This window comes from Brachybacterium equifaecis (assembly GCF_023509525.1).
GTDB lineage: Bacteria > Actinomycetota > Actinomycetes > Actinomycetales > Dermabacteraceae > Brachybacterium > Brachybacterium equifaecis.
Genome location: NZ_JAKNCJ010000008.1, coordinates 55,843 through 102,619, shown reverse-complemented (window position 1 = coordinate 102,619; position 46,777 = coordinate 55,843). Strand labels below are relative to the sequence as shown.

Here is a 46,777-nt window from a genome sequence, read left to right as displayed (position 1 = left end):
ACACCGTGCGACGCCACTCGGCGCTGGGCTACCTCACCCCGGCCGACTATGCTCGCCACTGCACCCACGAAATGGAACCCGACGACTCACACAGAGACCGGACCTAACAACGGGGGCGGCCCACTCCCCCGGCGCGCACCGCCAGGGTTTCGTGGACTACGCGACGCATCCCGAGGTGAGCGAGTATGAGCTCGACGTGGCCAGTCGGTGGGAGCGGTGGGACGTTCCGGGAGAGGGATTACGCGTCGAGGGCCGACTGATCGGCGGGTGCATCGAGACGCTCGTGAACCTCGCGGGCACGCCGTTCCTGCCGGTGGACGCACTGGCGGCCGCGGGAGAGCCGCTCGTGGTCTTCGTCGAAGCGGCAGGAGACGACGCCGCGACGATCTGCCGGAACCTGCACGGGATGCGCCTGGCCGGATTCTTCGACGACGCGGCCGCGATTCTGGTGGGACGCACCTTTGCTCCCGACGCGCCGACTCTGACCCAGCGGGAAGCCGTGCTGGATGCCCTCTCGCCTTTGGGCGTGCCGATCCTCGGCGGCGTGGACTGCGGGCACTGGGCCCCGTACATGCCCCTGGTCAACGGGGCGCTCTGCCGCGTGGAGCACGGACCCGAGAGCTCCAGGATCACGCAGACGCTGGCGTGAGGCGATCCGCGCCCTCGGCACGTGATGATCCCTCGACCCTCCTGGTGCCGTCGACGCGGTGGGCGTCTGCACCCTAGTCTGAGCAGGTGACCTCTCTCCACGACATCCCCTGGCCCCGGCGCACAGAGCGCCTTGAGCTGCGTCCGGTGCTGCGGGAGGATCTGCCCGCGATCTGGGAGTACCGACGCCTGCCCGAGGTCTTCCGCTGGATCAGTGGACCGCACGCTGATGAGGCATCCTTCGTGGCCGGCTCCGACCGGATGCTCGCCCGCAGCCTCGTCGTCCAGTGCGATGGTCGGGTGATCGGGGACCTGATGGTCGCGATCGAGGACGGCTGGGCTCAGCGCGGCATGGAGGAGCAGGCGCGTGCGGTCCAGGCGGAACTGGGCTGGGTGTTCACCCCTGAGGTGGCTGGCCAGGGCTATGCCACCGAGGCCGTCCGTGCCGTGATCGATATCTGCTTCGGTGAGCTCGGGCTGCGTCGCGTCCATGCGGGATGCATCGCCGCAAACGAGCCCTCGTGGCGGCTCATGGAGCGGATCGGGATGCGGCGCGAAGAGCATTCGCGCGCCACGGCCCTGCACGTCTCGGGCCAGTGGCTCGACGGGATGGACTACGGCCTGCTCGCCGAGGAATGGCCGACGGCGTGAGCGAGGTCCCGGTGGAGGACGGCATTCCCCCTTTCTTCCTCCGCTGCGATTCTTCCCCGGTGCATCCACCGCTTGCGGCGGGACCGCGGCATACCCTCGGACTGTCTGCGGACGGCACCGTGAGGGCGGCAGGCCCTGTCGGATCTTCGGAGTGCTCCGTTTCGCAGTGGCGGGACGTCCTCGCTGTCGCGGCGGGATCTGTGCATGCCGCCTCCAGCACCGGGCGCTCGCACAGCGTCGGACTTCGTGAGGACGGCTCGGTCGTCGCTGCGGGGTGGAATGCTGACGGCCAGTGCGAGGTCTCCTCATGGTCGGGGATCGTGGGCGTGGCGGCGGGATGGAGATGCACGCTCGGTCTGCGTGCAGATGGAAGCGTTCTCGCGGCCGGGCGTCGCACCGAGGGCGCGTGCGACGTCGAGCTCTGGCATGACGTGACCGCACTCGCGTGCGGGGACTGGCATTCGGTGGGGCTGCGTGCAGACGGGAGCGTCGTAGCCGCAGGCAATGATCGGCGCGGTCAGTGCCGCGTCGGCTCCTGGTCCGATGTGCTCATGGTCGCCGCTGGGAGTGTGCATACTGTCGGTCTCACCACGGAGGGGCGCGTACTGGCATCAGGAGCTTCGGGAGCCGGCACCGATGCTGTGGGCTCCTGGCGATCCATGTCCGCAGTCGCGGCGGGGAGCCACCACACTGTCGGTATCACGGCCGATGGGAAGGTGTTGGCGGCCGGGGACGACTCCGCAGGACAGTGTCGGGTGAGTTCTTGGCGCGACGTCGTGGCCGTCGCCGCCGGTGCCCGTCACACGGTGGGTCTCCGGGCAGATGGCACCGTGCTCGCGACCGGATCCGACGAGTACGGACAGTGCGGTGTCGCGGAATGGCGGCTCGGACGGCGCCTCTGATTCTTCAGGCGGCGGCTCTGCCGCAGTCTCAGTGGAAGTCGCGCGAGGAGCTCGCCACGGCGAGCTGCAGCACCTCGACCCCGTCGGCCACGAGATTCACCGCCCCGGTCGCGTTCTCCACGATCCCGCGCACCACGATCGAGCGCGAGGTGCGCAGCAGCGCCCGGTGTCGCGACCAGAAGCCCTTGGAGCACACGACGTTGAGGATCCCGGTCTCGTCCTCGAGGCTGAGGAAGGTAATGCCGCTGGCCGTCGCGGGGCGCTGGCGGTGGGTGATGACCCCGCCCACCCGGATGCGCGAGTCGTCCTCGGCGCTGCGCGCCCCGCGAATGCTGCGCACGCCCCGCTCCTCGAGCTCGGCGCGCACAAGCGCCATGGGGTGGTCCGCGAGCGTGATGCCGGTGGCCCAGGCGTCGGCGGCCGCGAGCTCCGCATCGCTCATGCCCGGGAGCATGGGGGCGTCGGCCCCGATGGCGAGACCGGGCAGCACATCGGGCGACTCCTGAGCCGCGGCGCCCGCCGCCCACAGCGCCTGGCGGCGCGTCCCGGCGAGACCATCGAGGGCCCCGGCGGTGGCGAGCGCCTCGAGCTGACGGGCGCTGAGGCGCACCCGGCGCGCGAGATCGCTGACGGAGGCGAACGCGCCGCCCTTCTCGCGGGCATGGACGATCTCCTCGGCGGTCCGCTCGCTGATGCCGCGCACCTGCTCCAGGCCGAGTCGGATCGCCGGCCCGCTCCGCGCTCGCTCCCCCTGCACCTGCGGGCGGGCCGCGCGCAGCGCCTCCTTCTCCGCGTCGCTCCACCCGGTCGGTCCGCGATGGCGAGCGGCAGGGCCCAGCAGCTCCTCGGTGCCCGGGATGCGATAGGCGCGATGGGACCCGGGGCCGCCCTCCCCCTCGTCAGCCCCCTCCCCCAGCTCGAGGGTGGTCATGACGTCGCTGATCGCGATGTCGACCCCGTGGGTCACCACGCCGTGGCGGCGGGCGTCGGAGATCAGCGACTGCGGGGAGTAGAAGCCCATCGGCTGGGAGCGCAGCAGAGCGGCGGTGAACGCGGCCGGGTAGTGGCACTTGAGGTAGGCGCTCGCGTAGACGAGATACGCGAAGGAGTAGGCGTGGGATTCGGGGAAGCCGTAGTTCGCGAAGGCCAGCAGCTTGCGGTGGATCGCCTCGGCGTCCTCGCCGGTGATGCCGTGGCGGGCCATCCCCGCGAACAGCTGGTCCGAGAGCGCGAGCATCTTGTCAGTGGAGCGCTTGGAGCCCATCGCGCGGCGCAGCTGGTCCGCGAGCGCCGGGGTGAAGTCGGCGACGTCCACGGCCATCTGCATGAGCTGCTCCTGGAACAGCGGCACCCCGAGGGTGCGGCCGAGGGACTTCTTCAGCAGAGGGTGGATGAAGGTGACCTCCTCCTCCCCTGTGCGGCGCCGGATGTAGGGGTGCACGGAGCCGCCCTGGATGGGACCGGGGCGGATCAGGGCCACCTCCACCACGAGGTCGTAGAAGGTCTGCGGCTTCAGGCGCGGCAGCGTCGCGATCTGGGCGCGCGACTCGACCTGGAACACGCCGACGCTGTCGCCGGTGCAGAGCATGTCGTAGGTGGCGGGGTCCTCCTGCGGCAGGTCGCGCAGGGTGTGATGGCCGCCGTGGTACTCCCCGATGATGCGCAGGCAGTGATCCAGGGCCGTCAGCATCCCGAGCCCCAGCAGGTCGAACTTCACCAGTCCCGCGTCGGCGCAGTCGTCCTTGTCCCACTGCAGGACGCTGCGGTTCTCCATCGCCGCCCACTGCACGGGGCACACCTCGATCACGGGCCGGTCGGCGAGGACCATCCCGCCGGAATGGATGCCGAGGTGGCGGGGCGCATCGCGCAGGCGGTGGGCGAGCGCCTTCACCTCATCGGGGATGTCGGTGGTGTCGAGAGAGGTGAAGGAGCGCTCGATCTGCTTGGACCAGGCGTCCTGCCGGCCGACGTCGTGCCCGAGCGCCCGGGCGGCGTCGCGCACGGCGAGCTTCGCCCGGTAGGTGATGACGTTCGCGACCTGCGCGGCGTTCTCCCTGCCGTAGCGGCTGTAGACGTACTGGATGACCTCCTCGCGGCGGTCCGAGGCGATGTCGATGTCGATATCGGGGGGTCCGTCGCGCTCGGGTGCGAGGAAGCGCTCGAACAGCAGGTGATGGCCGACGGGCTCGACCGCCGTGATACCGAGCGCGTAGCAGACGGCGCTGTTGGCAGCGGAGCCGCGGCCCTGGCACAGGATCTCCTCGCGCGCGCAGAACGCGACGAGGTCGTGGACGATCAGGAAGTAGCCGGGGAAGTGCAGGTCGCAGATGACCTGCAGCTCCCGGTCGATCTGCGCCCACGCGCCGGGCACGCGCTCCTCGCTGCCGCCGGCACCGTCGCTGCCGCCCTCGCCGTCGCCCCCGTCGGCCGTGCTCGGGTCGCCCGGACGCGGACCGTAGACGGTCTGCGCCTCCTGCTCGACGAGCGCGCGCAGCCAGCTGGCCTCGTCATGGCCCGCGGGAACCGGGTAGGGCGGGAGGTCCGGGGCGAGCAGCTGGAGATCCAGCGCGCACTCCTGCCCGATGCGTGCGGCCTCGCGGATCGCGCCGGGATATCGGGGCAGGAGCTGGGCCATCTCCTCGCCGCTGCGCAGATGCGCGAGGTGGCCGGGGAGGTAGGGGTCGGCCTCCGCCAGCGGCACGCCGGCGCGTAGGGCGGCGTGGGTGTCCGCGAGGCGCTTGTCGGCGGGCTGGGCGTAGTGCGCGTTGGTGCTCGTGAGGACGGGGAGGGTCACGGCGTCCAGGCCCTCCTCCTCGCGCACGATCCGGGCGCCCTGCACGAGGGCGTCGTGGAGGTCATCGGCCAGGACGTCTCCGGTCGCGGGCAGCTCGACAGCCACGTTCCCCGCCCCGTACAGCTCCACGAGGCGGCTGATCTGGCGGGCCGCCTCGCGGGCGGCGCCCTCGAGGTCGCCGTCCTCCACGAGCGGTCGCACGGCGCGGACGACGGCGCCCTTGCGGCAGCCCGTGAGGATCAGCCAGTGCCCCTCGCGGGCGAGCCGCGAGAGCTCCGCGAGCCGGTAGCGGGGCGTCGCCTTCGTGCGGGAGTCCAGGTGGGCGCGGGAGATCGCCGCGGACAGCTCCCGGTACCCGGTCTCGTCGCGCACCAGGATCAGCAGATGCTCGCCGTCCGGGTCGCTGACGCCCGTGCGGGATGGGGAGAGCATGGGCGCGGCGGAGGCCTGCTGCGCGTGCGGGGCGATGCCGAGGGTCAGCTCCGCCCCGAACACGGTCGCGAGGCCGTGCTCCCGGGCGGCGCGGGAGAAGCGCACCGCCCCGGGCAGCCCGTCATGGTCCACGAGGGCGAGCGCCCGCAGGCCGAGGGCGGAGGCCTGGGCGACCATGTCCTCGGGACTGGAGGCGCCGTCGAGGAAGCTGAAGTGGGAGTGGGCGTGCAGCTCCGCGTAGGCGATGTCGGCGCGCGGGCGGTAGGGGACGGGCGCTGGGGTCTGCTCGCCGTCGCTCGCGCTGATGACGGTGATGGGCGGGTTCACCGCGGAGACCGGACGGTCGGAGAGGACCGCCTCGAGGTCCTTCCAGGCGGGCGGGCCCAGGAACCATCGGCTCATCGGGCTCCTCCCCTGCGCCTCGACACCGCGGCCGGGATCGACAACACTGGGACGACCTCGCGCCGGATCCCCCGGCGCCCTCCGAAGGAGACCAGATGAGCGACACCACGCCCCAGGGCCAGGACGAGAGCACCGACCTCGATGAGCTGAACGAGAGCGGCGTCGGCGGCACCCTCGGCCAGAAGGACACGTTCGAGCCCGAGGAGACCGAGCACCCCGACACCGACAAGGCCTGAACGCCGCGTCCCGTCCGGACCCTGCGGGGCCGCGGACCGGTGCACCGCCTCTCGGGGCGGCCGCAGCCGGGTCGCGGCCCCGCTGCGCATCCGCCCTCCTGCGGGCGCCGTCATCGCGGCCCTAGTCATAGAGACCCTCCGCATGCCACTGCCCTGCCCGGGACAGCAGGAGCAGCGCATGCCCTTCCTCCAGGATCACGTGCAGTCGCGCGGCCCGGGCCCCATCGGGTGACCACCAGCGCTCGTCCAGGATGCTGGGCCGCCCGAAACCGGTGACGGCGTAGTCCCGCCCCGGCTCCAGCCCGTGCGCGCGCAGGTCGGCCGGCGCATCCTGCGCCCGCTCTCCCGCCGGCACGCGCAGAGCGGCCGGATCCGCGCTCAGCAGCCCGCGGGCGGTGACGACCACGCCGCTGCCGCCCGCGGCGCGCAGCTCCACCGGCGGCGGCTGCGCGAACACCACCGCAGGCAGAGGACGGGGCAGGGATCCCGGCCAGGGGCCGGGCCGGGCATCGGGCTTCTCGCTGCGCCAGGGCACCAGGTGCACCTGCTCGCGCAGCAGGCGCCCGCCGATCTCAGCGGGAACGAGCACGGCCTCCTCCCCCGCGAGGCCCTGGGCGCGCGCGAAGGCGCGGCCTGCGCGCTGGGCGGCCTCCCCGGCGCTCCCCCACAGCGCCGCGGCCCCTTCCCCGGCAGGCATGAGCTGGAGGGGGTGCAGGCCGATCCGCACGATCTCTCCGACCTCCTGGGCGCCGCTGCGGCGCAGCCGGGCGCTGGTGATCCAGCCGTCGCACTGCCAGCGGATCCGGTCCACGACGTCCGCCGGGGCGAGTGCGCCGTCATGCCGCCAGGTGCGCTCGAGCTCCTCGCCCGCGGCGGTGCGCGCGCTGATCCGTAGGCGCGTGCAGATCATCCCGCGGGCCACCAGCATGCTGTGCAGCTCCTCGGCCATGGGCCGGGCGATGAAGGCGGCCTGGTCCGCGCGCACGAGCGGCGTCTCCAGCGCGCGGATCACCTCGAGGGGCTGGGTGGGATGGTGCGCGGCCGGCGGGATGGGCTCCCCGCCGCTGGCGAGCAGGTGCAGCTGGGCGACGTCGGCCCCGAAGCGGGTCAGCACCGAGGCGCGCGGCAGCGCCGCGAAGTCCCCGAGGCTCGTGATGCCGAGGCGGGCCAGGAGGTCGATGACCTCGGCGAGATCCAGGCGCCCGCCCTTCTCGCCGACGGCAGCGGGCCGGTCGCGATGCCCCCACCCAGGGCCGACCGGCGCCTCCCGCAGCGCCTCCAGATCATGCGGGGCGAGATAGTCGCGGCTGCGGCCCGGGCGCACGATCCTCCCGGTGCGGGCCGCGAGCAGCGCCGCGAAGGGACCGTCGGCGATGCCGACCGCGCAGTCCCAGCCGGTCGCGTCGGCCACCGCGTCCACGATCCGCTCCGCGAGGGCGCTCTCCCCGCCCTGGTGGCGGGCGGGACCGCGCGCGCTCATCAGCAGCACGCCCGGGCGCAGCACGTCCACGCCCGCGGCCACCGAGTCGACCGCCGCGGCGACCAGCTCGAACAGGGCGCTCTCGCGCTCCCGGTCGCGGTCCGCGACGATCGCTCCGGGGCAGGCGGCCTGCGCTGAGCGGCGCCGCATGCCTGCGCTCACCCCGTGCGCGCGGGCGAGATCGTCGGCGTGCAGCACGCGGTGGTGCTCCATCACGATCAGTGGCGGCCTGCTCCCGTCCGCTCGCGCTCCGCCCTCGGCACTGCGCTCGAGGTGGTCGTGCGCGACGACGAGGGGCCAGGCGGGGATGAGCACGGCGGCGGTGCGGGTGGCGGGCAGGGCCTCGGGGCGCTCCTGCTCCGGGGGCGCCGGGGGCAGCAGGAGGGTCATCCGGCCCTCCGCACCGCGTGCAGAGGCGCGCGCTCGGCCCCGGCGGGGGCGGCGAGCAGACCGTGGACCTCGGGCAGGAGCACGATGGCCTCGCGCTCCCCGGCGATGCCGCGACCGGCCGAGCTCACGTGCAGCCGGCGCGAGCGCAGGCGCCCGCTGCCTGCGCGCAGTCCCGTCCACATCTCGCTGCGGGTGCGCAGGTGCAGATCGGCGCGCCCGGGAGGCGCGGCCGCCACGAGCAGGGTGTCCTGCGCGCGGGCGCGATCGACCAGGCTGCGCCACAGCGCCGGGGACAGCCGCAGCTGCGCCCCGAGCACGAGCACGCCGACGCCGTCGACGAGCGCGGAGAGCACCTGCGGCAGCTGCGGCATCTCCTCGGCGCTGACCGCAGGGACCAGTGCGAGGCGCGAGAAGTCCAGACCCGCATCGCGCGCGGCGCGCAGGCCCACGTGGGGCATCCCCGCGATCGCGCACCAGGCGTCGGGACCGCTCGCGCTCGCGGCGAGAGCCAGCTGCAGGGAGGTCGAGCCCGGGCCCTCGATCGCCACGGAGCTGCCCGCGCGCAGCGAGCCGTAGGGCACGAGCGAGGCGAGGGGGCCCGGCAGCGGGAGGCGGGAGTGCGCGTCGGGAGGCAGCGGCGCCGGGGCCCCGGGCGCCCCGGCGGGCTGATCGGCGGGGGGCTCCTCCCCCGTCTCCTGCGTCTCCTGGATGCGGTGCGGGGAGGGCACCAGCCCGAGTGGCGGGCGACCGGAGGAGGCGCCCTTCGCGGCGGCAGCGCCCCGCGTCTCGGCATCCTCGTCGGCAGGCACGGGCTCCGCAGCGCTGAGACCGCCGAGGGCCGTGCGGTCGATGCGGCCGCCCCACCGGGAGGCGCTGCGCTCGGCCGCGCCGAGAGCGGCGCGCGCCCGGGCCAGACGGTCGGCGCGGTTGGACCGCTCGGCGGCGTCGGGCCGATCGGCGTGCGCCGGGCGCAGCTGCGTGGGAGTGCTCATGGGTCTCTCGCCTCCTGTCCTGACCTGGCGGGCATGAGCCCGGCACCGACGCTTCGATCGAACATGCGTTCGAACAGTACGCCGATGCTCGGTGCGGGCGTCAAGCCGCGCAGGTCAGAGAATCGAACATGTGTCCACTACTGTCGATCAGGGGTGGGACAGACGAGATCGGCCCGCCCCCAGGGGGCCTCTCGTAGAGTGGCGGGCATCGCATGCACCAGCACCCCGGATCCCAGGAGAACGCCATGACCAGCACCGATGTGCGCTTCAGCATCTCTCCCTCGATCAGCGACGCCGTCCGCAGCGCCACCGACCTCGCCGGTGAGGACTTGGAGGATTTCGCGCAGCGGGCGCTCGAGGAGCGTGCCGAGCAGGTCCTCCGCGAGAACCAGGCCTCCACGGTCGTTCCCGCGCAGTACTTCGATGACCTGTGGGCGCAGCTGGATGAGCCGCCGCACGCGAACGAGCGGCTCGAGCGCGCCTACGAGCGGCGCTGCCACGAGATCCGCGACATGATGAACCCGATGGACGGGCTGGTCGGCTCCTCCGGACCCACCGGCGAGGGCCTCGATGCCGACTCCGACCTCACCTCCGAGCTGCTGGACCCTGATCGCCACCGCATCGGCGAGTTCAGCAGCGGAGACATCACCCTGGATACGTGGTTGCACCGCAGCGCCGTGCGCGCCGAGCGCACGATGACCGCCCGCACGTGGGTGTGGTCGGCCGACGACGGCACGATCACCGGCTACTACACGCTCTCCGCGCACAAGATCTCCCGCGGGCGCCTGCCCGATCGCATCGGGGGGGCGGGACTGCGGGAGATCCCCGCGATGCTGCTCTCGCGCGTCGCGCTCGCCGAGCATCTGCACGGCCAGGGCATGGGCGAGGCGCTCGTCGCGGATGCGATGCACCGCGTGCTCGTGGCCGCGCGGACCGTCGGCACGCGCGTGGTCGTGATCGACGCGATGAACGAGGAGGTCACCGGCTTCTACGAGCGCCTCGGCTTCCAGCGGATCCCCGACGGCCTGCTCCTGCTGCAGCGCACCGTGGACGTCTATGCCGCGCCGCAGGTTGATCAGGCGCCGCCGGCCCCGTAGCCTCAGGGCAATTCCGCGACCGCGGAGAATCCCGAGGAGGACGCCATGGCCCAGATCCTGCTGATCCACCACATCCAGGGGCTGACGGACGGCGTCCGCAGCTTCGCCGACGAGCTGCGCCAGGACGGCCACACCGTGGTGGTCCCCGATCTGTTCGAGGGCCGCACCTTCTCCAGCATCGAGGACGGCTTCGCCTTCGCCACCGAGACGGGCTTCGACGTGCTGCGCGAGCGGGGCCTCGCCGCTGCCGCCGAGCTGAGCGGGCCCACGGTCTTCGCCGGGTTCTCCTTCGGCGTCACCATCGCTCAGGAGCTCGCGCAGACGCGGGCCGACGCTGCGGGCGCCCTGCTCATGTACTCGTGCCTGCCGGTGTCGGAGTACGGGGAGCAGTGGCCGGATGCCGTCCCCGTGCAGATCCATGGGAAGAGCGGCGATGAGTTCTTCGCCGAGGACCTCGAGTACGCCGAGGCCCTCGCCGCTTCCGCCCCGCGCGCCGAGCTGTTCCTCTACCCCGGCGATCAGCACCTGTTCGCCGACTCCTCCCTCCCCGCCTATGACCCCGAGGCGGCGGTACTGCTCCTCGAGCGCGTGCGCGCTTTCCTCGCGGCGCTCTGATGGCGGAGCAGGGCGCTGGCTCGCCGGAGGCGCGTCGAAAGGCCGACGAGACGAGCGACAGCCACGAGCCCCCGCGAGGTCCTCGGCATCCCCGTCGGCCGTGATCGTCTCGAGCGCTGGCGCGACTGGCTGATGCCGGCCACGCAGCCCTTCCGCGTCCCCGCGGACATCGCGGAGAGCAGCGGATGGGCCGGCGAGCGCGCGCGAGTGACCGCTGAGCTGCGCGATTCCTTCGAGCTCTACTTCTGCCCGCCCGAGCAGCGGATCGTCCTCCTCGACCGGGCGCAGGCGCGCGAGCTCCCGACGGCGGTGCGCGCCCAGCAGCCGGCCCCGCACCGCTGGCCGACGGCCGATCCCGCCCGGGATCTCGAGCAGACCGTGCGGCGCGTCGAGCGGAGGCGCGCCCCGAGCCGGCATCGAGAGATCTCAGCGGAGAGCTGGACGCGGATCGGCGAGCGTCTGCCCGGGGCGCGCGGAATCGCCGGCACATTCCCGGAGACCAGCGGGCCAAACTGCTTCGGCGCGGTCATGGCTGCGGCGGGCGTTGCGGGCGCCGAGGCCGAGTGGATGCAGATCGAGCCGTTCGAGCGGTGGCTCGTCGGCGCCACCGAGCCGGTCCGCGGCGCTGCCGCTGACCAGGAGATCGGCACGGTGCTCGTCTGGCGCACGGCCGATGGGCAGGCCGCGCACGCCGCGATCACCCTCGGCGAGGACCGCCTGCTGCACAAGGCCTCGCAGGGTTGGATGTCCCCCACCGTGGTGCTGAGCGTGCACGAGGGGAAGATGGCCGCCCGCTATGCGGGGCTGCACCTGAGCAGGCGGCGGCTGGTCTGAGGATGGTGACCGCCGGGTGGCGCTGCGATCTGGCATCCTCGAGGCCATGAGCACCGCGAACCCCTTCCTCGAGCACGTCGGCATCGATACCTCCGGCGATCCCACCGTCCGCACCGATGAGCGCCACGCCAATGCCGCGGGCGGCGTGCAGGGCGGCCTCATCGCGACGCTGCTGGACGCGGCCATGGGCGATGCGGTGCGCGAGGGCCTGGAAGAGGGGCAGCAGGTCGCGACCGTCCAGCTGACCGTCACCTACCTGAACCCCGGCACACCTGGCGACACGCTGACTGCGACCGCCGAGGTGCGCAAGCGCGGCGGGAAGCTCGTGCTACTCGAGGGCGACGTCGCCGACCAGGACGGCACCCCCATCGCCCACGGGGTCGCGACGTTCACGGTCACGGAGTCCTGAGGATCACGCCATAACTGCAGCGCTGAGCATCCCCCTCGACAAGGGGCGCGGCGCGCTCCTGGCCGCCCTCGACGCTTTCGAGAGAGTCGCCGCATCTCTAGACGACCTCGCTCTGCTGGCCCCGAGCCGCGCGCACGGGTGGGCACGCGTGGACTGCCTCGTCCACGTGCGGGTGGGGCTCGAGGAGATGCTCGCAGGCATGTCCGCCACCACGGATGAGATGCCCACGGTCGACGCCGCGAGCTACTGGAGCACGTGGGAGGACGGCGCTGAGGAGGATCCCGTCCCCGGGATCCTCTGGACGCGCCGCACCGCGAGCGCCTACTCCCGGCCTCAGAACGCAATGGAGCACCTGAGCATGGTCGGGCGCGGGGTGCGCGGCACTGCCGCGCGCATCGACGAGGGCGCCCTCGCCTTCCAAGGCCACGTCATCGCGACCGGTGACTTCCTGGCCACGTGGGCCGTCGAGCTCACCGTGCATCACCTGGATCTCGACCTGCCCCTCGGCGAGCCCGCGCTTGCGCCGGCCGCGCTTACCCTCGCACGACACACCGTCGACGCTCTGCATCCCGACGTGGCCGATCCCGCCGAGGACGATGAGCGCGCCGTGCTGCGGGGCTTCGGGCGGGTCACCAGCGACTGAGCTCGCCGTGGGCACGGCGAATGCGCTGGACCCTGCCTTGCACAATCCCGCGCTATCCTCGTCTCACGACATCCCCCACGCCTCTCCACGATGCGCACTTGGGGGATTTTCTCCATCCAGGGTCATGCGGCGGAGCTCTCGGGGCCGCTCCTCTCGGGAAGACGGCCCTCGAACGCGCTCAGGCGGAGGACTGGTCGAGGCATCGCGCCGTCGCTGCGCGCACGATCTCGCGCCCGGCCTCGGTCAGGCCGTCCCGGGCCTCGGCCAGGAGTCGGACGATGTCCAGGTCCCCAATGCTCGCGGCCACAAGATGTACTGACCGGACACATTGATCGAACGACTTGGCGACGACCCGATCCCTCGATCGGACTCAGGCTTCGTCTGGGTGCTCGCCGCCCCCACGACTCAGCTGCTAACGGACGCTCACCTCGACCGAGGTGCGAGCCGTCAGCCGCACAAGCACTCGCCCGCGATCGCTGAACCAGCGGGGTCGGCCGCCATCGGTCCCACGACCGCTCAGGCCGCTGACGGCGGGACGGTCATGAGAGGAGGTGAGAACCTCACGCGGATTCGGGAATCACGGTCAGTGGCCCCTCATCCTCGGTGGGCGCCTGGAAACCGTCGAAGTAGGCGGCGGCGAGCTCGGGGCTGAGGGTGAAGTCGTCGCAGTGTCCCAGCGTCCGCGCCTCCACTCGCTCAAGGCACGTCGCCCGGTCCGTGGCCAGATAGATCGTCTCGGGCACGACACCCGCAGGTTCGAGCAGAGCCCGCCAGTCGTGCCGCATGCGCCTCGACCAGAACGAGAAGTCGAGCACGACATCTCGCCCTTGGTTCACGAGGTCCACCAGCCGCTGGCGCAGGAGCGTCTCGATCGCCGCGTGCTCGGGCGACGGCAGGGGCATCGACCTGAGGCCGCGGTTCCACGCTTCCTGGTCAAAGGACAGCCGGGCGAATCCACCCGCTTCCAGTGAGCGGGCCACCGTCGACTTGCCCGAGCCAGCCGGACCACACATGAACACGACACGAGCCATGACCTGGAGCCTATCGTCGACGTGTCCCGAGAACATGCGGGAACTGCTGCTGAAAGGTCGACTAACGTCCCCGGTCGGTGCAGCAGACCCGACGCCGACGCGTCACGTGCGAGCCTCTAGGAGACCCGGGGCGACACACCGCTCCCATGCCGCGCTCGCACCGCGCCGCCGACCGATGGCTGCCGGCCTCGTCAGCGGGGTGGGGTCCACCGGTACGTCATGTCCGGCTCGTTCTCTTCGTTGCGGGTTCCGTCGTTCTCGTCCAGAAGTTGGAAGCCGCGCCGCTCATAGAAGGCGCGCGCATCGGTGTTCCGCGTGAAGACCCGCAGGGTCAGCCGGTCGGGACTCACCCGACGTGCCTGCTCGAGCAGCAGGCTGCCGACTCCGCGCCGCCGCTGCTCCGGGGCCACATAGAGGTGCTCGAGCACATCGTCCTTGACGGCTGCGAACCCGTGAAGCTCCGACCGACCGGGTTCCTCCGCGACCCAGACCTCGCACTCGGGCATGACGACATGCGTGACCCACCAGCGGGTCTGGTCATCGTCGTACTGGTGGGGCAGGTACGGCATGGCGGCTGCTCGGGAAGCCAGGAACACATCTGTGATCGCGTCGGCGTCGTCGACGCTTGCGCGACGGAGGACTGCGTGAGGCTGAGAGTGCGTACGAGTCATGCTCGGATCTTCCCATCCTTCATACGCCAACCTTCCCACTCAGGCCACTGACCGCCGCCCCACCCAACGCCTGGAACCGCACCAGATACCCGTCGGGATCCGTGACCAGGAACTGCCGCACCCCGGCCTCGTCCTGCTCGCCGACCCGGTACCAGCGCGTCTCCGGCTCCATGAACAGGGTCCGGCCCGCGGAACCCAGACCAGCGAGGATCGTCTCGAGCTGGGCTTCGAAGACGGAGATCTGGAGATTGATCCCGCGGCCGAGCGGCCTCTCGAGCGGGCCGGTGATCCAGTTGCGGCCCACGCCCTCCTGCTCGAGCATCAGGTGCGCGCTGCCGAGCGCGAGGTACGCAAAGCGCTCCTCGGGCCGGTCGTACGAAATGGAGAACCCGGCGATGCCGACCCAGAACGCGAGGCTCTCCTCGAGATCGGCGACCAGGAGCTCCGGCACCAGGGCCGGCTCAAGCATGTCGCTCACGCGTGCTTCTCGGCCGACTGAGCTGATCCGGCGGCCGGTCGCTCCCCCGCCATCGCCCGCCGCTGCCAGAACACGACGGCGCTCGCCGCGGCGACGTTCAGCGAGTCGACCGCTCCGCTCATCGGGATGATGACGTGCTGGTCGACCGCCCGCAGGGTCGCGGGCTTCAGTCCGTGCCCCTCGGAGCCGAGCACGAGCGCGACCTTGCGGTCCGCCCTGAGATCGACCTGATCCAGCGCCACCGCCGAGTCGCTGAGCGCGAGGGCGAGTACGTCGAAGCCGGCCGCGTGGAGCTGCGCGATGCCGTCCTCGCCGTGCGGCCAGGATTCGAGGCGCGTCCACGGCACCTGGAACACCGTGCCCATCGAGACCCGGATCGAGCGCCGATACAGCGGATCCGCGCAGCTGGGGGTCACGAGCACGGCGTCCACGTCGAGAGCCGCGGCCGAGCGGAACATGGCGCCCACGTTCGTGTGGTCCACGATGTCCTCGAGGATCGCGACCGTGCGCGCACCCTGCAGCACCTCGGCGATGCTCGGCAGCTGCGGGCGCTGCATGGCGGCGAGGGCCCCGCGGTGCAGGTGGAATCCGGTGAGCTCCTCCAGCAGGCTCTCCTCGCCCACGAATACGGGCACGTCAGGGAACCGGGTGAACAGCGGCGCGAAGCGCTCGATCCACGTCTCGCTCATGAGGAAGGATCGCGGCTGTGCACCCGAGGCCATCGCACGCTTGATGACGTTGAAGCTCTCGGCCATGAACAGCCCGCGCTCCACCTCCATGCTCGAGCGCAGGCGCACGTCGGTCATGCGCAGATAGTCGTCCAGCCGGGATTCGCTCAGATCCTCGATCCGGATGATCTGCGCATGCTCCTCCCTCATCTGCTCCGCCGGAACCATCGCCGGGGTCAGGAGAGCTGCACGGAGCGCGCGGTGAAGCGCTCTCCATGCTGTTCGACCACGAGCGGCAGCCCGAAGGTGCGCGTGAGGTTCTGCGAGGTGAGGGTCTCGGTGAGGGGCCCGGCCGCGACGGCCTTCCCGCCGCGCAGCAGAAGGGCGTGCGTGTAGCCCGGGGGGATCTCCTCGACGTGGTGGGTGACGAGCATCGTCACCGGCGTCGCGGGATCCTTCGCGAGCCGCGCGAGGTTCCGCACGAGCTCCTCGCGGCCCCCGAGGTCCAGTCCCGAAGCCGGCTCGTCCAGCAGCAGCAGTTCGGGATCGGTCATGAGCGCGCGCGCCGAGAGCACGCGCTTGCGCTCCCCCGTGGAGAGGGTGCCGAACTGCCGGTCGGCCAGATTCGCGACGCCGAAGGCGTGCAGCAGGGTGCGGGCGCGGTCGGTGTCCAGATCGTCGTACTGCTCGCGCCAGCGGCCGACGACGCCGTACCCGGCGGTGACCACGACGTTCAGCGCGGTCTCCTGAGCCGGGACCGAGTCGGCGAGCTCCTGGCTCGCGAGGCCGATCAGGGGGCGCAGCTCGAAGACGTCGGTGCGGCCGAGGCGCTGCTCGAGGATGTCCACCGTGCCGGACGTCGGGTGCAGGCGGGCTGCGAGCAGGCGCACGAGCGTGGACTTGCCGGCGCCGTTGGGGCCGAGCACCACCCAGCGCTCGCCCTCGCCGATGCGCAGCGAGAGGGAATCGAGCAGGTTGCGCCCGCTGCGGCGGACGACGACATCGGTGAGTTCAGCGGCAGCGTAGGACATGCCTGTGACGATACCGTCTGGAGCGCGCCGGACCCTGGCGGCGCGCACACGCTGCGCGCACCCGGCACCCAGGCGCGCTCTGCCTACACTGAGCAGGCCCAGGGCGCCGGGCGGAGGGCGGAAGCCCCGTCGACGCCGGCCCGCATTCCAGCCCCACCCAGGAGGCTCCCGTGCCGCAGCGTCCCGTCTCGCTCCACGCCCCGAAGGGATCGGTCGCCGCGGCGACGATCAAGGAGGGCCTCGATGCGCTGATCGCGAAGGCCCAGCAGGACTCCGAGCTCGCCGTCGAGTTCCCGCCGGGCGTCCTCGCCGAGGCCGAGGAGGCCGCAGCGAGCTGGCGCGACCGCGCCCGCGATCACGAGGACCTCACCGCCGTCGCGTTCGTGACCCTCGATCCCGAGAGCTCCACGGACCTCGACCAGGCCATGCACCTCGAGCGCACCGGCGCGGGGTACCGGGTCCACTACGCCATCGCTGACGTCCCCCTGTTCGTGCCGCTCGGCTCCGCGCTCGATGCGGAGGCGCGCCGCCGCGGGGCGACCGTGTACCTGCCGGACCGTCGGATCCCCCTGCACCCCCCGGTGATCAGCGAGGGCGCCGCGTCCCTCCTCCCGGACCAGGAGGCCCCCGCGTTCGTGTGGATCCTCGATCTGGACGCGAAGGGCGAGGTGACGGCGGTGGATCTGCGCCGCGCGATCGTGCGCTCGGGCGAGAAGCTCGACTACGACGGCGTGCAGGCGCAGATCGATGCGGGTGATCCCCATCCGATGATGGCGCTGCTCCAGGAGATCGGCGACCTCCGCGCGGCCCTCGAGGTCGAGCGCGGCGGCGCGAGCCTCACCGTTCCCGAGCAGGAGGTCGAGGCCGACGGCGAGCACGTGCGCCTGCGCTGGCGGGAGCTGCACCCCATCGAGGATGCGAACGCGCAGATCTCGCTGATGACCGGAATGGCCGCCGCGACGATCATGCTCGAGGGCGGCGCCGGGGTGCTGCGCACCATGCCGCCCGCCGACGCCACGAACATCGCCCGCTTCCGCCGCCAGGCCGAGGTGCTCGGGATCCCCTGGGCCGACGGTCTCACCTATGGCGCGTTCCTGCGCACCCTCGACTGGCGCGACCCTGCGCACCTGGCCCTGCTGAACCAGGCCGCATCCCTGTTCCGCGGCGCGTCCTACGCCGCGTTCACGACCCCCGAGGAGATCCCTGAGGACCACGAGCAGGCCGCTCTCGCCGCTCCGTACGCGCACACCACCGCGCCTCTCCGCCGCCTCGTCGACCGCTTCGTGCTGCTCGCCTGCCTCGCGCACGTGCGCGGCGAGCAGCTTCCGGCCGATCTGCGAGAGGCTCTCCCGCTGCTGCCCGAGCTGATGCGGGAGTCCGCCGCTCGCGGCGGGGCGCTCGAGCGCGACGCCGTCAGCCTCGTGGAGACGGCGGCGCTCGAGGCCCTCGTCGGCGAGACGTTCTCCGCCGCCGTGATCGAGCGGCGCGAGGGGAAGACGCCGACGGGCAAGGACGGGAAGAAGAACGGCACACCATCGCAGACCCGGGTCGAGGTGCAGCTCACCGACCCGCCCGTCACCGCGTGGATCCTGATCGATGCGGAGGTCGGCACGGTGATCCAGGTGCACCTGGACTCCGTGGACATCCCCGGGCGCACCGCGCGGTTCTCTGCGGCGTGAGCGACCTGCCGGACCCCTCCGTCTTCACGGGCGCCGCCGCGCGCGACCTCGTGCCGCTCCCCCGCGCGGCCGCCCTGATGCTGTGGGCGGGCGCGTACCTGCGCGGAGACATCGGGCCCGACGACGCCGCGATCGCCGCCCGCGGCAGCGGCCACCGTCACGCCGAGACCAGCGGGGAGGACCTCTTCGACTGGATGACCGGCCTGCGCCGCATCCCGCTGGTGAGCCTGCAGCTCGTGCTGCCCGTCCCCGGGCGGATCGCAGGTCTCATCGGCCCGCCGGCCGCGATCGGCGCCGCGCTCGAGGCGGAGCAGGCGATCGTCGTCGGCGCCGCGGGACTGGCCGACCACACGCTCGTCCCCGCGGCCGAGCCCATCGGCTCCGAGGGCATGCGCGGAGTGCACGTGCAGTGGGAGCGCTTCGCCGCGCCCCCGGGCGCTGCCACGGCGCCCCCGATGCTCGGCGGATCGGCACGGCGCGACTTCCTGCGCAGCCTCCACCGCGCGGCCTCCGGCACCGTGGCGCTCGATCTCGTGCCCGAGGAGCAGGTCGAGCTCGCCTCCCTGCCGCCGGGCTGGACGGCGACCCTACCGCCGCCCGGCCTCGCGCCGAGCGATCAGCAGCAGCTCGTCCTCACCGCCCGCACCCTGCTGCTGGCGGGGCAGGAGCTGCTCAGCCCCGGCACCGCCCGCGCGCTCGCCGAGGAATCGGCGCGCGCGCAGGTGCTGCGACAGCTGCGGGACGGCGCGCGCGAGGCGCTCGCGGAGACCGTCGGCGGGATCGCGGCCGACGGACTGCGCTGATCTCCCCGGCGGGAGCCCTCCTGCGAGGGCTCCCGCCGGGGAGGCATCAGGCGCGGGACTGCTCGATCACCGTGCGGTACACCTCGAGGGTGCGCTCGGCGATCGAGGTCCAGGAGAAGTGCTCCGTGGCGCGGCGGCGCGAGGCCTCGCCCATCTGCTTCGCGCGCTCCGGATCGCTCACCATCTTCACGAGGGCGGCGGCGAGATCCGCGACGAACTTCTCCGGGTCCTTCGGGGTGCCCGTGCCGTCATCGACCTGGTCGATCTCCACCAGGTAGCCGGTCTCGCCGTCCACGACGACCTCGGGGATGCCGCCCGTGGCGGTCGCGACGACGGGGATGCCGCACGCCATCGCCTCGAGGTTCACGATGCCGAGGGGCTCGTACACGCTCGGGCACACGAACGTGGTCGCGTGGGAGAGGATCTGGGTGAGCTGATCGCGCGGGAGCATCTCGGTGATCAGGTTCACGCCCTGGCGCGTGGCCTTCAGCTCGCTCACGAGGTCCTCGACCTCCTGGGCGATCTCGGGGGTGTCCGGGGCCCCCGCGCACAGCACCAGCTGGTAGTCGGCCGGCAGCTCGCGCACCGCGCGCAGGAAGTAGGGCAGGCCCTTCTGACGGGTGATGCGGCCGACGAACACGATCGTCGGCGCATCGGGATCGATGCCGCGATCGGTCAGGACGGACGTATCGGGGTTCGGGGCCCAGGAGTCGATGTCGATCCCGTTGTGGACCACGTGGACCTTGTCCGGGTCGACGTTCGGGTACGAGCGCAGGATGTCCTCGCGCATGCCGCCGGAGACCGCGATGATCCCGGCGGCGTTCTCGTATGCGGTGCGCTCGATGTACGAGCTGAGGCGGTAGCCGCCGCCGAGCTGCTCGGCCTTCCACGGCCGCAGCGGCTCGAGGGAGTGCGCGCTGATCACGTGGGGCATGCCGTGCAGGAGCGAGGCGGTGAAGCCGGCGAAGTTCGCGTACCAGGTATGCGAGTGGACGAGGTCCGCGCCCGCGCAGTCCTCCGCCATCGGGAGATCCGTGCCCATGGTGACGAGTGCCGAGTTCGCGCCCTCGAGCTCCGAGGGCGTGCCGTAGGCGGTCGTGCCCTCCTCGTCCCGGGGCGCGCCGAAGCAGCGCACCTGGACGTCGATGTGGGGCCGGAGCACCTGGGTGAGCTCGGCGACGTGCACGCCGGCGCCCCCGTACACCTCCGGTGGGTATTCCTTGGTGAGCAGATCGACGCGCATGGGACCTCCTGGGGTCAAGGCTTCAGGGGCGCCGCCGTGGACGGCGCCGAGGGTGCGGGAGGACCGCCAGTCGAGATGCTGTGTGAAACGGCCCACAGTTCCATTATCCTCTACTCATGCCCAAAGTGCTCGCCATCGTCCTCGCCGGCGGAGAGGGGAAGCGGCTCATGCCGCTCACCCTCGACCGCGCCAAGCCTGCCGTCCCCTTCGGCGGCATCTACCGACTGATCGACTTCGCCCTGTCGAACATCGTCAACTCCGGCTATCTCCAGATCGTCGTGCTGACCCAGTACAAGTCGCACTCCCTGGACAAGCACATCTCCACCACGTGGCGCATGAACTCCCTCCTCGGGAACTACATCGCCTCCGTCCCCGCGCAGCAGCGCACCGGCAAGCACTGGTTCCTCGGCAGCGCCGACGCGATCTACCAGTCCCTGAACCTCATCGGCGAGGAGAACCCCGACTACGTCGTGGTCGTCGGCGCCGACAACATCTATCGCATGGACTTCTCGCAGATGGTCGAGGCGCACATCGCCTCGGGCCTCCCCTGCACGGTGGCCGCGATCCGCCAGCCCATCGAGGAGTCCGACCAGTTCGGCGTGATCGAGGTCGATTCCTCCGAGCCCGAGAAGATCAAGCGCTTCGTGGAGAAGCCGAAGACCACCGAGGGCCTGGCGGACGATCCCACCCAGATCCTCGCCTCGATGGGCAACTACGTCTTCACCGCCGATGCGCTGGTCGAGGCCGTGACCCGGGACGCCGAGAACGAGGACTCCGCCCACGACATGGGCGGCAACATCGTCCCCTATTTCGTGGACCAGGGCGCTGCGGGCGTCTACGACTTCATCCGCAACGACGTCCCCGGCTCCACCGACCGCGACCGCGACTACTGGCGCGACGTGGGCACCATCGACGCCTTCTACGAGGCGCACATGGATCTGATCTCGATCCATCCGATCTTCAACCTCTACAACGACCAGTGGCCGACCTACGCCGGGGTGCGCAATCTCGCTCCCGCGAAGTTCGTCCACGCCGGCCCCGGCCGCGTCGGCTCGGCGGTCGACTCGATCGTCTCGCCCGGCGTCGTGGTCTCGGGAGCGCAGATCTCGAACTCGGTGCTCTCGCCGAACACGCGCTACCACTCGTGGTCGAGCATCTCGGACTCGGTGATCATGGACGGCGTCACCATCGGGCGCCACTGCCAGATCCACCGCGCGATCATCGACAAGAACGTGGAGATCCCCTCGCGCACCCAGATCGGTCTCGACCCGGAGCACGATCGCGCGCGCGGCTTCCATGTCACCGAATCCGGCATCACCGTGATCGGCAAGGGAGAGATCGTCACCCCGTGATGACCTCTGCAGCATCGCCCGCAGCGCGGGCGCTCCTGGTAAGCGATGTCGACTCGACGTTCCTCACGCAGGAGGTGATCGAGCTCGTCGCGGATCACGCCGGCACTCGGGAAGCGGTCCAGGCCGTCACCGAGGCCGCGATGCGCGGCGAGCTCGATTTCGCCCAGTCCCTCCATCAGCGGGTCGCGACTCTCGCAGGACTGCCCGTGAGCGTTCTCGCCGACGTGCGCTCCGCCCTGGTGCCGACTCCCGGGGCCCTCGAGCTGATCGCGCGCGCCCGAGCGGCGGGCGTGGTGACTGCGCTGGTCTCCGGCGGGTTCCACGAGGCGATCGACGCGCTCGCCGCCGACGCCGGGGTCGATCACGTGATCGCGAACCGCTTCGAGGTGCGCGATGGGCGTCTCACGGGGCGCGTGGAGGGCCCGGTGATCGATGGCGCCGCGAAGGAGGCCGCACTGCGCCGTCTCGCCGCCGAGCACGGTGTTCCGCTGAGCCGCACGATCGCGCTCGGGGACGGCGCCAACGATCGCGCCATGCTCTCGGCCGCAGGGATCGGCATCGCCTTCCAGGGCAAGCCCGCGCTGCGGGAGGTGGCGGACATCTGCCTCGAAGGGCCCAGCCTGCTGGAGGCGTGGGAGCCGATCGAGGCCCTCCTGGAGCAGGTGTCGCAGCCCCGGGACTGAGGCCCCAGGACTGAAGGCTCAGAGCTGAGGCTCCAGGACGGACGGACAGCGAAGAGGGGCGCACCGGGATCGAAGCCCGGGTGCGCCCCTCGTCGTCGGCTCAACTGCGCAGGACCGTGTGCAGCGTCATCGAGTCCTCCGCCAGGCCGCTCCACGGCGCGCTGGAGCCGGAGAGGACGCACATGGCTCCCGTCGGCAGGCCGATGCGCGCCTGGGCGGCGGAGCCGGGGTCGGACTCCTCCCCCGCGAGGTGATCGGTCAGGCTCGACATCGTGGGCTCATGGCCGATGACCAGGACCACCGGATGCGAGGGGTCGGCCGCGCGCACGAGATCGAGAGCCTCTGCCGGGCCTGCCTCGTAGAGCGCGCCGGTCACCTGCACCTCTCCCGCGAATCCTGGCATCGCCTCAAGGACGCTCTCCCAGGTCTCCTGGGTGCGCACGGCATCGGAGACGAGCACCAGGGTGGGGCGGACCCCCTGCGACTCGAGGTACTCCCCGACCATCTGGGCCTGGGAGCGGCCCTTGTCGGTGAGGCCGCGCTCATGATCGGTCGCGGCGGCGCCCTCGGCCTTGCCGTGGCGCATGATCAGGAGGATTCGACTGTCAGGGTCGGATGCCATGGGAGGTGCTCACGCCTTCGTTCGCTGCAACGGGGTCAGAGGATCAGTGTCCCATGCCGAGGCCGCCGTCGACGGGGATCACGGCTCCCGAGATGTAGGCGGCGTCGTCCCCGGCTAGGAATGCGACCACGCGGGCCACCTCCCCGGGATCGGCGAAGCGCGCCGCAGGAATGGCCGCGAGGTACTTCTGCTGCAGTTCTTCCGGCAGGGCGGCCGTCATGTCGGTGGCGATGTAGCCCGGAGCGACGACGTTCGCGGTGATGCCGCGCGATCCGAGCTCGCGCGTGATGGAGCGCGCCATGCCGATCAGCCCGGACTTGGATGCGGAGTAGTTGACCTGCCCGGGCGATCCGTAGAGGCCGACGACCGAGCTGATCAGGACGATGCGGCCCTTCTTCTTGCGGATCATGCTCTTGATGACGCGCTTGACGGTGCGGAAGGTCCCGGTGAGGTTCGTGTCCACGACTGACTCGAAGGACTCGTCGCTCATGCGCAGCAGGAGCTGGTCATCGGTGATGCCCGCGTTCGCGACGAGGATCTCGATCGGGCCGTGGGCCTCTTCCGCGGCCTTGATCGCGGCATCGAGGGTCGAGCCGTCGGTGATGTCCGCGGCGAGCACGAGGGTGCCCTCGGGGCCGTCCTCCCCCGAGCGGGACGTGATCGCGACCTTGTCCCCCGAGCGCACGAACTCCTCGGCGATGGCGCGGCCGATCCCTCGGTTGCCGCCAGTGATGAGGACGCTGCGGGGCTGCGGGGTCGCGTCAAGCATGCGGGTGCTCCTTCGAGGTCGCGGGGGCTGCCGGATCGGCGCCGCCCAGGTCTGGTGCCCTAGCATACGGAGAGAGATCCGCGAGCGGCCGCTGCGACCGCGTGCAGGCCCCGCGAGCATCAGTCACGAGCCCGGAAAGGCACCTCAGCGATGGCATACCGCTTCAACCCCCCGCCGAACTGGCCCATCGAGGAGGCCGGCTGGACGCCTCCTCCGGGCTGGACCCCGGATCCCGAGTGGGGTCCCGCGCCGGACGGCTGGAACTTCTGGGCCGAGGCCGAGGACTCCGCGGCCGCCGGCTCCGCTCCCGCCCTCGGCACGGCCGCTGACGCGAGCGCCGAGGAGCGCCCTGAGACGCAGGACGAGTCGCAGGCCGAGGTGCAGGACGAGGCGCAGGACGAGGCGCACGTCGAGCCGCTCGTCGAGGCCGCTCCGGTGAGCTCGTTGGGGGACGAGCCCGGCATCGCCGACGACGAGAGCTCTGTCGTCGATGAGGCTCCTGTCGTCATCGTCGAGGACGTCGAAGATGTCGAGGGCTTCGACGCCGAGCTCCCGGTCGACGAGAACACTGTCGACGAGGCTCCCTCCGACCTCCTTGGGGACTCCGTCTCGCACGAGTCCGAAGCGCCGTTCGCCGAGGTCGCGGCCGACGAGAGCCCGGCCGCGGAGCTTCAGGTCGCCGAAGAGTCCGAGGCCCTCGAACTGGCCGATCAGGCTGCCGACGCCGGCGAGGCCGTGCACCCCGTCACCGAGGGCGCGGCCACCACCGTCGGCACGGCGGATGTCGAGGTCGAGCCGGAGCCTGCCTTCGAGCCGGCCCTCGCTGAGCCGGAGCCCACGCCTGCTGCGGCCGAGCCCGTCTTTGAGCCCGCCCTGGCCGAGCCGGAGCCCGTTCTCGAACCTGCCGCCGTCGAGTCGGAACCCGCTGGTGAGGCGGCTCCCGCCTACCCGGGGCCCGCCTTCCAGCCCGCTCCTGTCGAGCCGGCCTCTGCCCCCGCCGCCCCGGCGCACGAGTCCTCGGACGATGTCGATCCGGAGCTGCGCAGCGACCCGCACCTCGCACCCGTCCCTGCGCCCGTGCATCACCAGGCGCCCGGCGAGCCCGTGAGCGCCGTGCGCCGCTTCTGGTGGCTCGGGTGCCTGCTCCTGCTGGTCATCGTGGTGCTGGCCGTCGTCGTCGGCGGGAGCGCCCTCGCCGCGGAGCATTCCGCATCCGCTCTCGGTGGCGCGACCGTTCTGGGGCAGGCCGAGACTGCGTGACCGCCTCCTTCAATCCGCCGCCGCGCTGGCCGGAGCCCCCCGCCCCGGGGTGGACTCCGCCGACGGGGTGGCGCCCCCAGCCCGAATGGGGTCCCGCCCCCGCGGGCTGGAGGCTGTGGATGGAGGACCAGGCGGCGCAGCGCGCTGATGCCCCGATCGCCGACTCGGAGGAGATCCCCGCGAGCGGCGCGCGCGTGCGCGAGCTCCGCCCGGCCGAATATCCCGTGAGCGTGGTGGAGCCCGGCGTCTGGTCCCGCAGCGACGTGCCGGAGGAGGACCACGGCTTCCCCGCGCCGAAGGAGCGCCGCCCCCGACCCCGCCTCCGACTCGCGCTCAGCATCCTCGTCACCGTGCTCGGCCTGCTGATCGCCGCCGCCACCGTGATCCTGTTCGTGCGCCTGACGGAGTACGCCACCACCACGCTCCCCTCCACCGCCGCTCCCGTGCAGATCAGCACGCAGCACGTGACCGCCCACGAGGGCGCGATGCACGCATGAGGCGGAGCATGGCGGCGCGAGTGCTGCGGCGACTGCTCTCCCGCGAAGGGATCGCCTCGGTGCTCCTGGTGGCCGTGGCCTCGATGGTCTGCATCGGCCTGGGCATGTGGCAGTGGCACCGCTTCGAAGTGAAATCGGAGCGCGCTGATGTGATCGCCGCGAACTACGCCGCGGCGCCCGTGGCGCTGCAGGACGTGCTCCCGGATGCTGGCTCTTCGCTGGCCCCCGAGCAGCTCTGGACCCCGGTCGAGCTGCACGGCTCCTACTGCACGGAGCCCGGCTGCACCCTCTACGTGCGCAATCGCTCCTACGGTCAGCTCGTCGGCTTCTGGCAGCTCGTCCCCTTCGAGACCGACGAGGGAGAGATCGTGCTCGTGGTGCGCGGCTGGGTGGACACCACCGAGGCGGGCTCCACCCCAGCCATCGAGCCCCCTCTGCCCGAAGGCCCCGCCACGGTCATCGCGCGGATGCGCCCGGCCGAGAGCCCGCTGGCGGGACGCTCGAACCCTCCCGGGCAGGTCCAGACGATCACCCCCTCCCAGATAGCTCCGCTGCTGCCGCTCGATGGCACGGAGCTGCTCCAGAACGCCTACGGGATCATGGCGACTGAGGATCCGGCGGTCACCCCGCTCCCCCGGGCCCCCGAGGCGCCCGATCGGAGCCTCGGCTCGCACCTGGCCTACACGGTCCAGTGGGGCCTGTTCGCACTCTTCTTCCCCGTCGCGCTCGTGGTGCGCACCCGCCGTTCGCTGCTCGACGAGGACGAGTACGGCGGGGAGCCCGCCGAGCAGGGGGCCGACGAGCCCGCTGGCGCCGCCGCGCCCGCGCGGACGTCCGCACGCGGATCGCGGGCGGTGCTGCCCGCCCAGTCGGCCGAGGCCCGCGCGCAGGCGCGCCGCCGCAGCCGGGACGAGGAGGAAGAGGATGCCCTGGTCGACCAGTCCGCCCGCTGACCCGCCCTCGCGGTTCCTGCCGGGCCCGCGACCGCGCGCCATCGCTCACCGCGGCTTCGCACCGGACGGAGCGGAGAACACGCTGCGCGCCTTCGCGGACGCGCTCGCGCTCGGGGCGACTGTCCTGGAGACCGACACGCGCGCCACCCGCGACGGCCTCGCGCTCGCCTTCCACGACGCGTCCCTGCAGCGCGTCTGCGCTGATCCCCGGGGCACCCGCGATCTCTCGCGCGCGGACCTCCCTGGGATCCGCACCGCCGGAGGCGAGCCGCTCGCCGCACTCGAGGACGTCCTGGGGGCCTTCCCCGACGTCCCCGTCAACATCGACGTGAAGGACGCCGCGGCCATCGGCCCGGCCGTCGAGGCGATCCGCCGCACCGGTTCCGCCTCTCGGGTGTGCGTGACGAGCTTCGAGGGAGCGGTCGCGCACGCCGCCGTGCACGGCATCCTCGAGGCGACAGGCATCCTCCCGGTGCGCAGCCCCTCGCGCGGCGCGATGGCCGCCTTCCTCGCGGCCCGCACACTGCCCGCGCCGGATCGCGCTGTGCGCCGGGTGCTCGCCCCCTACGCCGCGCTGCAGGTGCCCGTGCAGCACCGGGGCGTGCCCATCGTGACGCGCGCGAACATCGCCGCCGCGCACCGTGCCGGTTGCGAGGTGCATGTGTGGACCATCGACGAGCCTGCGCAGATGCGCCGCCTCCTCGACCTCGGGGCCGACGGCATCATCACCAATCGCATCGACCTGCTTGCACCTCTGCTCGCGCAGACGTGACCTGCGTCGCCTCCTCGGCGGAGATCGGGAATGATCCGCGCCGAGGCGGCGTTGTCCCTCGCGAAGGGGTGCGCCCTGCGCCGCCCCGCTCTCCGAACCACCAGGAAGGCAGATCCCCATGAACAGTCGCAGCCTGCGAGGCACCCGCCTCGGATCCCTCAGCATGGAGACCGACGAGAACGTCCTCGCCGCTCCCCGCCAGGATGCTGTGTACGACTGCCCGAACGGCCACCACATCATCCTGCCCTTCTCCGTCGAGGCCGACGTCCCCGCCATTTGGGAGTGCCGCTGCGGCACGACCGCGGTGCTGCGCGACCACGAGAAGCCCGAGGAGAAGCCGGGCAAGCCCCAGCGCACCCACTGGGACATGCTCCTCGAGCGCCGCGAGGAGAAGGACCTCCAGGTCCTCCTCGATCAGCGCCTGGAGCTGCTGCGCGCCGGCAAGCTCCACTCCCGCCGGAACTTCTGAGCGCAGGGGTCCCCAGACCCCGCCCCGCACGGCCGCGCCCCTGCACCGATCTCGGTGCAGGGGCGCTGTGCGTGGTGGGGCGTCAGTCCTGGGTGATGGTCGGTGCGCTGCGCGGGGGCTCGGCTGCGCTCGAGCCGCTTCCCGAGGCGGGGCCGATGACGATCTCGCCGTCGATGACCCCGCCCGCCTCGCGCCGGTAGAGCACCCGGTTCGCGGCGCCGGAGCCGCTGGCGAGGCCCATCGATCGCACGGCCCGTCGCTGCACCGGCACCAGCAGCAGCACCAGTCCGGCGAGATCGGTGAGGATCCCCGGGAAGAAGAACAGCAGCGCGGAGAGCAGCGTGAACACGGGGCGGCTGAGGTGGTCCTCGACCGAGCCCGCCCCGCGCGCGGCGCGCACCAGGGAGCGCAGCCGGGTGAAGGACTGCTGACCAGCGGTGATCACGAGTGCCGCACCGATGATCCAGCCGATCCCGACGATCAGCAGCGCCCACCACACCGAGGTGCTCATCCCGATCCAGATCAGGATCGCGAGCTCCGCCGCTCCGAGAGCGAGCACGCCGAGCGGAAGGAGCGCGCCGCGGCGCGAGGGACGATCGGAGGGCTGCGGGGTCGTGCTCACGGGTTCACCTCGCGGATCGGGCGGAACGGCGTGCAGCGCGGTCGCGCCCGCCGGTGCTGCGAGGATAGCGAACCACGGTGGCCGCCTGCTGGGCGCGATGCGCGATCCCCCAGAGCGTCACCTTCACGAGCGCCTCCTGCACGATCGAGGAGCTCATCTTGCTCGCACCCTCCGTGCGCTCGTCGAAGTCGATGGGCACCTCGCGGATCAGGGCGCCATGCCGGTCGGCGAGCCGCGTCATGTCGACCTGGAAGCAGTACCCCTGCGATGCGGGCGACTCCTGGAGCAGCCTGGCCAGGAGCGGGGCGCGATAGGCGCGGAACCCCGCGGTCGCATCGCGCGCCGGCATGCCGATCATGATCTTGGTGTAGATGTTCGCGCCGCGCGAGAGCAGGAGCCTGCGCAAGGGCCAGTTGTGCACCGCTCCGCCGCTCACCCAGCGGGAGCCGATCACCAGATCCGCTCCCCGGCGCACCCCCTCGAGGAGCCGCTCGAGCTGCTCGGGGCGGTGGGAGGCGTCGGCGTCCATCTCCACGAGCACCTCGAAGCCCTCCGCCAGGCCCCAGGCGAACCCTGCCAGGTAGGCCGGGCCGAGGCCCTCCTTCCCTGCCCGGTGCAGGACGTGCACCTGCGGATCCTGCGCGGACTGCTGAGCGGCGAAGTCGCCGGTGCCGTCGGGCGAGGCGTCGTCCACGATGAGCACGTGCGCGTGCGGGACGGCGGCGCGGAGCCGCGCGAGCGTCGGCGGGAGCGCGTCGATCTCGTTGTAGGTCGGGATGACGACGAGCGTGCGTTCGGGTGCGGCGCTCGACGGGTGCGGGACCCCTGCTCCGCGCTCTGCGGGGCTCATCGCCGACTCCCCCGCGCCGAGGGCGCAGATGCTGCGCGGCCTACGGGCTCGCGGCGCACGGTCTCGGGGCGCACCGCGATCGCGCGGGTGCGCGTCATGAGCGAGAGCAGCACTCCCAGCGCGCCGAGCGCGCTGAGGGCGATCGCGGGCCATGCGCCCGCCGCGATCGCCGGGGTGATGCCGGTGGCGAGCGGCACGTCGGCGATCACCGAGCCCTGCGTCCAGTGCGCCTGGGAGTCCAGCACCCGGCCCGTCGGGGTGAAGATCGCGCTGTCGCCGACGGTGGAGACGTGGACGACGCTGCGACCGGAGATCACAGCGAAGACCTTCGCCTCCGCGAGCTGCTGGACCGCCTCGTGGGAGTCGCCGAACAGCGCGTTGTTGGACTGCACCACGATCACCTGCGCTCCCGAGCGGACGGTGTCCTGCACGAGGTCCTGGTAGGCGATCTCGAAGCAGATCAGCACGCCCACGGGATGCCCCTGGACATCGAGCACGCCCACGGCGTCCCCCGGGATCATGTCCACCGAGATCAGGTCAACCTTGTCGGTCAGCATGCGGAAGAATCCGCGCGCCGGGATGTACTCGCCGAACGGGACCGGATGGCGCTTGGAGTAGGTCGCGGCCACCTCGCCGTCCGGAGTCCACAGGAGGGCGGAGTTCAGGCGGGCGGTGTCGTCCTCGACGAGGGTCTGCGTGCCGACGAGCACAGGCGCCTGCGCATCGCGCGCGACGTCGGTGATCGCCTCCCCGCGCCAGCCGTCCTCGCGCGGATCCCATCCGGTGGAGTCCTCGGGCCAGACCACCAGATCGAGCCGCCCGCCGGCGGCGCGCACCTGGGCGATGGCATCCTCGGTCGCGGCCAGATGGTTCGGGAAGGTCTCCTCCGACATCGTGAGCGCCTGAGGATCGATCGGCGCCATGTTCCCCTGGATCCCGGCGATGCTGAGGGTGGTCTGCTCGCCGCTCGGCGCAGGGTTCGACGGCAGCGGCACGACGAGCGATGCGAGCACGGCGCCGCACGCGGTCGCGAGGGGCCACACGCCGCTGAGGCCGACGACCCCCGTGCTGCGCCGCTGCGCGAGCGCGAGTGCGCCGCCCAGCAGGAGCTGCCCGAGGAGGGCGACCGCGAAAGCGAGCCCCGCCATCCCCACCCAGGGGCCGAGATTCAGCAGCGGCGAGGACTGCAGCGCGAAGCCGCTGGCGCCCCAGGGCAGCCCGCCCCAGGGGAACGTCGAGCGCAGGGTCTCCGCGCCCGTCCAGAGCGCGGCGACGATCACCGCAGTGCCGAGGCCGAGCCCGCGGCGCACCATCACGATCCGGGCCAGCACCCCGTACAGGACGATGTAGAGCGCCTCGAAGACGCCGAGCGCGATCCAGGGCATCGCTCCCGCGTATATGTTCGCCCAGTTCGTCAGCGGGATGAAGAACGCGAGGCCCCAGGTGAGAGCGCCGAGGGCGCCGGCCCACCATCTGCGGGTGAGCAGGGCGGCGTTCAGCGCGGCGATCGCCACGGGAAGCAGCATCCAGAGGTCGTACGGGGGGAACGCGAGCAGCGCGCACATCCCGCCGATCGCGCCCAGGACGAGGGCGGCGAAGGGCGAGGTCGGCCGGATCGTGTCGCGGGTGGCCTGAGCCGCTCGCGCCATCAGCTCGCCCCTCCGGGCAGGTCGTCGTGCACGACGACACCCTCGATCACCGTGCGCAGCGCTCGCGGCGCCCCCGCGGAGAGGTCCGGCAGCAGCGGCGTGTAGGAGCGGGGATCGACGGACCACGCGTTCGTGTGCTCGTCGGCCGAATGGACGGTGAGGTCCCAGGGCTCCCAGAGCACGAAGGTCGCCTCTCCCCCGAGGGTGAGGGACCCGGGGTGCATGCGCCCGGCGAGCCGGTGACCGGCGCGGGTCGCTGCGAGGAAGGCGGCGCGGTCGCTCAGCCGCTCCTGCGGATCCCCTTCGCGGGAGGCGGCCCGCACCCAGCTCCAGGGGTCCTGCGCCTGCCTCGCCCCCGCCGAGCCGAAGGCGACGGGCACGCCATCTCGGGCGAGAGTCTTCAGCGGGGCGGCCTCGGTGACCGGTGCGACGACGCGAATGCCCTCGCGCTCGCCCGTGGTCCCCGGGTTCACGGCCACGATCCCGCGAGACGCGGCCGCTTCCCGCCATCCCTCGGGCAGAGTCGCGTCGGGGGCATCGGCGCCGAGCGGTGCGCTGTCCACGAAGCCCGGCGCCATGAGGCAGCCGGTGGCGTCGATCCGGCGGGCCCCGGGATGGAAGCGGTCCGCGTTCTCGAGCGGGCCGATCCAGGTGATCGTCGCGCCCTCGACGAGCACCGCGGAGGCCTCGGGATCCTGGGTGGAGTACACGACTACTCCGGTGTAGAGCACGGGCTCCGTGCCGGCGGGCCTGTGTGCGGGCGCGGTCATGCCGGAGGGCTCCTCGCGGTCGACGGGACGGGACGCTGCGCTCAGCGGTCCATCTCCTGGGCGACGAGCCCGCGGCGCACGGCGACTATCGCATTCCTGGCTGTGAGCGCGACGTGCGGGATCTCCGTAAGCTGCTCGAGCAGATCGATGACCTGCCGGCAGTGGCGCACGAAGTCCCCCGGGGTCAGGTCCGCCTCGCCCAGGGCGCCGGCGAGGTGGTGGCCCCGTGCCCAGCGGTGCATGATCGCGGCCACTGCGGGGTCGGGCGGGTTCGTCGGGTCGATGCCGAAGCTCTCCTCGGCGCTGCGGAGCCGGCCGCTGATGCGGAACGTCGCCTCCAGCGCGGCATCGAAGCGGGCCGAGGGCGGCTGCTCGGGCGAGCGGGGATCATCCCGCCGCGCCTCGTATGCGCAGGCGGAGACGATCGCGGCGAGATCCGCCGCATCGAGATCGTCCCAGGCGCCGCCCTCGAGGCACTCGGCGACGAGCAGATCGCGGTCGCTGAACAGGCGGCGCAGGTGCAGCCCCCGCTCGGTCGGCTCGAGGTCGCGGTGCCCCGGTGCGGCGTCCGCCGCGGGGCGGAGATAGCCGAGCGACTCGAGGAGGGCGACGAGGCGATCGAACTGCCGCGCCAGGGATGAGGTGCGCCCCTCGATGCGGCGCTGGACCGACTCGAGGTCCCGTTCGGTGCGCCGGAGGCGCTCGAGCCAGCGCTCGTGGGCGGGCAGATCCGGGCATTCGTGGCAGGGGTGCGCGCGCAGCGCGGCCCGCAGCTCCTGGAGCTCGGCGTCCTGCGCGGCGGTGGAGGGCGTCCGCACGGCGAGCCGCTTCGTCTCGGCGCGCGCGTCCCCGGTGCGTCCGGCGAGCCTCTGGCGCAGGGCGGAGGCAGTGTCCTTGCGGACCTTCGCGCTGCTCATCCGGTCCAGCCGCGGCAGCTTCATGGTGTCCACGACGGCGGGCGGCGAGGGCACGTCGCCCGGGCGGATGCCGCGCAGCCTGCCGTCGGTGCCGAGCAGCGTCACGGCAGGACCGCCGAGCACCTCTCGGTCCACGTCGACGACCACGCCGTAGCCCTGGCGCTTGCCCCCGGGGAGGGCGACGATCTCCCCGCGCCGCATGCCCTTGAGGGTGCTGCGAGTGCGATCGCGGTCCTTCGCCACCCGCGACTGCGACAGCTCCTTCTCGCGCGCTGCGATGCGTCGCCGCAGGTCGGCGTACTCGACGATGTCCCCGCGCTCGCAGGCGAGCGCCGCGCGGTAGGACTCGGCGGTGTCCTCGAGCTCCCGCGAGCGGCGTGCGAGGCCGACGACCGAGCGGTCCGTCTGGAACTGCGCGAAGCTCATCTCGAGCGTCTCTCGCGCGCGATCCAGATCGAAGCGGGCCAGCAGGTTGACGGCCATATTGGCCGTCGGGCGGAACGCGGAGCGCAGCGGGAAGGTGCGCGTTGAGGCGAGGGAGGCGACGGCGTCCGCGTCGAAGCCCGGCCCGGCGACGACGACGGCGTGGCCTTCGGTGTCGATGCCGCGCCGACCCGCACGACCGGTGAGCTGGGTGTACTCCCCCGGTGTGAGGCTCGCGTGCTCCGTGCCGTTGAACTTCGAGAGCTTCTCGAGGACGACGGAGCGCGCCGGCATGTTGATGCCGAGCGCGAGCGTCTCGGTCGCGAAGACCACCTTCACCAGGGCCTGGACGAACAGCTCCTCGATGCAGGCCTTCAGCAGCGGCAGCATGCCCGCGTGGTGGGCGGCGAACCCGTTCTCCGCGGCCCGGCGGAACTGGTGGAGCTGGAGTAGCTGCTCATCCTCGAAGCCGATCACCGAGAGCCGCTCATCGAGGATCTCCCGGATCCTCCGCTTCTCCTCGTCGGTGGTCAGGCGCACTCGCGACTGGTCGAGCTGGCGCACCGCGGCGTCGCAGCCGGCGCGCGAGAAGATGAAGAAGATCGCGGGCAGGAGGGCGTTCTGGTCCAGCAGGGCGACGACGTCGGATCGGCGCAGCGCGCGCGGCAGCCCCGCCCGCGGCTCGGCGCGCTCACCGCCGCGGAGGCGATGGCGCCCTGCAGTCCCGCGCCCTGGCTGGCGGGAGCCGTGGCCGGAGCGCCCACGGCCTCTCCCGTGGCCGCCGTGGCCGCCGTGCCGCCGATCGCCGGCATTGCGGTCCTGCCCGCGGCGGCCCTCGCCGCTCTCGCCTCCGCGCGGTCCCCGTCCTCCCCGGTCCGTGCCGATCTGGACGGTGAGGGAGGAGAGCTGCTCGAGGTCGGGGTTCACGATCCTGTCCGCGCGCGCTCCCGGGCCGTGGGAGACGACGGCCTCGCCGTCGGCATCGACGAAGAGGTCCAGGAGCTCCCCGCCCACCAGGACGTGCTGCCACAGCGGCACGGGGCGGGTCTCGGCCACGACGATACGGGTGGTGCCCCGCAGCTCCTGCAGCCAGGTCCCGAACTCCTCCGCGTTGGAGACGGTCGCGGAGAGGGCGACCAGCTGCACCGAGCGGTCGAGGTGGATGATGATCTCCTCCCAGACCGGCCCCCGCAGCCGATCGGCGAGGTAGTGGACCTCGTCCATCACCACGTAGCCGAGACCCGCGAGGAGGTCGGAGGACGCATAGATCATGTTGCGCAGGACCTCGGTGGTCATCACCACGACGTCGGCATCGGGCCGCACGCTGACGTCCCCCGTCAGCAGGCCGACGCGCTCGTGCCCCAGCCATTCGGCGAGCTCGGCGTGCTTCTGGTTCGACAGCGCCTTGATCGGAGCGGTGTAGAAGACATTCCGGCCCTGGGCGAGCGCGAGATGCACCGCGAACTCGCCGACGATCGTCTTGCCCGCGCCCGTCGGCGCGGCGACGAGCACCGAGTCCCCGGCCTGCAGCGCCTCGCAGCCCTCGATCTGGAACGGGTCGAGATCGAAGGAGTACCGGGAGCGGAACGCTCCGAGCGGGCTGCGTGCGCGCCTCTGCTCCGCGGTGAACTGGGCATACGCCTCGGAGGGAGAGCTCATTCCCCCACAGTACTCGGGGTCCCGAGATCAGCGAGGATGCGCACCGCCCCGGGGAGCACGCGGGCGCGGATCGGCAGCAGATCGCGGGCCTCGCCGTCGGCATAGGAGCGCAGCGCGGTGCCGTCGCGCAGGCCCACGCGGATCTCCCGCACCGGGCGGACGGAGAACTGCGGCACGCTCACATGCGTGCCGCGGAAGACGCGCGGGAAGAACCGCAGCAGGGCGGAGCGGCGCAGACCGCTCACCATGGCGAGCTCGAGGACGCCGTCGTCCACTCGCGCCGACGGCACCAGGCGCATTCCGCCCCCGAACATCCCCGTGCTGCACAGCGTGAGCAGAGAGGCGTCGACCTCCTCGCGCGGGCCGCCGTCGACCTCGATCCAGTACGGGAACGGGGCGAAGGAGCGCAGCTCCTGGAGGACGGCGCTGGTGTAGCGCATCCGGGGGGCCAGTCGCGAGGAGTTCGCGCGCGCGTTGACGAGGGCGTCGAAGCCGAGGGACACGTTGCCCAGCGCGATCGTGCGCGCGAGCCCCGAGGTGTCGGGGACCGCTGCGCCCTCCTGCGCCGCCCGGTCCTCGTCATCGGGCCGGATCTCGATGGCGTCGATCGCGACGACCGGTCGGGAGAGCGCCTGGAGCAGGAGCCGCACCGCTTCATCGGGAGAGCGGACGTCCAGGCCGTAAGTCCGTGCGAAGTCGTTCCCGCTGCCCGCGGGAACGAGCCCGAGGCGCACCGGCGTCTCGGCGACGATCTCCGCGCCGAGCGCGAGCGTGCCGTCTCCGCCCACGACCACGAGAGCGGTCAGGGTGTCGCGCACCTCGAGCGCGCGCGCCCGGGCGAGCGCCGCGTTCGAGGAGGTGAGGTCGACGACCGAGATCCCCGCGATCCGCAGCAGATGGTGGACGTCGCGGCCCACGCGATGGGCGGACCCGCCGGCGGCGGTCGGGTTCGCCAGCAGCCCGATCCGCAGTCGGCTCACCGCAGGTCGCCCTCGACCGAGCGGGAGGGCGGAGCGATGGGCTCGGGCTCGTCGTCGATCGAGCTCGCCTGATCATCGGGGATGTCCGTATCGGCGTTCTTCGCGGCGCGGCGGTCATGCCAGAACGCGATCCCGACGGCGATGAAGTACAGGGCGATCATCGGGATCGTCATGACGATCATCGTGGTGGGCTCGGGGGTGGGCACCATGACGGCGGTGAACGCGAAGCAGAGGAAGACGACCCAGCGCCAGGCCTTGAGCATGGCGCGGCCGGACAGGATGCCCATGAAGTTCAGCACCACGAGGACGACGGGCATGATGAAGGCGAGGCCGAACGCGAGCATCGCCTTGATGACGAGCCGCAGGTAGTCCTTGAAGTTCACGATGTTCGAGGCGCCGTCGGGGACGAGCTCCATGAAGATCGGGATCGCCATGCGCATCATGATGAAGCCGGCGGTGCAGCCGACCGCGAACAGGGGGATCGCAGTGCCGAAGAATCCGAGCGCGTAGCGGCGCTCATTGCGGTGGAGCCCGGGCATGATGAACATCCACGCCTGGTAGAGGAACATCGGCATCGCGAGGATCAGGCCGATGTACGCGGAGACCTGCAGGCGGATGTTCAGGGTGTCACCCAGAGAGCCGTAGTTCAGCTGCACCTGCTTGCCCGTCTGCGCGGCGTATGCGCTGAACGGCTCAGAGATCTGCGAGAACACCCAGGGGAACAGGAACCAGCCCGCGATACCGGTAATCACGACCGCGCCGGCGCACCAGAACAGGCGGTTGCGCAGCTCGCGCATGTGGTTCCCGAGCGACATGCGCCCTTCGGGATCCTTCTGCGCACGGGAGCGCCGCGTGCGCACGGCCTTCGCCGGCGCCGCCTTCTGTGCAGCCTTGTCATGTGCCACGGGCACTGCGTCCTTTCACTGCGAGAGCCCGGGTGCATCGCACCCGGGCCCTCAGGAGACGGGGCGGGAGAGCTGCGCTGCGCAGCCCGCCCTCATCGGGTGCGGATCAGTCGCGACGGTACTCGTCGTCGAGGCGCTCGGTCGCACGCACGGGCTCGCGCTCGTCGCGGGAGTCGTAGGAGCGGTCGTGGTCGGCGTACCGATCGCGGTCCGCGTAGCGGTCGTCGCGGCGGTCCTCGACGTGCACGCGGTCCGAGACGTCGCCGCGGACGCGGTCGTCGCGGCGATCGCGGGCGACGCGGTCGTCGCGGCGATCGCGGGCGACGCGGTCGCGGCGATCGTAGTCGTCCTCGTCGTCGACGGGCTTCTCGTCGCCGCGCAGCTCCTCGACCTCGCTCTTGAAGATGCGCATCGACTTCCCGACGTTGCGCGCGAGGCTGGGCAGCTTGCCAGCGCCGAAGAGCAGGAGGACGACGAGCACAAGAATGAGGATGTGCCAGGGCTGGGGACGCATTCTTCAGGTCCTTTCATCGGGGCCGCGCTGCGCGACCTCAGTATCTTCCCACAGGGTGCTGACCCAGCAGAGGACTCAGACTACCGGTCAGGCCGGACTGTGCGCCCGCAGGGATCGCTCGGCGATGGTAACGATCTCGTCTCTGAGAACGGCGGGAGCGAGGATCTCCGCCGCCCCGGCGGCCTCCATCACCGCGTCCGCGAGCGCGGAGCGCACCGGGGAGTCGAGCCGGGCGAAGGTGGTCCCCTCACTCCCGTCGCGCAGCTCCGCGGCATCGAAGGCCTCGGCGATCCACTGCCCAGGGCCGCTCAGGCGCAGCCACACCGGGCCCGGGACGAGCCCGTCGGACCCCGATCCCGAGGCCTCCAGGGCCTGAGGTCCTGCGGCATCGCTGAGGGCGGCCCCGTCTCCCAGCACCTCTGCGATGCGATCCAGGCGGAACCTGCGCTCGGCGCCGGCGAGCTCGCAGTGCGCGCGCACGTACGTGCGCCCGCCGTCGGTCTCCAGGGCGATCGGATGGATGCGGCGCACTGTGGTGCCCGGCCGGTCGGGCGGCGAATAGCGGATCACGAGCGCGGCGCCCTCTCCAAGGGCCTCCTGCACGCGCACCAGCACCCCTTCCGTGCGCCCCAGGGGCGCGGCCGTGCTCGGAGCCGATGCCCGCCCCTGCGCTCGGTGCGCCTGCTCGAGGCCGGGCGGGGCGGCCTCCCGTCCCGAGCCCTGTGCCTGCTCCTGCGCCGCAGGGTCGAGGTGCCGCGTGAGCTTCTCCCGGGCCGACGCCACGATCCCGGCCTCGGCTCCCGCCGCAGGATCCAGCGCCGCGAGCCCGGCGAGGAGCGCCATCGTCTCGGGCGCGTTCAGCCGCAGCGGGCGGTCGAGCGCGTCGGCATTGCGCACGCGCACCGTTCCCGAGTCCCACTCCGTCTCGATGAGGTCCTCCCAGCCGGTGCCGAGATCCCCGCACAGGAACAGGACCTGGAGATCGGAGATGAGCTGCTCGTGCGTGATCCCGAACTCCTCGGCGAGCTCTCCGATCTCCGCTCCCCCGCGGCTGAGCACGTAGGAGGCCTCCGCGATGAGCCGCGAGAGGTGGTCGGCGCCGCCGGTGCTGGGGCGGATGAGCGCGGTGCGGCGCACCGGGGCTGCCTCCAGGGCTTCGCACTGGGCGGCTCCCGCGTGCAGCTGCGCGATCTCCCGGCTGATCTCGGCGATCTCCGCGCGCCAGGCGGCGGGCTCGCGGACGCTCAGCCACCGGGCATCGGAGAGCACCATGCGGCGCACCTGGGCGCGCGACGCTCCCTCGAGCCGGATCTCCTCGGCCTCGAGCGCGGCGCCCACGGCCTCTCGCAGCGCCAGCGCCTTGAACGGGGCGGCCGACAGCACTGCCGAAGCGGTTTCTGCCTCCGCCCCCTGCGGGCCGCGGGCGGAGGCGAGCGAGGGATCGGCCGGCCGCGGGACGGTCGCTCGCCCCGCGACGCGCGGGAACGACTCGATGCGAGAGGCGCGGAAGAGCCGCTCGGCCTGGCGGTCGAGGTCGAAGCCGAGCATGTACCAGCGGCCGTCCTGGGTGCCGACGAGCCACGGCTCGACCCGGCGCGCGGCCTTCCGGCCGTCGGCGGTGCGGTACTCGAAGCTCACGCGCGCGCCTGTGGTCACGGCTTCCAGCAGGGGCGTGAGCACCGGCAGGGACTCCACGGAGCCCCGCGGCGTGCGGCGCAGGAGATCGGCATCGGCATCGAGCCCGAGGCTCAGCAGCTTCGCGCGCACGCGCCGTGCGGCGCCGCCGGCCGCGGCGTCGTCCCAGGCGCGGCTCGCCGCGAGCAGGACCGTGTACTCGGCGGGGGTGACGTCGAGCGCGCCGCCGCGCTCGGCCCGGTCGATCCGGTACAGCACGACGGACTCGTCGAAGGGGTCGCGCTCCGAGAGCAGCGGGAGGCCGAGGTCCAGGATGGCGGCCTTGTCGCGCTCGAACATCTTCTCGGCGGCATCGACCGATCCGGCCTCCGCATATTCGGGGATGACGGAGAACAGCCGGGCGCGATCGATTCCGCGCGCTCTCGAGCCGATCGTCATGATGACGTTGAGCAGACGTTCCACACCGCGAGGAGCCACGGGGCCAGGGTAGTCGCCTGCCCACTAGGCTGGCCGCATGCTGCACTGGGAGAAGGGCCGTGTCCTCGCCGAGCTCGAGGGCTGGGCCGGAGTCCAGCGGCTCCTCGTGCAGCTCGATGCACCCGGCGCCGAGAGCGTGCGCGCACTGGCGTATCCCGAGCTCACGGGCGCGATCGCCGAGGGCGAGACCGTGCTGCTGAACACGAACGCGCTGCGCCGGGGCCTCGGGACCGGGGGCGATGCCCTGGTGGTGGCGCGCGCCGACCCTCCGCACGGCGCGCAGCCCGCGCCGGCCGGGCACATGGTCAAGACGCGCTACACCCCGATGCAGACGATCGTCGACGCGATCGACGACCCCGCCTCACCGCACTACCCGGTGATGCGCTCCGCGCAGAGCCTGGAGCGGATGCCGGTCGTCGTCGCCGACCTGCACTCCAGCCTCCCCGCGATCATCGCCGGGATCCGCGCCGAGCGGCCCGGGGCGCGTGTGGCCTACGTGATGACCGACAGCGCCGCGCTCCCCGCCGCCTACTCGCGCACCGTCGCCGCGCTGCGCGAGGCGGACTGGATCGACGCCTGCATCTCCGCCGGACAGGCGTTCGGCGGCGACCTGGAGGCGGTGAGCATCCACTCCGCTCTCCTCGGCGCGCACCACGTGGTGCGCGCCGACGTCGCGATCGCGATCCAGGGGCCGGGCAACCTCGGCACGGGCACCGGCTGGGGCTTCTCGGGAGCGGCGGGCATCGAGGCCCTGCACGCCGCGCACACCCTCGGCGGGCGGCCCGTCGCGGCACTGCGCGTGTCCTCTGGGGATGCCCGGGAGCGCCATCACGGCCTCTCGCACCACAGCGCGACGGTGCTGGGTGCGGGAGTGCTGGCCCCGGTCGACCTGCCCCTGCCGGCCATGCCTCACAGTGGATTCTGGCTGTCTGTGGGGGAACAGCTGAACAATGCTGTGATTGTGCCGGCCATCGAAAGAGGGGTCCGTCATCGGATCCACCGCGTCAGCACCTCTGGTCTGCTGGAGTCCCTGCACGGCGCGCCCGTGCGGCTCTCGACCATGGGGCGCGGGCTCGAGGAGGACTCGGAGTCGTTCCTCGCCGCCGCCGCTGCGGGGCGCCACGCCGCGGCCCTGCTCGATGCGGAGGGGCGCTCGCGCGACTGACGCGGCGGCACGGGTCAGGACCCGGCGGGATCCACGCCTTCACCGCGCTCGTTCACCAGTCGGGCGAGGCGGCGCGCTGCCGCCATCCCGCGAGCCCCGTCGGTGCGCTGGATCGCCATCAGCGAGACCGTGTCGCCATCGGCCAGATCGAGCTTCGCCCAGGGATCCCCGGGCGGGAAGACGACGCCGATCACCTCGGCCCATTCCACCGTGCGGCTGCTGAACAGGTTGCGGATCTCGAGCTCCTGCGGGCGGGCGATCGCGCGCACCGCCGCCTCGCGGTGGCAGAACCAGAGCGCGGCGAGGCCCACGCTCACGAATCCCACGGAATCCACGAGGGTCGAGGAGGCGATCACGGAGGCGACGAGGGCCGACGCCATGACCAGGGATCCGATGAGGTAGGCCACGATCCGCACCGTGCGCGGGCGGAACACGATCTCCTCGCTCTCCGCCTCCTCGACCGCAGCGCCGCTCTCCCGCTCCGACGCGCCCGCGCGCGAGGGGGCGGCGTGCTCCCCGGGCTCGGGGATCGGAGCGGGTTCGCGCGGCGTCATCGGCTCAGATGCGGCAGGCCTGGATGGAGGTGACGAGGATGGCGCGCGCACCCACCTCGTACAGCTCGTCCATCACCCTGTTGGTGTCATCGCGCGCGACCATCGCGCGCACCGCTGACCAGCCCGCGCGGTGCAGCTCGGACACCGTCGGCGCCTCGAATCCCGGAGTCACGGCGACCGCCGCCTCCAGCAGCTCGTCGGGGATGTCGTAGTCCAGCAGCACGTACTGGCGTGCGACCAGCACGCCGCGGATGCGGCGCACGAGGACGTCGAGGGTGCGCGAGGCGTCCTCCCCGAGCGTGAGGCCGGGGCGGGAGAACAGCACGGCCTCGCTGGTCATGATGGGCTCCCCGAAGACTGCGAGACCGGCCTGGCGCAGCGTCGAGCCGGTCTCGACCACGTCCGCGATGACGTCGGCCACGCCGAGGCGGATCGCGCTCTCCACGGCCCCGTCGAGGTGGACGACGGTCGCAGTGACGCCGTGCGCGGCGAGGTGGTCCTCGACGAGGTTCTCGTAGCTGGTGGCGATGCGGGCGCCGGCGAGATCGGCGACGCTGCGCTCCCCCGTGCCCGGAGCGGCGAAGCGGAAGGTCGAGCGGGCGAAGCCCAGCTCGAGGATCTCCTCCGCGGCGGTGCGCGAGTCGCGCAGCATGTCCTGACCGGTGATGCCGACGTCGACCGTGCCCGATCCGACGTAGACCGCGATGTCACGGGGGCGCAGGAAGAAGAGCTCGACGCCGTTGCGCTCGTCGACCAGGACGAGCTCCTTCATCGATCCGCGACGGCGGTAGCCCGCCTCGGCGAGAAGATCGGCGGCGGGTTCGGCCAGGGCGCCCTTGTTGGGGACGGCGATGCGCAGCACGGGGCTTCCTTCAGTTCGTGGGCGGTGGTGGGGAGGAGCGTGCGGGGACGCGCCGATCACAGGTGGCGGTAGACGTCCTGCAGGCTCAGGCCCTTCGCGATCATCATCACCTGGAGGTGGTACAGCAGCTGCGAGATCTCCTCGGCGGCGGCGTCCAGCTCCTCGTGCTCGCAGGCCATCCAGACCTCCGCGGCCTCCTCGACGATCTTCTTGCCGATGGCGTGCACCCCGGCGTCGAGCTCCGCGACGGTGCCGGAGCCCTCGGGGCGGGAGGCGGCCTTGGCGGTGAGCTCGGCGAACAGCTTCTCGAAATCCTTCACCCGGCCAGGGTATCCGTCCGCCCCAGCCGGGTGCACCCGCGTCCGCCGCAGGTGTGAGGGATCAGGGCGTGCGGCCCGTCAGCTCAGCGCCGGGTGACCGTCGGATCCAGATGAGCCGTCTCCACCAGGACCCGCTCGCGCCCCTGGCGCGCGCTCACGCGCCACCACACGAAGAAGCCGCTGAGGGTGAAGACCCCGTAGATCACGTACATCACGGCGCTCGCGTAGTAGCCGGCCGACCACAGCAGGGGCACGCCGACGAGGTCCACGGCCACCCAGATCAGCCAGAACTCCACCCAGCCCTTGGCCATCCCGTAGGTGGCGAGCAGGCTGCCCATGAAGATCCAGGCGTCAGCCCACACGGGCTCGTAGGAGCCGAGGGCCTGGAAGATCGGGGTGAGCAGAGCGGTGCCGCCGACGAGCGCGGCGAGCAGCAGCGCGCGCGTCCCCCAGCTCGCCCACCGGGGCTCGACGGCCGTGCCGCCGTGCTCGCGGGCTGCCCGCCAGCGGTACCAGCCGTAGATGCTGGTGAGGATGAACATCACCTGGCGTCCTGCCTGGCCGAGCAGGTTGACGGGGTTCGGGGTGCCGAACACGGCCCCCAGGAAGACGGTCAGGAGCAGGAGGTTGCCGGCGATCCCGAGCGGCCAGGCCCAGACCTTCCTGCGCATCCCGCCCAGCGCGCTGAGCAGTCCGAAGAGATTGCCGAGCACTTCCCTCCACAGGAGGTACTGGCCGTTGCCGAGCTCGATGCGAGCGTCGAAGAGCCACTGCAGGATTCCCATGTTCTTGATCCTTTCGACCGGGAGCAGCGGCTCCGGGGGAAAAGGATCCGGCATGCGGGCGCGCAGCGACCGGGCCGCAGGACGGCCGGGCGCATGCTGCGCGTGCATGCAGGACGTGCGCCTCTCATCCAGGCTGTGACTGTCGGTGCCGGAATTCCACCGGCTCCACCGTCCCGCGCGAGCGGGCCGGGTCGCGGACTATGACCGCCGGCTCGGATTTCCACCGACCCCGGAGCACGTCACGAATGTGACCGCCCGAGCGTACCGGGTGTGGACGTGCGCGGCGGCCAGGGTCCGCAGGGCGTCGATCTCCGCGGCGGCGTCTGGCGCCTTGTAGATCGCGGAGCCGGCGACGAAGACGTCGGCCCCCGCCTCGGCGCAGCGCTCGATGGTCTCGCGGCTCACTCCCCCGTCCACCTGGATGGAGAGGGAGAGATCCTCGGCGGAGACCGCGGCGCGGGCCCGACGGATCTTCGGCAGCATCGACTCGAGGAAGGACTGCCCGCCGAATCCGGGCTCCACGGTCATGATCAGCAGCATGTCGAACTCGCCGAGCACGTCGAGCAGGGGCTCCACGCCTGTGGCGGGGCGCAGGGCGATGCCGGCCTTCGCGCCCTTGCTGCGCAGCTCCCGGGCGAGCCGGATCGGGGCGGCGGCGGCCTCCGCATGGAACGTGACCGACGCGGCGCCGGCCTCGGCGTACGCGGGGGCGGTGCGGTCGGCGTCGGCGATCATCAGGTGCGCGTCGATCGGGATGCCCGCGCGCTGGACGATCTGGGCGACCATATCGGTCCCGAAGGTCAGGTTCGGCACGAAATGGTCGTCCATGACGTCGACGTGCACGGCGTCGGCGGTCGCGATGCGGTCCAGCTCCTCGCCGATCCTCATGAAGTCGCAGTTCAGGATGCTGGGATTGATGCGGGCGGTGCGGGTCATCTCGGTCATCTCGGTCCTCTCGGGGAGCGGGTGCGGTGCGTTTCTCGCGGTGCTGCTCAGGCGGTGCAGCTCAGGCGGTGCGGCGCAGCAGCGCGATGAACATCGCGTCGGTGCCGTGGATGTGGGGCCACAGCTGCACGGCCGGGCCGTCGCCGAGGTCGGTGCTGCTCTCGAGCCCCGGAAGGAGCCCGGCGGCGACCGCGGGGCGGGCGTCGAGCTGCTCGATGTCCTCACGGCCGCGCAGCACGTCCTTCAGGACGAACAGCGTCTCGGCCACGTGCGGCGAGCAGGTCACGTAGGCGACCACTCCGCCGGGGGCCACAGCCTCCAGGGCGCTCTCGAGGAGCTCGCGCTGCAGCTTCCCGAGCTGCCCGACGTCACCGGGAGTGCGCCGCCAGCGCGCCTCGGGGCGGCGGCGCAGGGCCCCCATGCCGGTGCAGGGGACGTCGGCGAGGACGCGCGAGAAGCGCGCGGGCATCTCGGCGCCGATCGTGCGCCCGTCGGCGGCGCGCACGTCCACATCCGCGCCGGCATCGGCGAGGGTCTTCACGGCGCGCTCGACGAGCTCGGTGCGATGCTCCTGCACCTCGATCGCGAGAAGGTCGGCATCGCGCTCGACGCTGAGCCCGGCCAGCAGGGCTGTCTTGCCACCAGGCCCAGCGCAGAGGTCGAGCCAGTGGAAGTCGTCCTCGGAGCGGACGAGATCATCCGCGCCGAGTCCCAGGGCGAGGGCCGCGAGCTGGCTGCCCTCGTCCTGCACCGCAGCGCGCCCCTGCGCGACCGGCACCGCCTTGCCGGGGTCGCCCGCGGGCCAGGAGGCGGCGAAGATGCTGAGCCTGCCGGGAGAGGCGCCTGCGGCCTGCAGCTCCTCCGCATCGGTCAGCCCCGGGCGCATCACCAGCGACACCGCGGGCGGCTGGTTCTGCGCGGCGAGCAGGTCGTCGATCTCGCTGCGGGAGCGGCCGTGCGCGGCCAGCGCGTCCCCGAGCGAGCGCACCATCCACTGCGGGTGGGAATGCACGAAGGCGAGGTGGGCGTTCTCGTCGTCCCCGCGCGCCGGAGCGGCCTCGGCGATCCACTGCTCCAGATCCTTCTCCCCGACGCGGCGCAGGATCGCGTTGACGAATCCCGGGGCCCCGGCCCCGACGTTCGCACGCGCGAGCGCCACGGTCTCCGAGGTCGCAGCGTGGGGTGCGACCGCCATGTCGAGCAGCTGGTAGGCGCCGAGGCGGATCACGTCGAGCACCGCCGGGTCGACGTCCGCAAGCTCGCGATCCACGCAGCGCGCGATGATGCCGTCGAGGCGGCCCTGCGTGCGCAGCGTGCCGTAGAGCAGCTCGGTGGCGAAGCCGGCGTCGCGCGGCTCGAGCCGGTGCTGCCGCAGGAGCCGCGGCAGCACGAGGTTCGCGTAGGCGTCGTTCTCGCGGACGGCGCGCATCCCCTCGAAGGCGACCTGGCGCGCCGAGGTGGTGGTGCGGGCGCGCTGCGAGGGCGCGCTCTGCGACCATCCGCTGCGCTGCCCTCCGCGTCCGCGCGAGCCGGAGCGCTGGCGCCCCTGGGCATCGCGGCCCTGCCGCTGCTGCGGGGCGCGCCCGCTGCCGGAGGAGCGGTTCTGGCTGCGCTCGGGGCTCATCGTGCGTTCTCCTGTGCGGTGGGGGCGGTGAGTTCCTCGCCGAAGGCGTCTCCCGGGGCGAGGTTCGCTCCGCGCGCCCAGTCGGCCGCGCGCATGGGCTTCTTCCCGGCGGGAGCGAGGCGGGCGATCGCGAGGGGAGCGTCCGCCGTGCCGACGAGGAGCTGGGTGCGGGCGAGGTGGAGCTGCCCTGGGGCGAGTGCGGGGCTGGCGTCCGCGGTGCGCAGGGCCTCGATCTCGAGGACCTTCATGCGGGCCCCGCGCCACAGGGTCCAGGCGCCGGGCTCGGCGCTCATGCCGCGCACGTGAGCGCTCACCTCCCGCGCCGGAAGGGCGAAGTCGATGCGCGCCTCGGCGGTGCTGAGCTTCTCCGCGCGAGTGGCGAGGGAATGGTCCTGCACCTCGTCGCGGGCGGTGCCGGCGGCGATCGCATCCACTGCCTCGACCAGCAGCTCGGCGCCCGCTTCCGCCATCCGCTCCAGGAGAGCGCTCGCAGTCTCGAACTCGCCGATCTCCGTCTCCTGGCGCGCGAGGACCGGTCCGGTGTCCAGCCCCGTCTCGAGGCGGAAGACGCTCATGCCGGTGCGCTCGAGGCCCTGCAGCACGGCGCGCTGCGCCGGCGCGGCCCCGCGCAGCGCGGGCAGCAGCGAGAAGTGCAGGTTGATCCAGCCCTCCCGCGGGATCTCCAGCGCGGCGGCGGGGACAAGGCTGCCGTAGGCCACGACCACGGCGAGGTCTGCACCGAGGGCGCGCAGCGCATCCTGGGCGTCGTCGGTGCGCAGAGAGGCAGGCGTGAGCACAGGGAGACCGTGCTCGATCGCGAGGGACTTCACCGGGCTCGGGCGCAGCGTGCGGCCGCGCCCCGAGGGCGCATCGGGACGCGTGAGGACCGCGACCACCTCATGCGCGGAGGCGAGGAGCGCGCGCAGGGACGGCAGGGCGGTCTCAGGGGTTCCGGCGAAGAGGATGCGCATGATCAGGGAGTCTACCGAGAGCGGCGGGCCGCGAAGAGGGAGGCCGGTTCAGAAGACGTCCGGCGGGTCCAGACGCACCCGGAGGCTCCCGGCGGCCTTGTGGGCGCTGCGCAGGGAGACCCCCGCGCGCAGGGCGTCGGCGAGCTCCCGGCCGCGGGCGAGCGGAAGGCGCACCACGCTGCGGGCGCGCTCGCGCCCCTCCGCGGGATCCAGCTCGATCGGTCCGAACACCTGGGCGCCGTCGGGCAGCTCCACCCGGTCGAGGAAGTCGCGCACCGCGGTGCGGTCCCCGGCGATCTCCGCGACCCGCGAGGCCGGCGGGAGATCGAGCGCGCGCCGATCCTCCTGCACCCGATCCAGGAAGGCGCGGGAGCGGTGGGCGACGAGATCGCGGATCGCGGGAAGGGTCGAGGTCCCGACGATCAGCACCTCTCCCCCGGCCTCGGCGGGGCGCACGAGCGCGATCGCGTTGGACCAGCGGCGCACGGCCTCGACGTCCGCATCGAAGGCGGCGCGGGCCAGCATGGCGTCCGCATCCAGCAGCAGCGCCGCCGCATAGCCGCCGTCCGGGGCGGGCTCGGCGCCGGGCGTGGCGACCACGATCGCACCGTCCGGGATGTCGTCGTCCTCCACGCCGCCCTGCG

Annotated in this window: 47 protein-coding genes, 1 pseudogene and 1 riboswitch (1 of these 49 cut by a window edge); of the genes and pseudogenes, 19 read left to right on the top strand and 29 right to left on the bottom strand. The window is 72.3% G+C overall.

Going from position 1 to position 46,777, the window contains the following annotated elements; translation table 11 throughout:
• The first annotated feature begins 175 nt into the window (after positions 1–175).
• The 3 genes from Bequi_RS12325 (at position 176) to Bequi_RS12315 (ending at position 2,201) form a co-directional block, all read left to right on the top strand.
• Positions 176–649: a S66 peptidase family protein gene (locus tag Bequi_RS12325; protein ID WP_249738235.1), complete on the top strand. Its 474-nt coding sequence runs from the start codon at positions 176–178 to the stop codon at positions 647–649.
• 86 nt (positions 650–735) lie between these two features.
• Entirely contained in the window at positions 736–1,299 is a 564-nt protein-coding gene (locus tag Bequi_RS12320) for a GNAT family N-acetyltransferase (RefSeq protein ID WP_249738234.1), read from the top strand.
• A complete protein-coding gene (locus Bequi_RS12315; RefSeq protein WP_249738233.1) occupies positions 1,284–2,201 on the top strand; it encodes an RCC1 domain-containing protein in 918 nt (305 codons plus the stop codon). The genes Bequi_RS12320 and Bequi_RS12315 overlap by 16 nt, the downstream gene beginning before the upstream one ends.
• A 28-nt stretch (positions 2,202–2,229) precedes the next feature.
• Here the strand turns inward: Bequi_RS12315 and Bequi_RS12310 are convergent, their stop codons facing one another.
• Positions 2,230–5,829 (bottom strand): error-prone DNA polymerase, encoded by a 3,600-nt coding sequence (locus Bequi_RS12310; RefSeq protein ID WP_249738232.1) that lies wholly within the window; start codon positions 5,827–5,829, stop codon positions 2,230–2,232.
• 95 nt (positions 5,830–5,924) lie between these two features.
• On the opposite strand from Bequi_RS12310, the gene Bequi_RS12305 reads away from it, so the two are divergent.
• Complete coding sequence (locus tag Bequi_RS12305; protein WP_249738231.1) at positions 5,925–6,065, top strand: hypothetical protein; 141 nt, start codon at positions 5,925–5,927, stop codon at positions 6,063–6,065.
• A gap of 121 nt (positions 6,066–6,186) precedes the next feature.
• Here Bequi_RS12305 and Bequi_RS12300 read toward each other — a convergent pair whose 3' ends face one another.
• Together Bequi_RS12300 and Bequi_RS12295 are read right to left on the bottom strand one after the other, a co-directional pair.
• The gene (locus tag Bequi_RS12300; RefSeq protein ID WP_249738230.1) at positions 6,187–7,935 is read right to left on the bottom strand and encodes a DNA polymerase Y family protein; all 1,749 of its coding nucleotides are present in this window, start codon (positions 7,933–7,935) and stop codon (positions 6,187–6,189) included.
• Positions 7,932–8,927 (bottom strand): hypothetical protein, encoded by a 996-nt coding sequence (locus Bequi_RS12295; RefSeq protein ID WP_249738229.1) that lies wholly within the window; start codon positions 8,925–8,927, stop codon positions 7,932–7,934. Before Bequi_RS12295 ends, Bequi_RS12300 begins: the two co-directional genes overlap by 4 nt.
• A gap of 245 nt (positions 8,928–9,172) precedes the next feature.
• Here Bequi_RS12295 and Bequi_RS12290 point away from each other — a divergent pair, with 245 nt between their 5' ends.
• The 5 genes and pseudogenes from Bequi_RS12290 to Bequi_RS12270 all read left to right on the top strand — a co-directional run bounded on the left by Bequi_RS12290 (position 9,173) and on the right by Bequi_RS12270 (position 12,525).
• Positions 9,173–10,024, top strand: a complete 852-nt coding sequence (locus tag Bequi_RS12290) for a GNAT family N-acetyltransferase (RefSeq protein ID WP_249738228.1) — start codon at positions 9,173–9,175, stop codon at positions 10,022–10,024.
• Positions 10,025–10,063: 39 nt separating this feature from the next.
• Positions 10,064–10,639, top strand: a pseudogene (locus tag Bequi_RS12285) (dienelactone hydrolase family protein); the annotation flags it as partial.
• A gap of 132 nt (positions 10,640–10,771) precedes the next feature.
• Positions 10,772–11,473, top strand: coding sequence for a hypothetical protein (locus Bequi_RS12280; protein ID WP_249738226.1), 702 nt, complete (start codon positions 10,772–10,774; stop codon positions 11,471–11,473).
• Positions 11,474–11,519: 46 nt separating this feature from the next.
• Positions 11,520–11,882 (top strand): PaaI family thioesterase, encoded by a 363-nt coding sequence (locus tag Bequi_RS12275; protein ID WP_249738225.1) that lies wholly within the window; start codon positions 11,520–11,522, stop codon positions 11,880–11,882.
• A 199-nt stretch (positions 11,883–12,081) separates the two neighbouring features.
• Positions 12,082–12,525 carry a hypothetical protein gene (locus Bequi_RS12270; RefSeq protein WP_430623120.1) on the top strand — a complete coding sequence of 148 codons (444 nt, stop codon included), beginning with the start codon at positions 12,082–12,084 and terminating at the stop codon, positions 12,523–12,525.
• Positions 12,526–12,703: 178 nt separating this feature from the next.
• On the opposite strand, the gene Bequi_RS14285 is transcribed toward Bequi_RS12270, so the two are convergent.
• The 6 genes from Bequi_RS14285 to Bequi_RS12245 form a co-directional block, all read right to left on the bottom strand.
• Positions 12,704–12,832 (bottom strand): hypothetical protein, encoded by a 129-nt coding sequence (locus tag Bequi_RS14285; RefSeq protein WP_283774977.1) that lies wholly within the window; start codon positions 12,830–12,832, stop codon positions 12,704–12,706.
• A 253-nt stretch (positions 12,833–13,085) separates the two neighbouring features.
• The gene (locus tag Bequi_RS12265; RefSeq protein ID WP_249738224.1) at positions 13,086–13,556 is read right to left on the bottom strand and encodes a P-loop nucleotide/nucleoside kinase family protein; all 471 of its coding nucleotides are present in this window, start codon (positions 13,554–13,556) and stop codon (positions 13,086–13,088) included.
• Between the two features lie 191 nt (positions 13,557–13,747).
• Positions 13,748–14,125 (bottom strand): GNAT family N-acetyltransferase, encoded by a 378-nt coding sequence (locus tag Bequi_RS12260; protein WP_249738223.1) that lies wholly within the window; start codon positions 14,123–14,125, stop codon positions 13,748–13,750.
• 121 nt (positions 14,126–14,246) lie between these two features.
• Complete coding sequence (locus Bequi_RS12255) at positions 14,247–14,705, bottom strand: bleomycin resistance protein (RefSeq protein ID WP_249738222.1); 459 nt, start codon at positions 14,703–14,705, stop codon at positions 14,247–14,249.
• Complete coding sequence (locus Bequi_RS12250) at positions 14,702–15,583, bottom strand: TrmH family RNA methyltransferase (protein WP_249738221.1); 882 nt, start codon at positions 15,581–15,583, stop codon at positions 14,702–14,704. Before Bequi_RS12250 ends, Bequi_RS12255 begins: the two co-directional genes overlap by 4 nt.
• Positions 15,584–15,609: 26 nt before the next feature.
• On the bottom strand, positions 15,610–16,404 hold the full coding sequence (locus Bequi_RS12245; RefSeq protein ID WP_249738220.1) for an ABC transporter ATP-binding protein: 795 nt from the start codon (positions 16,402–16,404) through the stop codon (positions 15,610–15,612).
• 170 nt (positions 16,405–16,574) lie between these two features.
• Here Bequi_RS12245 and Bequi_RS12240 point away from each other — a divergent pair, with 170 nt between their 5' ends.
• On the top strand, positions 16,575–18,083 hold the full coding sequence (locus Bequi_RS12240; protein WP_249738219.1) for an RNB domain-containing ribonuclease: 1,509 nt from the start codon (positions 16,575–16,577) through the stop codon (positions 18,081–18,083).
• The gene (locus Bequi_RS12235; RefSeq protein ID WP_249738218.1) at positions 18,080–18,886 is read left to right on the top strand and encodes a hypothetical protein; all 807 of its coding nucleotides are present in this window, start codon (positions 18,080–18,082) and stop codon (positions 18,884–18,886) included. The genes Bequi_RS12240 and Bequi_RS12235 overlap by 4 nt, the downstream gene beginning before the upstream one ends.
• A gap of 46 nt (positions 18,887–18,932) precedes the next feature.
• On the opposite strand, the gene glgA is transcribed toward Bequi_RS12235, so the two are convergent.
• On the bottom strand, positions 18,933–20,129 hold the full coding sequence (gene glgA, locus Bequi_RS12230; RefSeq protein WP_249738217.1) for a glycogen synthase: 1,197 nt from the start codon (positions 20,127–20,129) through the stop codon (positions 18,933–18,935).
• 116 nt (positions 20,130–20,245) lie between these two features.
• On the opposite strand from glgA, the gene glgC reads away from it, so the two are divergent.
• Entirely contained in the window at positions 20,246–21,481 is a 1,236-nt protein-coding gene (gene glgC / locus Bequi_RS12225; RefSeq protein ID WP_249738216.1) for a glucose-1-phosphate adenylyltransferase, read from the top strand.
• Positions 21,481–22,164: a phosphoserine phosphatase SerB gene (gene serB / locus Bequi_RS12220; RefSeq protein ID WP_249738215.1), complete on the top strand. Its 684-nt coding sequence runs from the start codon at positions 21,481–21,483 to the stop codon at positions 22,162–22,164. The genes glgC and serB overlap by 1 nt, the downstream gene beginning before the upstream one ends.
• Positions 22,165–22,264: 100 nt before the next feature.
• Here serB and Bequi_RS12215 read toward each other — a convergent pair whose 3' ends face one another.
• Both Bequi_RS12215 and Bequi_RS12210 read right to left on the bottom strand, forming a co-directional pair.
• Complete coding sequence (locus Bequi_RS12215) at positions 22,265–22,786, bottom strand: SixA phosphatase family protein (RefSeq protein ID WP_249738214.1); 522 nt, start codon at positions 22,784–22,786, stop codon at positions 22,265–22,267.
• A 43-nt stretch (positions 22,787–22,829) separates the two neighbouring features.
• Complete coding sequence (locus Bequi_RS12210) at positions 22,830–23,555, bottom strand: beta-ketoacyl-ACP reductase (RefSeq protein WP_249738213.1); 726 nt, start codon at positions 23,553–23,555, stop codon at positions 22,830–22,832.
• A gap of 150 nt (positions 23,556–23,705) precedes the next feature.
• Between Bequi_RS12210 and Bequi_RS12205 the strand changes: the two genes are divergently transcribed.
• From Bequi_RS12205 to Bequi_RS12185, 5 genes are all read left to right on the top strand, one after another.
• Positions 23,706–24,815, top strand: a complete 1,110-nt coding sequence (locus Bequi_RS12205; RefSeq protein WP_249738212.1) for a hypothetical protein — start codon at positions 23,706–23,708, stop codon at positions 24,813–24,815.
• A 119-nt stretch (positions 24,816–24,934) separates the two neighbouring features.
• Positions 24,935–25,312, top strand: a complete 378-nt coding sequence (locus tag Bequi_RS12200) for a hypothetical protein (protein ID WP_249738211.1) — start codon at positions 24,935–24,937, stop codon at positions 25,310–25,312.
• An 8-nt stretch (positions 25,313–25,320) separates the two neighbouring features.
• The gene (locus Bequi_RS12195) at positions 25,321–26,265 is read left to right on the top strand and encodes an SURF1 family cytochrome oxidase biogenesis protein (RefSeq protein ID WP_249738210.1); all 945 of its coding nucleotides are present in this window, start codon (positions 25,321–25,323) and stop codon (positions 26,263–26,265) included.
• Positions 26,237–27,037, top strand: coding sequence for a glycerophosphodiester phosphodiesterase family protein (locus Bequi_RS12190; RefSeq protein ID WP_249738209.1), 801 nt, complete (start codon positions 26,237–26,239; stop codon positions 27,035–27,037). The genes Bequi_RS12195 and Bequi_RS12190 overlap by 29 nt, the downstream gene beginning before the upstream one ends.
• Before the next feature lie 118 nt (positions 27,038–27,155).
• The gene (locus tag Bequi_RS12185) at positions 27,156–27,506 is read left to right on the top strand and encodes an RNA polymerase-binding protein RbpA (RefSeq protein ID WP_249738208.1); all 351 of its coding nucleotides are present in this window, start codon (positions 27,156–27,158) and stop codon (positions 27,504–27,506) included.
• An 82-nt stretch (positions 27,507–27,588) separates the two neighbouring features.
• On the opposite strand, the gene Bequi_RS12180 is transcribed toward Bequi_RS12185, so the two are convergent.
• The 9 genes from Bequi_RS12180 to Bequi_RS12140 form a co-directional block, all read right to left on the bottom strand.
• Positions 27,589–28,128: an FxsA family protein gene (locus Bequi_RS12180; protein WP_249738207.1), complete on the bottom strand. Its 540-nt coding sequence runs from the start codon at positions 28,126–28,128 to the stop codon at positions 27,589–27,591.
• 4 nt (positions 28,129–28,132) lie between these two features.
• Positions 28,133–28,978 carry a polyprenol monophosphomannose synthase gene (locus tag Bequi_RS12175; RefSeq protein ID WP_249738206.1) on the bottom strand — a complete coding sequence of 282 codons (846 nt, stop codon included), beginning with the start codon at positions 28,976–28,978 and terminating at the stop codon, positions 28,133–28,135.
• On the bottom strand, positions 28,975–30,627 hold the full coding sequence (lnt, locus tag Bequi_RS12170; protein ID WP_249738205.1) for an apolipoprotein N-acyltransferase: 1,653 nt from the start codon (positions 30,625–30,627) through the stop codon (positions 28,975–28,977). The genes Bequi_RS12175 and lnt overlap by 4 nt, the downstream gene beginning before the upstream one ends.
• The gene (locus Bequi_RS12165) at positions 30,627–31,397 is read right to left on the bottom strand and encodes an amidohydrolase family protein (protein ID WP_249738204.1); all 771 of its coding nucleotides are present in this window, start codon (positions 31,395–31,397) and stop codon (positions 30,627–30,629) included. The genes lnt and Bequi_RS12165 overlap by 1 nt, the downstream gene beginning before the upstream one ends.
• Positions 31,398–31,438: 41 nt before the next feature.
• Positions 31,439–34,396 carry a DEAD/DEAH box helicase gene (locus Bequi_RS12160; protein ID WP_249738203.1) on the bottom strand — a complete coding sequence of 986 codons (2,958 nt, stop codon included), beginning with the start codon at positions 34,394–34,396 and terminating at the stop codon, positions 31,439–31,441.
• The gene (locus Bequi_RS12155; RefSeq protein WP_249738202.1) at positions 34,393–35,376 is read right to left on the bottom strand and encodes a diacylglycerol/lipid kinase family protein; all 984 of its coding nucleotides are present in this window, start codon (positions 35,374–35,376) and stop codon (positions 34,393–34,395) included. Before Bequi_RS12155 ends, Bequi_RS12160 begins: the two co-directional genes overlap by 4 nt.
• The gene (gene tatC / locus Bequi_RS12150; protein ID WP_249738201.1) at positions 35,373–36,281 is read right to left on the bottom strand and encodes a twin-arginine translocase subunit TatC; all 909 of its coding nucleotides are present in this window, start codon (positions 36,279–36,281) and stop codon (positions 35,373–35,375) included. Before tatC ends, Bequi_RS12155 begins: the two co-directional genes overlap by 4 nt.
• Before the next feature lie 106 nt (positions 36,282–36,387).
• Complete coding sequence (gene tatA, locus Bequi_RS12145; protein WP_249738200.1) at positions 36,388–36,795, bottom strand: Sec-independent protein translocase subunit TatA; 408 nt, start codon at positions 36,793–36,795, stop codon at positions 36,388–36,390.
• An 87-nt stretch (positions 36,796–36,882) separates the two neighbouring features.
• Positions 36,883–38,907: a WYL domain-containing transcriptional regulator gene (locus Bequi_RS12140; RefSeq protein WP_249738199.1), complete on the bottom strand. Its 2,025-nt coding sequence runs from the start codon at positions 38,905–38,907 to the stop codon at positions 36,883–36,885.
• Positions 38,908–38,944: 37 nt separating this feature from the next.
• Between Bequi_RS12140 and Bequi_RS12135 the strand changes: the two genes are divergently transcribed.
• On the top strand, positions 38,945–40,072 hold the full coding sequence (locus Bequi_RS12135) for a DUF3866 family protein (RefSeq protein WP_249738198.1): 1,128 nt from the start codon (positions 38,945–38,947) through the stop codon (positions 40,070–40,072).
• A gap of 14 nt (positions 40,073–40,086) precedes the next feature.
• Here the strand turns inward: Bequi_RS12135 and Bequi_RS12130 are convergent, their stop codons facing one another.
• The 8 genes from Bequi_RS12130 to Bequi_RS12095 form a co-directional block, all read right to left on the bottom strand.
• Positions 40,087–40,626: a PH domain-containing protein gene (locus Bequi_RS12130; protein ID WP_249738197.1), complete on the bottom strand. Its 540-nt coding sequence runs from the start codon at positions 40,624–40,626 to the stop codon at positions 40,087–40,089.
• Positions 40,627–40,630: 4 nt separating this feature from the next.
• Entirely contained in the window at positions 40,631–41,488 is an 858-nt protein-coding gene (gene hisG / locus Bequi_RS12125; RefSeq protein ID WP_249738196.1) for an ATP phosphoribosyltransferase, read from the bottom strand.
• Positions 41,489–41,544: 56 nt separating this feature from the next.
• Positions 41,545–41,808 (bottom strand): phosphoribosyl-ATP diphosphatase, encoded by a 264-nt coding sequence (locus Bequi_RS12120; protein WP_249738195.1) that lies wholly within the window; start codon positions 41,806–41,808, stop codon positions 41,545–41,547.
• An 83-nt stretch (positions 41,809–41,891) separates the two neighbouring features.
• On the bottom strand, positions 41,892–42,593 hold the full coding sequence (gene pnuC / locus Bequi_RS12115) for a nicotinamide riboside transporter PnuC (protein ID WP_249738194.1): 702 nt from the start codon (positions 42,591–42,593) through the stop codon (positions 41,892–41,894).
• A gap of 112 nt (positions 42,594–42,705) precedes the next feature.
• Positions 42,706–42,834, bottom strand: a riboswitch (FMN riboswitch).
• Positions 42,792–43,538: a ribulose-phosphate 3-epimerase gene (rpe, locus tag Bequi_RS12110; RefSeq protein ID WP_430623119.1), complete on the bottom strand. Its 747-nt coding sequence runs from the start codon at positions 43,536–43,538 to the stop codon at positions 42,792–42,794. (Overlaps the previous riboswitch by 43 nt.)
• A gap of 61 nt (positions 43,539–43,599) precedes the next feature.
• Positions 43,600–45,162 (bottom strand): RsmB/NOP family class I SAM-dependent RNA methyltransferase, encoded by a 1,563-nt coding sequence (locus tag Bequi_RS12105; RefSeq protein WP_249738193.1) that lies wholly within the window; start codon positions 45,160–45,162, stop codon positions 43,600–43,602.
• The gene (fmt, locus tag Bequi_RS12100; RefSeq protein WP_249738192.1) at positions 45,159–46,133 is read right to left on the bottom strand and encodes a methionyl-tRNA formyltransferase; all 975 of its coding nucleotides are present in this window, start codon (positions 46,131–46,133) and stop codon (positions 45,159–45,161) included. The genes Bequi_RS12105 and fmt overlap by 4 nt, the downstream gene beginning before the upstream one ends.
• Positions 46,134–46,181: 48 nt before the next feature.
• Positions 46,182–46,777, bottom strand: the final stretch of a protein-coding gene (locus tag Bequi_RS12095) for a primosomal protein N' family DNA-binding protein (RefSeq protein WP_249738191.1). Its footprint extends 1,564 nt past the window's final position; 596 of the gene's 2,160 nt are visible here — the last part of the coding sequence; its start codon lies beyond the right edge, outside the window; the stop codon is at positions 46,182–46,184.

Bases quoted from the DNA above. Each gene is read 5' to 3' on its own strand.
- rpe (WP_430623119.1), bottom strand. From the start codon at position 43,538: ATGACCGAGATGACCCGCACCGCCCGCATCAATCCCAGCATCCTGAAC.
- Bequi_RS12260 (WP_249738223.1), bottom strand. From the start codon at position 14,125: ATGCCGTACCTGCCCCACCAGTACGACGATGACCAGACCCGCTGGTGG.
- Bequi_RS12190 (WP_249738209.1), top strand. From the start codon at position 26,237: ATGCCCTGGTCGACCAGTCCGCCCGCTGACCCGCCCTCGCGGTTCCTG.
- lnt (WP_249738205.1), bottom strand. From the start codon at position 30,627: ATGGCGCGAGCGGCTCAGGCCACCCGCGACACGATCCGGCCGACCTCG.
- Bequi_RS12195 (WP_249738210.1), top strand. From the start codon at position 25,321: ATGGCGGCGCGAGTGCTGCGGCGACTGCTCTCCCGCGAAGGGATCGCC.
- Bequi_RS12265 (WP_249738224.1), bottom strand. From the start codon at position 13,556: ATGGCTCGTGTCGTGTTCATGTGTGGTCCGGCTGGCTCGGGCAAGTCG.
- glgC (WP_249738216.1), top strand. From the start codon at position 20,246: ATGCCCAAAGTGCTCGCCATCGTCCTCGCCGGCGGAGAGGGGAAGCGG.
- fmt (WP_249738192.1), bottom strand. From the start codon at position 46,133: ATGCGCATCCTCTTCGCCGGAACCCCTGAGACCGCCCTGCCGTCCCTG.
- Bequi_RS12290 (WP_249738228.1), top strand. From the start codon at position 9,173: ATGACCAGCACCGATGTGCGCTTCAGCATCTCTCCCTCGATCAGCGAC.
- Bequi_RS12135 (WP_249738198.1), top strand. From the start codon at position 38,945: ATGCTGCACTGGGAGAAGGGCCGTGTCCTCGCCGAGCTCGAGGGCTGG.
- tatA (WP_249738200.1), bottom strand. From the start codon at position 36,795: ATGCGTCCCCAGCCCTGGCACATCCTCATTCTTGTGCTCGTCGTCCTC.
- Bequi_RS12105 (WP_249738193.1), bottom strand. From the start codon at position 45,162: ATGAGCCCCGAGCGCAGCCAGAACCGCTCCTCCGGCAGCGGGCGCGCC.
- Bequi_RS12215 (WP_249738214.1), bottom strand. From the start codon at position 22,786: ATGGCATCCGACCCTGACAGTCGAATCCTCCTGATCATGCGCCACGGC.
- Bequi_RS12295 (WP_249738229.1), bottom strand. From the start codon at position 8,927: ATGAGCACTCCCACGCAGCTGCGCCCGGCGCACGCCGATCGGCCCGAC.
- Bequi_RS12300 (WP_249738230.1), bottom strand. From the start codon at position 7,935: ATGACCCTCCTGCTGCCCCCGGCGCCCCCGGAGCAGGAGCGCCCCGAG.
- Bequi_RS12250 (WP_249738221.1), bottom strand. From the start codon at position 15,583: ATGAGGGAGGAGCATGCGCAGATCATCCGGATCGAGGATCTGAGCGAA.
- Bequi_RS12280 (WP_249738226.1), top strand. From the start codon at position 10,772: ATGCCGGCCACGCAGCCCTTCCGCGTCCCCGCGGACATCGCGGAGAGC.
- Bequi_RS12305 (WP_249738231.1), top strand. From the start codon at position 5,925: ATGAGCGACACCACGCCCCAGGGCCAGGACGAGAGCACCGACCTCGAT.
- serB (WP_249738215.1), top strand. From the start codon at position 21,481: ATGACCTCTGCAGCATCGCCCGCAGCGCGGGCGCTCCTGGTAAGCGAT.
- Bequi_RS12185 (WP_249738208.1), top strand. From the start codon at position 27,156: ATGAACAGTCGCAGCCTGCGAGGCACCCGCCTCGGATCCCTCAGCATG.
- Bequi_RS12210 (WP_249738213.1), bottom strand. From the start codon at position 23,555: ATGCTTGACGCGACCCCGCAGCCCCGCAGCGTCCTCATCACTGGCGGC.
- Bequi_RS12270 (WP_430623120.1), top strand. From the start codon at position 12,082: ATGTCCGCCACCACGGATGAGATGCCCACGGTCGACGCCGCGAGCTAC.
- glgA (WP_249738217.1), bottom strand. From the start codon at position 20,129: ATGCGCGTCGATCTGCTCACCAAGGAATACCCACCGGAGGTGTACGGG.
- Bequi_RS12160 (WP_249738203.1), bottom strand. From the start codon at position 34,396: ATGAGCTCTCCCTCCGAGGCGTATGCCCAGTTCACCGCGGAGCAGAGG.
- Bequi_RS12205 (WP_249738212.1), top strand. From the start codon at position 23,706: ATGGCATACCGCTTCAACCCCCCGCCGAACTGGCCCATCGAGGAGGCC.
- pnuC (WP_249738194.1), bottom strand. From the start codon at position 42,593: ATGGGAATCCTGCAGTGGCTCTTCGACGCTCGCATCGAGCTCGGCAAC.
- Bequi_RS12175 (WP_249738206.1), bottom strand. From the start codon at position 28,978: ATGAGCCCCGCAGAGCGCGGAGCAGGGGTCCCGCACCCGTCGAGCGCC.
- Bequi_RS12310 (WP_249738232.1), bottom strand. From the start codon at position 5,829: ATGAGCCGATGGTTCCTGGGCCCGCCCGCCTGGAAGGACCTCGAGGCG.
- Bequi_RS12165 (WP_249738204.1), bottom strand. From the start codon at position 31,397: ATGACCGCGCCCGCACACAGGCCCGCCGGCACGGAGCCCGTGCTCTAC.
- Bequi_RS12200 (WP_249738211.1), top strand. From the start codon at position 24,935: ATGGAGGACCAGGCGGCGCAGCGCGCTGATGCCCCGATCGCCGACTCG.
- Bequi_RS12315 (WP_249738233.1), top strand. From the start codon at position 1,284: ATGGCCGACGGCGTGAGCGAGGTCCCGGTGGAGGACGGCATTCCCCCT.
- Bequi_RS12275 (WP_249738225.1), top strand. From the start codon at position 11,520: ATGAGCACCGCGAACCCCTTCCTCGAGCACGTCGGCATCGATACCTCC.
- Bequi_RS12130 (WP_249738197.1), bottom strand. From the start codon at position 40,626: ATGACGCCGCGCGAACCCGCTCCGATCCCCGAGCCCGGGGAGCACGCC.
- Bequi_RS12245 (WP_249738220.1), bottom strand. From the start codon at position 16,404: ATGTCCTACGCTGCCGCTGAACTCACCGATGTCGTCGTCCGCCGCAGC.